Below are 55,772 nucleotides of genomic sequence, written 5' to 3'. Positions count from 1 at the left end.
CAAAGCCCTTACAACCGCCGTTATGTGAGCGGTTTTACCGGTTCGGCCGGTACGCTGATTATCACGAAAAAATCGGCCCGGCTGATTACAGATTTTCGTTATGTGGAGCAGGCTAACGATGAAGCCCTTGATTTCGACGTGATCGAACAGAAGGGGTCGGCATGGGATATGGTCGAAGAGATTGCCCAAAGCGAAGATGTGAGTTCCATTGGGTTTGAAAAGCAGCATGTAACCTATGCACAGTTTGAAGATATGAGAGAAAAATTGAGCGGCTCCCTTTCTCCAGTGTCGGGAATCGTGGAGAAGCTGCGGGCGTACAAATCTAAAGAAGAAGTGGAAAAGCTGCAGGAAGCAGTCAATATTGCTGAAGATGCGTTTGAACACATTAAATCGATCATTGCCCCGAACATGACCGAGCTTGATGTAAGCAACGAGCTGGAGTTTTATATGAGGAAAAACGGAGCAGCGGGATCATCATTTGATATTATCGTTGCTTCGGGATGGAGAGGCGCTCTTCCTCACGGTATCGCTTCCGATAAGGTGATAGAAGACGGAGAGCTGGTGACGCTTGATTTCGGGGCCTATGTGGACGGCTACTGCTCGGACATTACAAGAACCCTCGCTGTCGGTGAACCAAATGACGACCTGAAAAAGATATATCAAACCGTATATGAAGCCCAAATGAAAGCCGTGGAGCAGGTTGGCCCGGGAATGACCGGGAAAGAAGCAGATGCGATCGCTCGGGAGCACATCAATAAAGAAGGGTTCGGCGATCGCTTCGGCCACAGCCTCGGCCATGGTCTTGGCATGGAAGTGCATGAACAGCCCGGTGTTTCCCCGAAAAGCGATGTGCAGCTTGAGCCGGGTATGGTGATTACCATTGAACCGGGGATTTACGTTCCGGAGCTTGGCGGCGTCCGAATAGAAGACGACGTTCTTATTACCGAAACAGGGAGCCGAAAGCTCAGCTACTCAGCAAAAGAGCTGACGATTGTCGGCAATTAACCGGGAGTGCGTATAAAAAACCGGACAGCTGTGATATAGTAATAATCGATCAATTGAAGAGTGGAGGAACGTTTATGGTTTCAGTTAACGATTTTAAAACAGGACTCACCATTGAAACAGACGGCGATATCTGGACAGTTGTCGAATTCCAGCACGTAAAGCCTGGAAAAGGAGCAGCATTTGTCCGCTCTAAGCTTCGCAGTCTGCGTACGGGTAACATTCAGGAAAAAACTTTTCGCGCTGGGGAAAAAGTAAATAATGCGCATATCGAGCGCCGGAAAATGCAGTATTTGTATGCGAGCGGTGACGTGCATACATTTATGGACATGGAAACGTTTGATCAGATGGAGCTGACGAGCGATCAGCTGAAGTATGAATTAAACTTTCTGAAAGAAAACATGGAAGTATCCATCACGAGCTACGGTACAGAAACACTTGGCGTAGAGGTGCCTAACATGGTGGAGCTCGAAGTCAAAGAAACAGACCCGAGCATTAAAGGAAACACCCAGTCCGGAGGATCGAAGCCCGCAGTGGTGGAGACCGGCTATCGTCTGCAGGTTCCTATTTTCATTGAAGAAGGCGAGCGGATTGTCGTCGATACAAGGACCGGCGCATACTCCTCCCGTGCCTAAAAACAAACGGCCTGCCATTGGGGAGGCCGTTTTTTCTTGAACAATACACGCAGGCGGCTCCGGACCGATGAAATTGCAGAATCACCGTGATATAATGGAAGGGAATTTTGAGCGGTAATACGGAAAGAGAGGCTATTATATGGAATGGAATGATTTAACGGAAGGCGCAAAAGCGGTACTCGAACAGACCCGCAACATGAAAAGCGATCAAATACAGATCGTGGAATTTGAAATAGGGTTTGAGCACCAGTACGGAGAACCCGGCCATGAATATACGGTATCCATTCAGGAAGAGGATTACCAAAGCATTAAACAATTTGCTGAAGAAAACGAGTATGGGGAAAAGTATCATATGGCGCGGAACAAGGATATTGTTAAATTGATTCTGCTTGAAAAAGGAAAAATACCTGATAACCTTTCTGAATATCCCGTGTTCCGCCAGTATAAATATGAGTACGTACAAAAGCAGAAAGAAGCGGAAGAAAAAGAAAAAGCAGAAGCAGAGGCGGAGCAGGACGAATAAAATCATGCTGCATAGAAAGCGGGGAGCGCTGTGAGTGAATACACGCTGCTTACGATAGGTGAAGAAAAAGAAAGCCTGGGAAATATTGAAATCGCCCGGGACGTGATTGAAGTAGTGGCAAGCATTGCCGCGCTCGAAGTCGAAGGGGTATACGACCTGCAGGGCAGCATCGCAGATGACGTGGCAGAGCGTTTCGGCCGGAAATCATACGGCAAAGGCGTGAAGGTGGACCTGGCCGAAAGCGGCGCAGTGGTGACGATCAGCATGCTGATTCACTACGGAAGCTCTGTGCCCGTCACGGCTAAGCAGGTACAGGAAAACATTCAGCAGACCGTACGGGGGATGACAGATATTCACATCGATGCGGTGAACGTACACATTATCGGGCTGCAGTTCCCTGAAGAAGAGCAGCCGTTACAGGAACAGGAAAAATGACCAGGGAGGGCTGTCCCGCAACCGCTTTTCGGGGTAGCCGTCCTTCTTTCATTTACGAATACGGCTCCGGGTACATAGGAGAAAAGGAGAACACGAAATGAATCGACGTTTAGCCAGACTTCGGTCCGTGCAGGCACTGTACCAGATGGATATTACAGATGTTGATGCAGACCAGGCAATAAAAAATTCCATGCTCGAGGATGAAGAAGCAGATGAATTTCTGATTTCTGTGGTGCATGGCGTATGGGAACAACTTGTAGAGATTGATGAACGGCTCGTAGATCAGCTTGAACACTGGACGCTTGAACGGGTTGGGAACGTGGACCGGGCTATTTTGAGAGAATGCGTCTATGAGATGCTGTATGTGCCTGATGTTCCGCTGCACGTCAGCGTCAATGAAGCTATTGAACTTGCCAAAGCATTCGGTGGTGTAGAGGCAGGGAAATTTGTCAACGGTGTGTTGTCGAATATTTTAAGCGATTGTGAGCGTGAAGGGAGAGAGAGCGAATGAGTGCCCAACTGATCAGCGGCAAAGAAGTAGCAGCTTCTTTGCGTGAAGAAATCAAGCAGGAGATCGCCTCCTGGAAGAATGGAGAGCAAATACCGGGACTTGCCGTAGTTTTAGTAGGAGATAATCCGGCTTCAAGATCGTACGTCAAAGGAAAGCAGAAGGCGTCTAAAGAAGTCGGCATCCATTCAGAATTAAAAGAACTGCCGGAATCGGTTACTGAAGAAGAACTTCTGCAGATTGTAAAAGATTATAACGACAATGAAGATATTCACGGAATTCTGGTGCAGCTGCCGCTGCCGGATCACATTTCGGATAAAAAAGTAATTGAAACCATTTCACCGGTTAAAGATGTAGATGGGTTTCATCCCATTAATATCGGCCGGATGATGACTGGTCAGGAAGCGTTTCTCCCATGTACTCCGTACGGCATTATTAAAATGCTTGAATACGTCGGCGTTTCAATTGAAGGCAAACACGCCGTGATTCTCGGACGAAGCAACATTGTCGGTAAACCGATGGGGCAGCTGCTTTTGAATAAAAATGCTACTGTTACCCACTGCCACTCGCGCACGAAAGACCTGGAGTCCTACATGCAGTCGGCAGATATTTTGATCGCGGCTATTGGCCGGCAGGAATTCGTAAAAGGAAAAGATGTTAAGCCGGGAGCCGTTGTGATAGATGTCGGGATGAATCGCAAGGATGACGGCAAGCTGTGCGGAGATGTTGATTTTGAAGAAGTGAGCGAAAAAGCCTCGTACCTCACGCCGGTGCCGGGAGGCGTCGGTCCGATGACGATTACAATGCTCCTCTACAACACGCTGCAGTCCGCTAAACGCTTTCACCGGCAGGAGGCGTGACGTCATGCAGTCACCTGCAGATAAATGGCTCTCCGTTTCTCAGCTGACTGGGGCCATCAAGCGTTCTATCGAACAGAACCCGGGGCTGCAGAAAGTATGGCTCCGCGGAGAAATCTCGAACTTTAAAAAGCACAGCAGGGGCCATATGTATTTCACCCTGAAGGACGAGCAGGCGAGAATATCGGCAGTTATGTTTGCCGGGAAAAACAAAAACCTCTCTTTTATTCCGGAAAACGGCATGAAGGTGCTAGTAACAGGCAGCGTCTCTGTGTATGAGCCTTTCGGTCAGTACCAGATGTATGTGAACGCGATGGAGCCGGATGGTATCGGACAGCTGTACGTTCGCTTTGAACAGCTGAAAAAACAGCTGGAGGCAGAAGGGCTGTTTGCACTGGAACATAAGCGTGCCCTCCCACCCATCCCAAGACATATTATCGTAATCACGTCGCCGACCGGCGCAGCCATACGGGACATTGTATCCACCCTGAAGCGTCGTTTCCCCCCGGCGAAGATCACATTGTTCCCAGTGCTGGTGCAGGGGGAACAGGCCCCGGGATCGATTACCCGGGCTCTTGAGAGAGTCGAAAAAATGACCAGCGCAGATGTAGTCATCGTTGGACGCGGAGGCGGCTCTATCGAAGACTTGTGGGCGTTTAATGAAGAAATGGTCGCACGGGCGATCCGAAACGTAAGCGTGCCGGTTATTTCTGCTGTAGGACACGAAACGGATGTTACGATTGCCGACTTTACTGCGGATGTGCGGGCAGCGACGCCGACAGCGGCTGCCGAGATAGCTGTTCCGATGATCAGCGAACTCGAAGAAAAAGTCCGGCAGATCCAGAACCGCCTGCACCGGCAGATGAATTATAAAATACAGGAGCAGCGCACACGGCTTGCCAAGCTCCGTCGTTCGTATGCATTTAAATACCCGGCCCGGCTGTTTGAGCAAAAAGAACAGGATCTTGACCGGATGATGGAACGGCTCGAAAAGCAGGCGCTGCAGACAGTGAAAACAAGCAGGCAGAAGCTTGAAGAAACAGAAAAGCGGCTTATGCGCCAGCACCCTGAGCGCTTAATCGAACTTGAACGCGAAAGGATGTACGAGAAGCGGGCCCGGCTGCAAAAAGCGATGAACCAGCAGGTGGAGCGGAAAAAAGCCACTTTTGCAAAATCGCTGCAGGCACTTGAACTGCTGAACCCGCTGGCTATTTTGCAGCGCGGGTACAATGTTGCCTACGATGAAAATGATAAGGTGCTGTCTTCGATTGCCCAGGCAGACGAAGGCAGCAGCCTGCGAATGTATATGACGGATGGGTATCTGCAATGTGAAGTTAAAGAAAAAGGGGAAGACGGCTTTGAGGCGCTTTCCCGTCCGGAAAAGGAGCGGTAATCTTGGCAGAACAGGAACAATCATTTGAACAGGCGATGGAAAAGCTCGAGCAGATCGTAGAACGGCTTGAGGAAGGTGAAGTGCCTTTAGAAAAAGCGATCACGATGTACCAGGAGGGGATGACGCTTTCCAACAAGTGCCACGAAAAGCTGCAGAAGGTTGAAAAACAGATGGACGAAATTGTGGATGAGAACGGAGAGGTAACGCCGCTTGAAAACGAGGAACCGGGCGAATGAGTGGGGACCTCCAACATTTCTTTGATACATACCGGCCGTCTGTCGACCGAGCTCTGACTGAACGGGTACGTGCATTAAAAACGCCGGAAACGCTGAAAGAAGCGATGATGTATTCTCTCGAAGCAGGAGGGAAACGTGTGCGGCCCCTGCTTTCACTGGCTGTGCTTCAATGCTACCGCCCAGTGGAAGAAGAGGATCTTCCGGCCGCGTCTGCCGTAGAGCTGATCCATACGTATTCGCTCGTCCATGATGATCTGCCGTCGATGGACGATGATGACTGGCGCCGGGGACAGCCGACGAATCATAAAAAATTCGGGGAAGCCGCTGCCATCTTAGCCGGAGATGCCCTGCAGACAACAGCATTCTCCTGGATTGTGGAAGCGGACCGGCCGGCTTCTGCCGATGCCAGGCTGCAGCTGGTACAGGAGCTGGCGGAGGCTTCCGGAAGCGAAGGCATGGTCGGCGGTCAGATGGCCGACCTCGAAGGGGAGAAGCAGTCCCTTACCCTTGAGGAGCTCGAATACATTCATCATCACAAAACGGGCGATCTGCTGACCTATGCCGCGGTCTCCGGATCGTTAATAGCAGAAGCTGCCGACGAAGATGTGGAAAACTGGCGTGCGTTTGGCCGGGAACTAGGTCTCGTTTTTCAAATCAAGGATGACATTCTGGATGTGGAAGGATCTCTCGAGGAAATGGGAAAGTCCTCCGGAAGCGATGAAACGAAAGAAAAAAGCACGTATCCAAAACTGCTGACGCTTGAAGGGGCAAAAGAGAAACTTGCCCATCACATTGAACAGGCAGAAAAGGTGCTTGGACGCATGACGGTAGATACGTCTCTTTTAACAGCGTTTCTCCAATATATTGGGCAGCGCAACCACTAAAACAGAACGAATTAGTTTTCAGGACAGACAAACCATGCTAAAATAATTTTGAAAAGTTGAATGGTGCAGTATCCTAGTCGGTTCTCCATTTTCGAAGGCGGGCCTAAAAATCCGCTGAAGGGCACATCGATGAAGTTCCTGGCGTCGGCTTGCGGCGCCCAGCCCTGGGTCGGTGCTGGGAGTTAAGGCGTAAGGGCGATCCACAATGGCATGTGGGCGCGAACCCTTTCGCCGTGGAGGCTGCGGTAATGCATCCGGGTCATCCTGGAAGACGGATACCGTCCCGGACGCATGCCGCGGTAAGACCTGTTGCAAAGGCCAAGGGAAGGCCTTTCAACAGCGTAGCCTGCCTTGAGTGGAACAGTGGGGAGGTTGTTCAATTGGTATCATACCGGTCGGCCAACTGGTATGGGACCCAACAACTGAAACTTGTTCTGCAAAAGAGGATAAGAAAGTGGCACGGAACTGCCGGGGAAAACTCCTAGGCTGTTTGACGCACGTCCGGAGTGGATTGCAGTGTGGTCTGAGTGGTAATTCAGTCGAACTGCCGGTGACGGCGTTCACCAGGCATTAAAGGGAAACCACCGATTCGGCGACGAATTGGCTGCCTGGTGGGAAATCCTACTGGACCTAAGCCACAAGGTTTACGCTCCGGGCGACCATTCAACTTTATACATAAGTAGTTGAAGAAGCGCTGGGAGGCGCTTTTTTCTTTTACGTGAGTATCTGGCGGTAAAGAAAGGAAAAAGCTTGAATATATGTTATTCAGGGTATAAACAATCAGGCCAAGGCATAAAATGATATTAAAAGAACGAGATGTACGTTATGATAAAAACAAAGAATTTGGTGATAAGTGAACATGAATAGTTTATGGAAAAAATCGCTCCGGTGGAGTACGTTAATTGGGTTTGTCACCCTGATTCTTGCAGCAATCTTCTCAGTAGTCTCGACAGCAGTGCTTTCAGGAGTTGGCTGGGCGATTGGCATGGTAGTCGTGCTGATCATCGTATTTACCGGTGTCATCTTTGACGTGATCGGCGTAGCTGCCACAGCGGCAAAGCCACGGCCGTTCAATGCAATGGCCGCTAAAAAAGTTCCCGGGGCTTCCCACAGTGTATTTATTCAGCGGAACGCCGACAGAGTCGCAAACTTCTGTGCCGACGTGATTGGCGATATCAGCGGAGTTGTAAGTGGGACGGCCAGTTCGGCAGTTGTCGTGCAGCTGGGTATGACCATTGGCACAAATAACAGCTCCAACGGCCAGCTGATTCTGAGCACTATATTTACAGCGGTCGTGGCAGCGCTCACAGTCAGCGGGAAAGCACTTGGAAAAACACTTGCAATTACGTATGCGAACAATATTGTTTTTCAGGTAGGAAGAATCTTGTATTTCATTGAAAATAAGTTAAAGATTAAGCTGATTCCAAAGAAAAGAAGATGGAAATCATCGACAGAAAAACATAGCAGGTAGGGGGATTTAAATGAACCTGGAAACTATCCAAGACCCTGGATTCATGAAGCAGTACAACGATAAAGAACTAAAGGCACTGGGTGAAGATATACGGGCTTTCCTGATTGAAAAATTATCCGTTACCGGCGGCCATCTCGGTCCCAATCTCGGAGTAGTGGAATTAACGCTCACCCTGCATCAGCTGTACAATACGCCAAAAGACAAACTCATCTGGGACGTTGGGCACCAGTCCTACGTGCACAAAATCTTAACCGGGCGGGCGGATCGCTTTGACTCGCTGCGCCAGTACCAGGGGCTTTGCGGTTTTCCTAAACGCTCAGAAAGTGAACATGATGTGTGGGAGACCGGCCACAGCTCGACGTCGCTGTCTGCGGCAGAAGGAATGGCGCTTGCGAATCAGTTGAAGGGCGAAGATGCCAAAGTAGCAGCTATCATCGGTGACGGAGCCCTTACCGGCGGCATGGCCCTCGAAGCACTTAATCATATCGGTCATGAACAGACGGACGTTACTATTATTCTGAACGACAATGAGATGTCGATTTCTCCGAATGTAGGGGCACTTCACAGCATGCTCGGCCGCATTCGCACAGCCGGTACTTACCGCAGAACGAAAGAAGACGTCGACCATATGCTGCGCAGAATTCCTGCGTTCGGGTCGAAGCTTGCTTCCTATGCCGACCGGATGAAAGACAGCATGAAGCAGATGGTTCTGTCCGGCATGTTTTTTGAAGAGCTTGGTTTTACGTATCTCGGTCCGGTGGATGGCCATGATCTCGATGACCTGCACGCCAATATTAAATATGCCAGAGATACTAACGGACCGGTGATTGTGCACGTACTGTCCAAAAAAGGCAAAGGCTACACACCGGCGGAAAATGATGCCAAAGGGACCTGGCACGGACTTGGGCCATATAAGATTGAATCCGGTGAAGTGATCAAAAAGCCGGCAGCCGCACCCGCCTACAGCGCCGTATTCAGCAACACCCTGCAAAAAATAGCGGAAATGGATCCGCGTCTTGTTGCCGTGACCGCTGCTATGTCCGGAGGTACAAAGCTCGACACGTTCGCGGATAAATTCCCGGATCGCATGTTTGACGTAGGTATCGCTGAACAGCATGCCACGACGATGTCAGGTGCGCTTGCCACGCAGGGAATGAAGCCGGTATTCGGGGTGTACTCCACGTTTTTGCAGCGGGGCTACGACCAGCTTGTGCATGACGTCTGCCGCCAGAATCTGAATGTGCTCTTTGGGATCGACCGTGCAGGCCTGGTCGGCGCTGACGGTGAAACGCACCAGGGCGTGTTTGATATTGCTTACCTGCGGCACCTTCCGAACATGAAAATTCTGATGCCAAAGGATGAAAATGAACTGCAGCACATGCTGTATTCGGCTTTTCATAATGACGACGGTCCGACAGCCGTGCGCTATCCACGCGGTAACGGGCTCGGAGTGGAAATGGACGAAGAGTTTCAAATGATTCCATATGGCAAATGGGAAATCGTCCGTGAAGGCACGGACTGTACGATCCTCTCGTTTGGAACAATGCTTCCAATCGTAGAGGAGGCAGCTGCCGTATTAAGCGGACAGGGCACTAGTGTACGTATCGTTAATGCCCGTTCAGCCAAGCCGCTTGACGACGAAATGCTCGAAGAATTAGCTGAAGAAGGCAAACCGGTGCTGACAGTGGAAGAAGCAGCATTGAAGGGAAGCTTCGGAAGCGCAGTGCTTGAATATATGGCCGACCATGAGCATGACTCGCTTCCAATCCGCCGGATGGGCATTGCCGACTACTATGTAGAACATGGCAGTGTGCCGGAGCTTTATGAAGAATTGGGCCTCACTCCAGAGAAAGTAGCGGAAAAAGTGACGGCGATGACCAGTAAAGAAAGAACAAATGTCCGAGGATGAATAAAGAACGGATTGATACGCTGGTAGTGCAGAAGGGGCTGTTTGATTCCCGGGAAAAAGCCAAACGGGCAATTATGGCAGGCCTTGTACTGGCAGATGATGAAGTGGTGGACAAACCCGGTGCAAAAATCAGTGATGAGGCAGCTTTACGTCTGAAGGGGAAGCAGATGCCCTACGTCAGCCGGGGCGGATTAAAACTGGAAAAAGCCATTCAAACGTTTCAACTGGAGCTGCAGGATGCCGTGGTACTCGATGTCGGGGCTTCCACCGGGGGATTCACTGATTGTGCGCTGCAAAACGGCGCTTCTATAGTGTATGCTTTGGATGTCGGCTACAATCAGCTCGCCTGGAAGCTGCGCCAGGCCCCCCGGGTAGAGGTAATGGAAAGAGTGAATTTCAGGTACCTCGATAAAAGTCAGCTGACCCGGGGGCTGCCCGGGCTGTTGATCGCTGACGTATCCTTTATTTCTCTGGAAAAGCTTTTCCCTGTGATGCCGCAGGTGCTGGCCCCAGGCGCCGGCTTTTGTGTGCTGATCAAGCCGCAGTTTGAAGCGGGACGGGAGAAGGTTGGCAGAAAAGGAATCGTCAGGGACCCATCGGTGCACAGGGAAGTACTTATAAAAACAATCCAGGCAGCCGAAAGCTTCGGTTTAGTGCCGGAAGCACTCGATTTTTCGCCGATTACCGGGGGTGATGGCAATATTGAATACCTGCTGTATGGTAAGGTATTAAGCGATAAGCCGTCTCATCTTGGTGAAGAGCGAATAGAAGCTGTAGTCCAGGAAGCGCACGATTCATTCAAGAAAAAACTGGAACCTTCGTAAACGCCGATCCCCGTCGGCGTTTTTTATTTTGACTATTATTTTGAAGGAATTTCTAAATCATGGCATGCTATTTACTCATAAACTTGTATAATTATAATGAAATAGTTATGATGAAAGTAGTTTTGCACAGGAGGTTTCGGGATGAATAAGGGACAGAGGCACATAAAAATCAGGGAATTAATTTCAAATACAGATATAGAAACGCAGGATGATTTAGTAGCGAGACTCCGGGGAGACGGATACAACGTAACCCAGGCGACAGTGTCGCGGGATATTAAAGAGCTTCACCTTGTAAAGGTGCCGATGATTGATGGCAGATACAAGTACAGCCTGCCTGCCGATCAGCGCTTCAATCCCATGCAGAAATTAAAACGGGCACTCGTGGACAGCTTTGTCGGCATTGATCATTCGGAGAATTTAATTGTTATGAAAACACTGCCGGGCAACGCCAATGCTGTAGGTGCCCTTATTGATAATCTGGACTGGGAAAATATCATGGGAACCATTTGCGGTGATGACACAATTCTCATTATCTGTAAGCAGAAGGAACATTCGCCGGAGATTGTAAACCGATTTTTAGAAATGCTTTAACGCTAATTGGAAATGGGGTACAGAAATGCTTGAAGAAATTTCCATCAAGAATTTTGCCATTATCGAGGAGTTAACCGTTTCATTTGAAAATGGATTAACAGTATTAAGCGGTGAAACGGGTGCCGGGAAATCCATCATTATTGATGCGATCGGCCTGCTTATCGGTGGAAGGGGATCGGCTGAATATGTACGCCACGGAGAGAAACGGGCGGAAATGGAAGGACTGTTCCGCCTGGAGGATAACCATCCCGCAGTTGAAAAATTAGAAGCCGCCGGCATTGATATTGAAGACGATATGGTCGTTCTGCGCCGGGATATCACGCATCAGGGCAAGAGCATCTGCCGGATCAATGGCAAGTTGGTGACGCTTGCTGTATTGAGGGAAACCGGTCACAGTCTCGTAGATATTCACGGCCAGCATGAACACCAGGACCTGATGCATGCTGAGCGTCATCAGCAGATGCTTGACCGGTTTGGGAAAACAGAGCTTGAAGAAGCTCTCGAAGATTATCAAAAGCGCTACTACCGTTTTGGACAGCTTCAGTCAAAATTAAAGCAGCTGAAGGAAAGCGATCAGGAAACGGCAAACCGGCTGGATTTTATTCAATATCAGCTTCAGGAAATTGAAGCCGCGGGTCTGCAGCCGGGAGAAGACGAAGATCTGGAAAAGGAACGTCACATTCTGGCCAACAGCGAAAAGCTGTTCGAGGCAATCCGAGGGGCCTATGACCATCTGTACGGCGAAGGGAAGGCCCTGGACTGGGCAGGTATGGCAGTATCGAACGTGGAAGAAGCCACAGAAATCGATACAGATCTCAGAGAGCTTTCCGAATCAATCAGCTCGGCTTATTACATGATGGAAGAGGCAACGTTTACGCTCCGGGATAAAGCTGATTCTATGGCGTTTGATCCTGAGAGATTAAACGAAGTGGAGAACCGGCTCGATGAGTTGAATAAGCTGAAAAGAAAATACGGAGATTCCGTTGAAGAAATTTTAGTGTATGCCTCCAAAATCGAAGAGGAAATCGATTCACTCGCCAATAAAGAAGAGCGAATCGCCGAATATGAGCAGGCGCTTTCCCAGGCAGCAGAAGAGCTGATTGCCGAAGCGAAAACATTAACCGATCTTCGCCGCCAGGCCGGGCATTCGCTTGCCGGCAGTGTGCAGCGGGAGCTTCAGGCGCTGTACATGGAGAAGGCTACAATGGAAGTGCAGATCTCACCTCTCAGCCGGGGGAAAACCTATCAGACACCTGAAGGGGAAACGTGGGTATTTAATGAAAAGGGAGCGGACAAGATTGAGTTCCTTATTTCAGCCAACGCCGGTGAGCCGTTAAAGCCGCTCGCAAAAGTAGCTTCCGGCGGGGAAATTTCCAGGATCATGCTGGCATTGAAAACGATCCTTTCCGGCTTCCAGCACGTTACTTCCCTGATTTTTGATGAGGTTGATACGGGCGTAAGCGGCCGGGTCGCCCAGGCTATTGCGGAAAAAATCCACCTGGTCTCCAGAGGTTCCCAGGTGCTTTGCATCACCCATCTGCCGCAGGTTGCTGCGATGGCAGACAGTCATTTGTATATTCAAAAAGAAGAAAAAGAGGAAAGAGTCCAAACGATCGTCACCCCGTTAACGGCAGATTATAAGATCGATGAAATCGCCCGGATGATTTCGGGAGTAGAAGTGACGGCCCTGACAAGAGAAAATGCGACTGAACTGTTAGAAATGGCCGAGAAAGCCAAAAGTAATGTGTAGCCCCAATAGAATATGTCCACCTGAAAAAGACAACTGCCGAAGTTGTCTTTTTCTATGCGACACGCTATGGTAAAATAATGTCGAGAGGGAAATGGAGCGTGGCAAAGCCTGCGGCAAAAGGAGAGGGAAGAAATGATAAGGGTCGTGGTGGCCGACGATAACAAAGAACTTGTCGAAGTATTAATTGAACATATAGAAGAACAGGAAGACATGAAAATAGCAGGCACGGCCCATAACGGGGAAGAGGCGCTCGAGGTGGTGGAACAGGAGCAGCCGGAAGTCTTACTCCTTGATATTATTATGCCGCACCGGGACGGGCTTTCTGTATTAACGGCATTGAAAAATAAACATAATGTTAACACGAAAGTTATTATGTTAACTGCATTCGGCCAGGAGGATGTAACAAAAAAAGCGGTGGAGCTCGGGGCTGCCTATTACGTTTTAAAGCCCTTTGATATGGAGGCGCTGATGGCAAATATCCGGGATGTGCACAGAGAAAGCCTGAATTCCCAGGTGCTGACTGAAGAGATGCCGGAAAAAGCTGTTGGCCGTCAATCGCTGGAAGAGCGTATTAAAGACATTATTCAATATGTCGGCATTCCTTCACATATTAAAGGCTATGTATATATGCAGGAAGCAGTGAAGCTCGTGGTGGAGGATATGCAGATGATTAACGCAGTCACCAAGCAGCTGTATCCTGAAATTGCCCGGAAATTTCAGACGACGCCAAGCCGTGTCGAACGGGCGTTAAGGCATGCTATTGTTGTAGCATGGGACCGCGGCCATACGCAGGCGATTTCCGATCTGTTCGGCTGGAGCCAGGACGGGACTTTACCCTATAAGCCTTCAAACAGTGAATTTATCGCGATAGTAGCCGATCGGCTGCGCACAGAGCAGATATAAATATGAATTTACACAAAAAGGAGAACGAAAAATGGAATTGTTTGAACGTATGGAGCTGCACGATTATGAGCAGGTAGTGGTCTGCCAGGACCGGAACTCAGGGCTAAAAGCAATTATTGCCATACATGATACGACACTCGGCCCGGCTTTGGGGGGCACAAGAATGTGGACGTACGAGAACGAAGAAGCAGCGTTTGAGGATGTGCTTCGCCTCGCCAAGGGGATGACATACAAAAATGCAGCAGCCGGCCTGAATCTCGGTGGAGGAAAAGCTGTGATTATAGGAGATGCGCGTACAGATAAGAATGAAGAAATGTTTCGTGCTTTCGGTCGTTACATTGAGGGCCTTGCTGGACGCTACATTACGGCAGAGGATGTTGGCACGACAGAAAATGACATGGATATTATCCACGAAGAAACGAACTTTGTGACCGGTATTTCGCTGTCAGCTGCTTCCGGATCGAGCGGGAATCCTTCACCTGTCACCGCCCGGGGCGTGTATCAGGGCATGAAAGCAGCGGCAAAGGAAGCCTTTGGTACCGATGACCTTGCCGGCAGAACGATTGCGGTCCAGGGCGTGGGGCACGTATCGTTTGAAATGTGCAGATTTCTTCATGAAGAAGGAGCCTCATTAATTGTAACGGATATTCGGGAAGCTTCAGTGGAGCGTGCCGTTCACGCCTACGGAGCAGAAACGGTGGCGCCGGAAGAAATTTATGATGTGCCTTGCGATATTTTCAGCCCGTGTGCACTTGGAGGCGGGTTGAATGTCCATACCATTCCCCGTCTGCAGGCAAAAGTCATAGCGGGAGCAGCGAATAATCAGCTGCAGACAGAAGAAGACGGCATCCGTTTAGAGGAGCGGGGCATCGTCTATGCACCGGATTACATTATCAATGCAGGCGGCGTGATCAACATCGCTGATGAACTCTACGGGTACGACCGCGAGCGGGCCCTGAAGAAAGTCGACGGTATTTACGATAATATTGTCCGTGTATTTGAAATTGCGAGACGTGACGGAATCCCATCGTTCCAGGCCGCAAACCGGCTGGCCGAAGAGCGCATTGAATCCATCAAGCGTTCAAGGAAACAGTTTCTGCCCCACTCACGGCATATTTTAACGAACCGGTAAAAAGCAGCCTGAGCGCTGCTTTTTTATTTAGGCACCGGATTCTGTTTTACGGCGGATCGAAGGGATGTGCTATAATAATCTCCAAATGTCAAAACTTCTCTTCATCAGATCTATTTTCGTGCTATGATGAAACGGAAAAATCCATTAAAATAAAGTAGAGATAAATGAATAAAATCCCGGGTGAAGGCCCGCAGGAGGAATTTTTATGGCTAAAGAATATGACCTGGTCATATTAGGAGCTGGTACCGGCGGATATGTGGCCGCTGTGCATGCAGCAAAAAGAGGATTATCGACGGCGGTGGTAGAAGCTCGTGACATCGGAGGCACCTGTCTGCACCGTGGATGTATTCCAAGCAAATCGTATTTAAAAAGCGCAGAAGTATACAAAATGGTGCAGGAAAGTCTGGCCTACGGCGTAGAAGCAGACAATGTGAGCCTGCAGTTCGGAAAGGTTCGCGAAAAAAAGAATCAGACGGTACAACAATTACATAAAGGGGTCCAGCATCTGCTGGCAAGGCACCAGGTGGATGTATATTACGGACACGGGCGCATCCTCGGGGCTTCCATTTTTTCTCCTACGGCAAGCACTATTTCAGTGGAAACAGAAACCGAAGGAGAAAATATTATGCTGCAGCCCAAACAGATTATGCTCGCCACCGGCTCCCGCCCGGCGACTGTTCCAGGGCTCGATATTGACGGTGAATATATTGTCTCTTCCGAAGAGCTGCTTGAAGCAGAAAAACTGCCTTCGTCGATCGTTATTGTCGGAGGAGGAGTGATCGGAGTGGAATGGGCTTCAATGCTTCAGGATTTCGGTGTGGAGGTCCAGATGGTGGAGCTCGGCGACCGCGTGCTTCCGATGATGGACCACGCCGTTTCGAAAGAGGCGGAAAAACGCCTGAAACGAAAAGGCGTCCGCATTTATACAAATACACAGCTTGACCCTTCTTCACTTACGAAAAACGGGGAAATAGCGGTCCATACAACGTCCGGAGAGGCACTGGCAGCTGAGAAAATGCTCGTCGCTGTAGGAAGAACCGGCAATACAGGGGATTTGGGGCTCCACAACACAGAAGTTGAAGTCCAGAACAGCTTCATCCAGACGTCCGGCATGTACCAAACGAAGGAATCGCATATGTACGCTATCGGCGACGTCATCGGCGGCATGCAGCTTGCCCACGTGGCTTCACGTGAAGGCATCATCGCTGTAGAGCATATGCTTGGAAGTCACCCGGAGCCTCTTGACTATAAAGACGTTCCTTCGTGCGTCTACTCGGATCCGGAAATGGCTTCGGTAGGCTGGACAGAGCGTGAAGCCACAGACGCCGGCCTGGATATCAAAACAAGCACCGTTCCTTTTCAGGCGATAGGCAAGGCCCTGGTGGAAAACGATCCGGAAGGGTTTATGAAAATGATTGTGGATAAAAACACTGAAGACGTGCTCGGCGTTCACATTGTCGGAAAAAAAGCGACCGAATTGATTAACGAAGGAGCGCTTGCTGTGTATATGAATGCCTCACATCTTGAAATACAAGGGGCTGTGCATGCGCATCCAACATTGGCGGAAATTTATGCTGAAGGTGCCCTGGCTGTAGACGGAAAAGCTATTCACCACGGGTGAAATAACGAGGAGGAACGAATATGATTCAGGAATACAGTACTCACCGGGAAGTAGGTTTAAGCGACGAAGAAGCGCTCACAATGTATGAAATTATGCTGCAGGCGAGACGTCTTGATGAACGGATGTGGCTGCTGAACCGTGCCGGCAAAATTTCGTTTGTTGTCTCCTGCCAGGGTCAGGAAGCGGCGCAGGCAGCTGCAGCTATGGCGCTTGACCGCGATAAGGACTACCTGCTGCCGTATTACCGGGATTTTGGTCTCGTAATGGCATTCGGGATGACAGCGAAGGATTTAATGCTTGCGGCTTTTGCCAAGCAGGGGGACCCAAACTCTGAATCCAGGCAGATGCCGGGCCATTTCGGCCAGCGGAAAAACCGTATTGTGACCCAGTCCTCTCCGGTAACCACCCAGATTCCCCATGCTGCCGGTTTTGGACTTGCAGCTAAAATGAAGAACAAGGATTTCGTTACGATGGTCACGTTTGGCGAGGGCTCCTCCAATCAGGGAGACTTTCATGAAGGCATGAACTTTGCCGGTGTTCATGATCTTCCAGTCGTTTTTTTCTGTGAAAACAACAAATACGCCATTAGCGTGCCTCTCAGCAAACAGCTCGCCTGCGAGCACGTTGCTGACCGTGCACAGGGTTACGGCATGCCGGGAGTAACTGTGGAGGGTACGCGGCCGTTTGAAGTGTATCAGGCCATGAAAGAAGCGGTGGACCGGGCAAGGGAGGGTAAAGGCCCCAGCCTTGTTGAAGCGCTGGTGGCCAGACTTACACCTCATTCAAGCGATGATAACGATAAACTGTACCGGAGCGTCGAAGAAATGGATGAAGAAAAGCAGACCGACGCGGTTGTAGCTTTTGCAGATTACCTGCGGACCGAAGGGATACTTACCGAGGAAAAAGAGCAGGCGATGGAGCAGCGTATCCGTGAAGAAGTGGATACCGCCACGGATGCTGCAGAAGCCGCGGAATACCCGGCTGTAGAAACGCTTGGGCAGTATGTTTACGAGGAAGAAGGGAACTAATATGGCAGTCATGTCTTATATTCAGGCAATCAATACAGCGATGAAGGAAGAAATGGCGCGGGATGAGAACGTGTTCGTTTTGGGCGAGGATGTTGGCTTAAAAGGCGGGGTGTTCCGTGCCACCGAAGAACTGCACAGCACGTACGGCGACGAGCGCGTCATCGACACTCCGCTCTCCGAATCAGCGATCGCAGGGGTGGGCATAGGAGCTGCAATGTATGGCCTCCGCCCGGTAGCAGAAATGCAGTTTGCGGACTTTATTATGCCGGCAGTCAACCAGATTGTGTCTGAAGCAGCGAAAATCCGATACCGCTCCAACAACGACTGGTACTGCCCGATTACGATCCGTGCGCCGTTTGGCGGCGGGGTACACGGTGCCCTGTATCATTCGCAGTCAGTGGAGGCGCTGTTTGCAAATACGCCGGGCCTGAAAGTAGTAATTCCGTCCACGCCACATGACGCGAAAGGACTGCTGAAGGCGTCGATCCGGGACAACGATCCGGTGTTATTTTTTGAGCATAAGCGTGCGTACCGGATGCTCAAGGACGAAGTACCGGAAGAGGATTACACTGTCCCGATCGGGAAAGCGGCAGTCAAACGGGAAGGTACGGATGTTACCGTGATTACATACGGACTGTGTGTACATCTGGCCAATCAGGCCGCCGACACACTAGCTGCAGAAGGCATTGATGTGCATCTGGTGGATCTGAGAACCGTCTATCCAGTCGACCGGGAAGCGGTCAAAGAGGCAGCAGCGAAAACAGGAAAGGTGCTGCTTGTCACTGAGGATAACCTTGAAGGAAGCATCATGAGTGAAGTGTCGGCCATCATTTCCGAGCACAATTTGTTTGACCTTGATGCTCCGGTCCGGAGACTGGCAGCTCCCGATGTGCCGGCCATGCCTTACGCTCCGACACTTGAAAAGGAATTTTTAATGAATACAGATAAAATCACGAAAGCGATACGAGATTTGGCGGAATTTTAGGAGGGTATCAAGGATGCGCAAAGAAGTAACAATGCCGCAGCTCGGGGAAAGTGTCACTGAAGGAACGCTATCCCAGTGGCTTGTAAAACCGGGCGATAAAGTAAAAAAATACGACCCCATCGCAGAAGTGCTGTCGGATAAAGTGAGTGCAGAAATCCCCAGCTCTTATACAGGCGAAATCAGCGAGCTTGTCGCTGAAGAAAATGAGACAGTGGCTGTGGGCACGCTGATATGCTATGTGGAGACAGAAGAAGCGCAGCCAGCCATGGCAGAAGAAGCTGCGGAGCCTTCTGTAAAAACGGAACAAACGGTCCCGGCGCAAACAGACGGAGAAGACGAGAAATCGATGAAAAAAAGGTATTCGCCGGTGGTATGGCGGCTCGCCCAGGAAAACGGACTGAACCTTGATGATATCGAGGGCTCCGGCAGACAGGGGCGCATTACGAAAAAAGATGTTGAAAAAGCGATCCGGGAAGGCGCAGAAAAAACCAAACAGGAGGAAGCTGCCCCTTCGCCGTTTCCAATCTATTCAACAAAGCCTTCTGAAAATCAGGAGGAGCGTGAAGGCGACACGATCATTCCGGTAACTGGAGCAAGAAAAGCAATTGCAGACAACATGGTGAAAAGCAAGCAGGAAATCCCCCACGCCTGGACAATGATTGAAGTGGACGTGACGGATTTGGTGGCCTACCGGAACAGTGTGAAGGATGAGTTTAAACAAAAAGAAGGCTTTTCGCTTACGTACCTGCCATTTTTCATGAAAGCTGTTTCCGAATCCCTGCAGCTGTTTCCGAGTCTTAATTCCACCTGGGACGGCGACCGGATTATTCAGCGCAAGGAAGTGAACCTGTCGATGGCTGTAGCCAGCGAGGAAGCTCTGTATGTTCCAGTCATTAAGCGGGCAGACGAAAAAAACATCCGCGGTCTCGCCCGGGATATGCAGTCTCTTGCCACCAAAGTTCGTCAGGGCACCATTAAGGCAGAAGAAATGAGAAGCGGGACGTTCACGGTAAACAACACCGGTTCATTCGGCTCTGTGCAGTCCATGCCGATTATTAATCATCCGCAGGCAGCCATTCTTTCTGTGGAATCGATCGTAAAACGACCGGTAGTTATGCAGGGTGATATGATAGCAATACGCTATATGGTTAACCTGTGTCTTTCCCTGGATCACCGGATTTTAGACGGTCTGCTGTGCGGACGGTTTTTAGCTGATCTAAAGCAGCGGCTTGAAAATTATAAAGGTACGGAAAACATCTAAAAGAGGCTTCCCTGGGAAGTTCTCTTTTTTAACTTATAAAAAAGAATCATTCTTATTTACAAATGGGTTGCCTTGCGCTAAAATCAATGTACATACAAAACGTAATCATTACGATAAAAGAGGTGCAATGATGAAAAAACTATATATTTTAGGGGCGGCTGGGGCGGCCTTTGTTTCTTTAAGCGCTTGCGGTTCGGAGGAGACTCAGGAAGAACAGGGAACCGAAAGTGGGGAAAAGCTTGAAGTGTATACCACACTTTTTGCCTGGGAAGACTTCACAAAACAGATTGGCGGCGAACATGTGAATGTAGAAAACGTCGTCCCGGCAGGGTCGGATGCGCATACATACGACCCAACTCCGCAGACACTTACAAACATTGCGGAGGGCGATGTGTTTGTGATGACCGGAAATGGAATGGAAGGGTTTGCCGATGAAGTGGAAAGCACTATTGGCAACCAGGACGTGCAAATAGCCAAGGTGGCAGAAGCTTCCAGCGGAGGAGAAGCCAATGAGCATGAAGAAGGAGAGTCTGAAGAAGCCCACGATCATGAGGAGGGTGAATCTGAAGAAGAACACGCTGAGCATGCTGAAGAAAGCCAAAGCGGGGAAGAGCACGACCATAGCGGCACAGATCCTCACGTATGGATTGACCCAGTCCAGGCGAAAGAAGCAGCCGGCGAGATAAAAGACCAGCTGGTTGAGGCGGACCCGGATAACGAGCAGACCTATGAAAATAATTATGAAGAACTGGCGGCGGAACTCGATGAATTGGATGAGCGGTTCGAGACCCTTGTGGATGAAAGCAGTAAAAATCAATTTATTGTTTCCCATGCAGCATACGGATATTGGGAAGAACGATACGGGCTGGAAGAAATCGCTGTTAACGGCGTAAACGCCCAGAATGAACCTTCCACGCAGGAAATCAATGATATTATCGATACAGCAGAACAAAATGACCTGAACGCCATTATGGTGGAAGAAAACATCCCGTCTGATACGACAGACGTTCTCCAGGAAGAAATCGGAGCAGAGGTTTATACGCTAAATAACCTCGAATCAGCCAGCGAAGAAGAAATTGCTGATGGCGCGAGCTATGTATCATTGATGAATCAGAATATCGATAACCTTGAAAAAGCACTAAACGAATAACTTTTCAAGCTTCTCACTTGTGATTCCCTGTTCTTATCCGCTACAATATAGGTATTCGGTGAAGGAAAGGAAGGATTTTAATGAATTTTGATTTTTACGTCAATGATATAGTACAAGCTTCCCGAGATGAAATCGAAGAAGCGGGCTACCAGTCTCTTCGTACCCCGGAAGAAGTCGATGAAGTATTGAACAAGGAAGGTACAACACTCGTTATGGTAAACTCTGTATGTGGCTGTGCCGGAGGCATTGCCCGTCCGGCGGCAGCTTACATGACGAATTATGATACGAAGCCGGACCGGCTTGTGACCGTATTCGCAGGCCAGGATAAAGAAGCGACCGAGCAGGCCCGTTCTTACTTCACAGGGTTTCCACCGTCGTCTCCATCGTTTGGTCTTTTAAAAGACGGAGAACTGGTACGCATGGTTGAACGTCATGAAATTGAAGGCCATGAGCCGATTCAGGTTGTTCAAAAACTCGAAGAAGCTTTCGATCAATACTGCACAAAATAAAAAGTGCCCTCCGGGGCGCTTTTTATTTTAAAAAAAGAGCTCCTCCGTGAAGGAGGAACCCAATGGATTTATTTTTCCAAATGATAGATGTTGCCGTCCTGCTCTACAGTGGTATCAACATCCGGAAATACAATTTCGCTCGTTTTCGGCTCAAATTCCTGGGAAGTTTCAAACCCAACCCGAAAGTCATTACTTTTTGTTGAAGGGCCCTCTTCCTTTGTTACACTGTACCATAGTGTTTTTCCGTTAGAAGCTATCGTCGTCTGCGGCTCTCCTACATTAGCTTTAAATGTTACTTCTGCCATATGCTATCCCTCTTTCTTCGTTTAAGATCTATTAAGGGTTCTTCCCTCCATAGCTTTTGATTTAAACGTCAATTGCAAAAATAAGAAAAGACAGGGAAGTGCCTTGACGCTCAGCTTTATATTCATGGTATACTATTTCGGAATACATAAATGAAAAGGGCGGAGACAAATGATTCAGACGCATTATGAAAAAATTCAGGAATACTTAAACATGAACGAAGAGATTTCGTACGACGAGTTCCGGGACTACTACCAAAACGTCATCGACGAACTTGATGCAAACGCATCCGGCTATGAAGAAGAGCAGGTGTGGAAAGCCTTGTTTATTACCGAAAGCATCATGTCCAACGCGGAAGACCGCCAGAAGCGGACGAAAAAGAAGCAGGAGTCCAAGAAGTTCGGAAAGATGCAGGAACGCTCCAGAGTATATTCCCAGCATTTTACTAAAAGGCTTCAGGAAGCAGGCTACAGTGAAGAAGATATCAACGAACAGTTTGAAAAAATGCTCGAAGGGTCTTCCGGGGAAGCGTAATTAAAAAATGGGTTGACTTTCATATTCGTTCATTGGTATAGTATTCATTGTCTTGTTAAAACATATGACAAAAGCGCCTATGGTGAAAGGGATATCACTCGAGATTCCGGTTCTCGCATTCCAGGTTCGAGTCCTGGTAGGCGCACCAATGAATAAATGTGTAAGCAAAGGAGCTGCTCCTTTGCTTTTTTATTTGTTTTTTTGGCAGATACAGACGCATCAGAGGGCACTGCCGGGATGAAAAGCGCCAGTCAGTTTCCCTCTGCCGGTGTTTACGATATAATATAAGTACGAATGAACAAACAGAGAGGTTTTTTAGATGGGGAGATTCCGAATTGGATATCGGACGCTGAAAACAGCAGTAGGCACAGCTATATCCGTATACATTGCCCAGCTGTTGCAGCTGGATTACTACATATCAGCTGGCGTTATTACCATTCTTTGCATTACCACGACCAAAAGGGGCTCCCTGACTGTCAGCATTGAACGACTCGTTTCCTGTGTGATTGGGCTCGGGGTAGCGAGTGTATTCTTTGAACTGATAGGCTATAATCCGGTGGCCATCGCTGCACTCTTTCTGATCAGCATTCCACTGAGCGTAGCAGCGAACGCTGCCCGGGGCATCGTCACAAGCAGCGTTATCGTCCTGCACCTTTATACAGAAGAACAGGTGAGTGTAGGCATCTGGATGAACGAGCTCGCGATTATTTTCGTCGGCATTGGGGTAGCTTTAATTATGAACCTTTACATGCCGAGCAGTGAAAAAAGCCTGGCCCAGGACCAGTTAAGCCTTGAAGACGCTTTTCGCAAAATCTGGGAGGAATACGCAAATTACCTTCGTTTTGGAGATAACATCTGGGACGGGTCAGAATTTTCGGATGCAGCGAAGATCATTGATGAAGCTAAAGGAAAAGCCCTGAGGGATATAGATAACCATTTTCTCCGGGATGATGACTACTTTTACCACTATTTCCGTATGAGAGAAAAACAATTTTCGGTACTCGAAAGTATCCTCCCGTTTATTTCTTCGATTGATCAGTCAGTTCCCCAGGGCCATAAAATGGCTGATTATATGGATGAACTAAGCGACGCTGTCTCTCCGGGCAATACCGCCGGCTATTTTCTGTACCGCCTTGACGAAATGAAGCATGAAATTCAGCAGATGGAGCTGCCAAAAACAAGGCATGAATTCGAAATACGTTCATCCCTGTTTTATATTTTGTATGAAATTGAAGAATACCTGCTTATTAAAAAAATGTTTAAGCCTGACCCGAAGCGTACCCATACAATATCGGGCAAACGATTAAACAGGCAGATGGCACGCAGAAATAAATAAAAAGCAGAACAAGCGGGCATGAAAACCCGCAAGTTCTGCTTTATCCGGTACATACAAGGATTGGCGTTTATTTAAAACATCACCGCTCCGCCCATTAACAGGCTGCTGCCGACAAGCGCAAAGATCATAATGTAAATAATGACTTTCTGCATTCTAACCCCCGCTTTCAATAGAAACTAATGCTCAAATTATAACACAGCAGGCGAAAAAATATATAATAAACCTAAGCAACCCGCAAAGGAGTTATAATAGTGATGGCAAATCAGGAACGTTTAATACAGGAATTTATCGAACTGGTGCAGATAGACTCGGAAACGAAGCATGAAGCCAAAATCGCGGATGTCATCAAACGGAAATTCCAGGAGCTCGGCCTCGAAACAAAAGAAGACAATGCTAAGGCTCTGACCGGCCACGGAGCAGGGAACCTGATCTGCACGCTGAAAGGAACAGACGGCACAAAGCCGGTAATTTATTTCACTTCCCATATGGACACCGTCGAACCGGGAAAAGGCATTGAACCCGAGGTGCAGGATGAATATATCGTTTCGGGCGGGGAAACGATTCTCGGAGCTGATGACAAAGCAGGGATTGCGGCGATGCTTGAAATGGTAAAAGTGCTTCAGGAAGAAGACGAGCCTTACGGAGATATTCAGTTTATTATTACGGTTGGGGAAGAGTCAGGCCTTGTGGGCGCAAAGAACCTTGATACCGGGCTTGTGCATGCCGATATGGGCTATGCGCTTGATAGTGACGGACCGGTAGGCACGCTCGTCACTTCGGCACCATATCAAACGAAAATGCATGCGACTATTTACGGAAAGAAAGCGCACGCAGGGGTGGAACCGGAAAAAGGCATTTCAGCCATCAGCGTTGCTTCTAAAGCAGTGACCAAGATGCCGCTTGGACGAATCGATGAAGAAACAACAGCCAATATCGGAAGCTTTGCCGGAGGCACCCAGACAAATGTCGTATGTGATGAAGTCGTGATTTCTGCTGAGGCACGCTCCTTTAAACCGGATAAGCTGAGCAGACAGGTAGCTGCGATGCGTGAGGCATTCGAAGAAGCAGCCGGGGAAATGGGAGCCGAGGCATCTATAGATATACAGCCAATGTATGAAGGATATGTGCTGGCCGAATCAGATGATGTGGTACAGCGTGCGGTCCAGGCCGCCAAACGGATTGACGTGGAGCCGAGAACTGTACAGAGTGGAGGCGGCAGCGATGCCAACGTGATTTCCGGCTACGGCATTCCGACCATCAATCTGGGCGTCGGATATGAGAATATCCACACTACGGAAGAACGGCTGCTCATTAAAGAATTTGTGAAAGTACCGGCGTTTATGGCGGCCATTGTAACCGGGCCGGCAGAAGACGCGTAAAGGAGGAAAATATACGCGTGGATATTCAGCGCCTTCAGGGGAATATTAAATCACCGCTCCCTAACGTAAAGGATAGAAAAGCCGAAAAGAATCCATTTTCGGAAATGATGCAGACCGAACAGGCCAAAACGTTCAACCGGCAGATGGGTATCATGCTCGAACAGCTTGATCAGCAGGGCCGGCGTTTGATGGAGCATCAGACTATTCCGGAACTAAAAGAGTATAAACGCCTTGTAAGAGAAATTATTACAGAGCTGAAGGACCACGGGTTGAATCTGCATGAAGAAAGGTCGTTTGGCAGTGACGGGCGGCTCAAAACCCATCAGCTGGTTGAAAAAATTGATAAAAAACTAGTGGAAATGACAGACCAGATGCTGCAGCAGGAGCAGGAGCCCCTATCCCTTCTCGATATGACCGGGGAAATAAAAGGCATGATTATACATCTCTACGGGTAAAGGAGGGAATCTATGAGTATAAAAATTTTATTCATCTGTTTAGGGAACATCTGCCGTTCGCCAATGGCAGAAGCGCTTTTTCAGAAGCATCTGCAGGAAGCGGGAGTGGAAAATAAAATCAGCGTGGATTCAGCCGGCCTCGGTGATTGGCATGCAGGCTCCCCTCCGCACGAAGGAACGATTGATGTACTCGAACAGCATGGTATTGCTGCCGGTACGGGAACCGCCCGGGTGGTGGAGGCCGGAGAAGAAGCCGATTATATTGTGGCTATGGATGACCAGAACCTGGAGATGCTTCAGGACTTTCACGTTTCCACTAAAGACGGCAGGATATGGAAACTGCTGGACTTTCACCCTGACCGCCGGAAGGAAGACGTGCCTGACCCTTATTTCGATAATAATTTCGGTCACGTGTTTGAATTGATTAATACGAGTACCTTTCATTTACTACAATGGATTAGAGAGCAGGAGAATGTATAATGGAGCATATTCAAAAAGCGATACGATACGTGGATCCGCAGGCAGCAGTAACCAATATAGCGAGCCTCTCCGGAGGAAGCATCAGCTCTGCCTACCGGGTGGATACAAACCAGCGCTCCTATTTCCTGAAATGGAATGAAGAGGCACCGTATGATTTTTTCCGCCAGGAAAAGCGCGGGCTTGAATTCCTGCGTGAATCGGAAGCGGTGCATGTGCCTGACGTGCTGCACTGGTCAAAGAAGTTTATCATTATGGATATTATTCAGGGAAGCGGGGACAGCCGGACCGATGAGTGGCTGGGAATCGACTTGGCCAATCTCCATCAATCCTCCGGGGATTATTTCGGCCTTGAGGAAGATAATTTCATCGGGGAGCTGCCGCAGGAGAATTCCTGGGAAACGAGCTGGGTGCGTTTTGTAAGGGATCACCGCCTGCGGCCGCAGTTGGAAATCGCCAGGTCTCTCGGTAAACTGACTGACGAACGGTCCCGCCGCCTGCGCTATATTCTGGACCATCTCGGAGAGTGGATACCCGACGACCGGCAGCCGGTCAAGCTGCACGGAGATCTTTGGGCCGGTAATTGGCTCACCGGAGAAGAAGGGCGTCCGTATTTGATCGACCCTGCCTGTTGGTACGGAGACTACGAATTTGATCTTGCCTTTACCCGGTTGTTTGGAGGTTTTTCGGAACGGACATATGAAGCGTATGAAACCATCCAGCCGGTGGAAGCTGAATTTGAAGAACGAATGCCTCTGTATCAGTTATACTATTTGCTCGTCCATTTAAATGTGTTCGGGGAAATGTACGGGGAGCAGGTAGACCGGGTGCTTGCATTATACAGCAGAAGCAGCTGAACGGGGGGCCTTTCTTTCTGAAAGGTCTTTTTTATGCTTTTACAATGTCTATTTTCCCGGGCTTTTGGTCAGGTTGAAAATACAAAAAAACGGGAATAAAACTTTGGACATGAACATAACGTTTTGACAGAGAGGGGCTTTTTGGATTGAGAGAGACACGAATTGCGGTTATTGGGGCGGGCCCCGGAGGACTTACCGCTGCCATGCTGCTGCAAAGTCAGGGTTTTCAGGTAAGTGTGTTCGAAAAGGATGATAAGCCAGGCGGGCGCACGTCCCACGTGGACGTTGACGGATACCGCTTTGATAAAGGCCCGACATTTCTAAGCATGCCTCATATTGTTGAGGAAATTTTTTCAGCCACCGGAAGGGACCTTGCCCACTATATTTCGTGGAATTATCTGGATCCGATGTATGAATTATTTTTCGAAGATTCAAGCTTTCGGCCGACTTCCGATAAAAAGGAAATGAAACGAAGGATCGCTGCTTCCTTTCCAGGTGATGAAAAGGGGTATGACCGTTTCATGCATGATCTGGGTAAGCGGTGGGATGCGCTTCTGCCGGTACTTGAGCATGAGCACGGCTCGCTCTTGGACTATATGAAGCCCCGGACGCTTAAAGCCCTTCCACACCTGGCGCTCGGAAAGTCTGTGTACGACGTGCTGAGTCAGTATTTTTCCGATGAGCGGTTGAAGCTTTCTTTTACCTTTCAGTCTAAATATTTAGGAATGTCACCGTGGGACTGCCCGGGGGCTTTCAGCATTCTTTCCTACATGGAGCATGAGTACGGGATTGTGCACCCTACCGGGGGATTGAACCAAATACCAAAAGCAATGGCTAAAGCATTTGAAGAAGACGGGGGCCATCTTTACCTGAACACGCCGGTTAAAAAAATCCGTACGAAAAAACAGCAGGCTGTGGGGGTGGAGCTTGAAAACGGGGAAGTGTTTGGAGCAGATGAAGTAGTAGTGAATGCAGATTTCGCCTACGCAGCTACCGAATTGTTCGATGAACCGTTGAAGAAGTGGAAAAAAGAAAAAGTGGCTAAAAAAGACTATTCCTGCTCGGCGTTTATGCTTTATGCCGGCGTTGACGCTGCCTACCCGGAAGCAGCCCACCATTCTATCGTTTTTTCCAATGATTATAAAAAAAATGTGGAAGAAATGATCCATGAAAAGATTGTTTCAGACGACCCGTCGATCTATATTCATAATCCGGCTGTTACCGACGACACACTGGCTCCTGCCGGAAAATCGCCAATTTATATGCTTGCCCCGGTGCCGAATAACCAGAGCGGCATTGACTGGGAGAACAACAAGGACAGCTTTCGGGACCTGGTGCTTGATCAGGTGGAAAGCCGGTCGCCGTTTAAAGGCCTCCGGGATCATATTGAAGTGGAAAAAATTTATACGCCCACAGACTGGCAGCTCGACAGTAACGTATACGAAGGGGCTGTATTCAATTTGTCCCACCGCTTAAATCAAATGATGTATTTCCGTCCGCATAACAAGTTCGAAGATGTCGGGAGCTGCTGGCTGGTGGGCGGAGGCACGCATCCCGGAAGCGGCCTGCCGACGATTATTGTATCCGGCAGGATTACTGCTCAGGCACTGACGGCTAAATATTCCAGGGAGCGGGCGCAATGAAAAATATTATCGTGGGAAGCGGCATCGGCGGACTTGTGACAGCTCTCTACAGGACACAGGCGGGCGAAGAAGTAACAATAGTGGAAAAAGATAAAGAAGCAGGCGGAAGAATCAAATGGGTGAAGCAGGACGGATTTAAAGTCGATGAGGGACCGACGATCGTTCTGCTGCCTGAAACAATTAAAGCGATACTTGCTGAAGCGGGGATGGACCCGGAAGTGCTTGAGATGGAGCGGATTGATCCTTTGTACCGGATGGTTTTCGCCGACGGAACGGAATTTTACAAATGGAGTGATCCTGAAAAACAGAAAGAAGAAATGGCACAGGCTTTTCCGGGAGAAGAAGAGAATTTCGAAAGATTTATGCGCGATATGAAGAGGAATTTCCTTCAGGGGGAAAAGGATTTTTTATCCCGCTCGTTTATGAGCAAACGGGAGTTTTTCACTGCGGCTAATATTCGTTCCCTATGGCAGATGAAAGCTTACCAGTCGGTCAGAGCCCAGGTGGCCGATTACTTTACAGACCCCCGGCTCCGGGACGCGTATTCACTGCAGACGCTCTACATTGGCGGCAATCCTGCCACTACTCCCGGTATTTACTCCCTGGTCTCCTTCAGTGAGCAGTATCACGGCATTTGGTATATCCACGGAGGCTATGCGATGCTGATCGAAAAAATTAAAGAAGAGCTGGATCGTCGCGGAGTCATCTTTCGGTTTGAAGAAACAGCATTAAGCATACAGTCGAAGGGAAAGACTTTTACTGCCCTGAAAACGGATAAGCGGGTAGAGCCGGCAGAACGGCTGATCTGCAACTGCGAGCTGCCGGCAGCAGAGCAGCTGGTGGAAAATAAATCACAAAAAAAATACACTTCTTCATCAGGATGCTTGCTAATTTACTTGGGATTAGACAAAATATATACAAAGGCATCTATACACCAGTTTTTTATGGGCAGCAATTTTGACCATCAAATGAAGCAGGTTTTTGACACTAAGGAGTTACCGGAAGAGCCGAGTATTTATGCATTCCACCCGTCTTTAATAGACTCTGCCCTCGCCCCGGAAGGTAAGAGTGTACTGTATCTGCTCGTTCCCGTACCGTCAGGAGATAACGTCGACTGGGAGGTGCAGGAAGAGTTTATTCAGTCTATTTTAGAGACGGTTGAGAAAAAAGGATTCCCGCACCTACGTTCTTCGATTCAGTGGATGCAGATCCGGACGCCTCAGGACGCCGGCAGATACGGGCTTTATGAAGGAGGCAGCTTTGGCATAGCTCCGAGCTTTGCCCAATCAGGTGCATTCCGGCCGCAGCTTAAGCCGTTTTCCTACAGCAACGTATACGCAGTGGGTGCTTCTACGCACCCCGGTGGCGGTGTCCCAATTGTCATGCAGGGAGCAAAACTGTTAGCAGAGCATCTCGGGACAGGGAGAAAGCAGGATATGTTCTGATATACGCCCGGCAGGGAACCAGCCATTGCTTGGCTTCTGAAACGCGGGAGAGGGGATGAGAAATATGAAATCAACGTTAGAAGAAGCATACGAAGAATGTCATCGTATTATTACAATGCACAGCAAAACTTTTTCGAAGGCATTTGATATTCTGCCGTTTGAAAAAAGGCGGGGCGTCTGGGCCGTCTATGCTTTCTGCCGGACGGTCGATGATATTGTGGATGAAGGAGAAAATCCGGAGCAGGAATTAAAAGAATTTGAAACCATGTTTCATCAGTTTCTCCGCGATCCATTTTATCAGCCGTCCCTGCAATGGATTGCATTGAGGGATACTTTCGAACGATTCGATATGGAAGTACAGCCCTTTATAGATATGATTCAGGGGCAGTATATGGATTTGGAAAAAATTTTTTATTACACACTGGAAGAAGTTGAAGGGTATTCCTATTATGTAGCAGGGACTGTAGGGCTGATGCTTCTGCCTATCCTTTCCCCGGAGCGTTTTGAACACCTGAAGCCGGGCGCAATCGCCCTCGGAAAGGCGATGCAGCTGACAAATATTCTTCGGGATGTAGGTGAAGATCTGGAACGGGGGCGTATTTATTTTCCAGTTGAAATACTTGAAAAGCACGGCTATACCACCAGGAATCTTTACCAGCACCGCCTTGACCCGTCATTTGTCCGGGCGTGGGAAGAGGCTGCTGCGCGGGCGGAAGAGCTGTATACAGAGGCACTTGAATCTATTGAACAATATCCGAAGGATGCAAGGTATCCCGTCAAAGGCGCTGCTTATATGTATCAGGCAATTTTGGAATCGGTACGGAAAAACGATTATCAGGTGTTTAAGGAGCGGGCCTACGTGTCCAAACGGGACAAATGGAGTATTTTAAAAAGGCTCTCCTCCTAAAGGATGTTAAAGCAGGGCCGGCAGAGTGCCGAATCAGGCAGAAGCTCTGCCTGTTTTTTCTTGTTTGGAAAATGGAGTATTAAAATGGTATTTTATGTATGATGAAATAGACATGAATACATAAGACTAGAACCGCGGGATGTTATTATATCCGGCGGTTTTAGTCTGCTTATATACAGAGGCAGCAGGGGGGAAATTCATGAAGAAAGGTGTCACGGTTCTGGCAGCCGGGATCATCATTTTCATCACCGTGCTCAGCATTTATGTAGTTTATCCATGGCTTGAAGAAATGGAAAATCAGACAGCGGGAGCAGAGCAGGAAAATGAAAACGACTCGGAGGAAGAGGCAGACCAGGAGCATCAGCTGACAAAAACAGAAAAGAAAGTGCAGCGGGAAGGGGAAATGAAAAATTACATTGCCGCCCGGCATGACCGCTGGAATGAACTGACGGGCTACGGGGGTGAAAAAATGGTGGAGGCTGAAAACATTCAGGAGCCTGAAGAAAAAATTGAAAAACTGAAGTCACTGGCTGCGCAGACGGACAACCCGGATTTAGCCAGGGATCTTCGTAATGCTGCCGGGTGGAATGAACGCTTTCAGCAGAAAGAGCAGTCTGATACAGAAGAAGAACAAACGGCAGAAACGATTCACCGTATATTTCATGATCTGGATGTATACTATAACGGCCACGGGCAAGAGCCGTTTGGCGTTACGCACGTGGACGACGGACAGTATGCGGAAAAGACTGATATATGAGCGGGACATAAAGTAAACCACCGGGGACGGCCCCGGTGGTTTAACTCGTTTTAGGAAATCTCTTTTTTTCCGTGGAGAAAAGCTTAGTTATTGCCTTTGCTGTTTGGGTCCCGATGATTTTTTCCTTCTTCCTGAGGCTCAATATCAGCCTGGTTGTCTTTTCGTTTAGTTTCTTCTTCCGGAGACTCCTGGATATTTTGGTTGGCACTGGTTTCAGAAGAAGAGGCGCTGGAATTGTCAGAGGAAGAATCAGAAGAAGAAACCTGCTCGGCGCCCTGTTTTGCCTGCTCCTTGACTCCTTCTAGCTCCTGCTCAGCTTCTTTGGCTGTGTCAGCGACATCCTTCAACTCATCACCGGCTTCTTTAGCTGTGGATACTACACCTTCAGAGTCTTTTTTCACCTGCTGAATCTGCTGAATGATGTCTTTGCCGTAATCATTGTAAATCTCCTGCAGCTGGGCCGTTGCCTGCTTGGTAAGCTCTACTGTACGCTGGAAGCGGTTTTTCAGTTCATCCTTGTCGATTTCCTGATTCGCCTGATTTACTTTATCCCTCATGCCTTCGCTGCTTTCACTCTCACTGTTGCTGGTGCTTCCGGAGCTTTTCGTATACCAGTATACGCCTCCTCCGATTGCAGCGGCTGAAAGTGCAATAATTGGCAGTGTCTTTCTGGTTGATGTGTTACTCATTATATCTACTCCTTTTTGTTTAAAATATGGAAGCGGTGGTTCGGAAAATTAAAAAAAGAGTCAGCAAAGAAAAAGCTTTCTTTTGCTGGCTCATGGGTTAGTTTATTATCCAACCATTACCGCCACGTCTATAACTTGAAAATGAAGAGCGAACTATAAACATATATCCTTTATGCTTCTTCAGTAAACATTCTGCGAAATGTCTGCATAAACGTCGTTGTTAACAAAATTTCTGATGATAGCGTTCACTTCACCGGCGGCTCTGGTGGGAAGCTGATGTACTTTACCCTGAATATGAACATTGCGCATGTTGGGAAGCCGGGATTGAAAATCATGCTGATGTTTTTTTACAAACACATCGTTGCTGCCAAATATCGTAAGCGCGGGACAGGTAATATGGGGGAGAAGGCCGGTGCTGTCGTAATGCAAGCCGTTCAAATACATCTGCTCCATAACGCCTGGGTCGCTGTTTTCAATATTTTTTTCGATGCGCTCCTGCTGGTCCTGCTTTTTGGTATGAGAAAAGGCGAGGCCCTTGCCAAGCGTTCCGAGCAGGTTTTCATACGTGCTCCAAATGCCAAGACGGAATTTTCCGGCCAGCATAAACGTCCTTACTTTTGGAAAGCTGCTGATTAATACGAGTGCTTTTGTCTTTTCGGGATATCTGTAAGCAAATTCCTGGGCGGGAAGCCCGCCAAAAGAATAGCCGCAAAGAATGACCTGGTCAGCCCCGAGATGAGATACGAGGGCGTAAATATCCTCCGTCCATTGTTTGATGGTGCCGTCGGCAGCTTCACCGCATTCGCTTCTGCCGTTCCCCCGGGGATCGAAGCTAACAACCTGAAACTGGTCTTCCAGCGGGTGCTGCTGCTCAAAGGCCGTACAGCCGAGTCCGGGAGGGGAAATAAATACAAGCACAGGCCCCTGGCCCCGCTGTTCATAATAGAGTGATGTGTTTTTTGAAGTGAAATATGGCATAAACAGGCTCCTTTGGCTTTCGTCAGCCGTGAAATTAAAAAATCCATTCTTTTTATCTTGTTACCTTCAATCTATATAACTAAACTCCAGAACTGGAAAGAGTGTCTATGATATAAAAAAAGCACCTTTAAGCTTCATCTGCTTAAGGGTACCTCGCTTTATATGCAAAAATGCATTTGTATCAATAATTAATGTTCTTTCGCTGTTTCATCTACTGATTTCGGGCTGGATAAAAACCAGCCGCTGACCGCAATCATTACGAGGACAATATAGAAGGAAGCCTTCCACAGCGGCGAATGGGAAAATGCTTCCGGAATGATGTGCAGTGAAGGGTGACTCAAAGCATAAACTGCGAGTTTTACACCGACCCAGCCAACGATAACGAAGGCAGTTATTTCAAGGCCTGGACGTTTTTCCAGCAGGGTAACAAATTTACCGGCAGCAAAACGCATAATGACTACCCCAATTAATCCGCCAAATAAAATCACTGCGAAGATCCCGCCATCAAGGCCGCCGATGGCAGGGAGCCCGGAGGCCGGAAGCGTAATAGCAAGAGCGACACCTGCAAGAATCGAATCGACGGCAAACGCAATATCTGCAAGCTCTACTTTAAAAACAGTTTTCCAGAAGCCGGGCGATTTAGTTTCCGGTGCAGCAGCAATCACGTTTTGCTGCTGGTGGTGGCGGACCATATGCCTGATAATATGATTAATGGCGATATAAAGAAGGTAGGCCGCGCCAATAGCCTGAACCTGCCACACACCTGCCAGAAAACTGATGATAAACAGTGATCCAAAGCGGAAAAGAAAAGCGCCAAATAATCCGTAAAAAAGAGCCTTTTTCCGCTGTTTTTCGGGCAGATCCTTAACCATTACCGCCAAAACCATCGCGTTATCAGCTGCTAACACACCCTCAAGCAGGACCAGAATAACCAGAACCCAGCTGTATTCCATCAATAAACCTACATCCATTTCGTTTCTCCCCTTATGAGAAAAGACACGAAAAGAGCCTTTTCCCTGAATGATTCGAAGGAAAAGGCATCAAAAAAACCTTTTCCTCTCCGAAATTGCTGCGGAGAAGAAAAGGTCTCGCTTATAGTATGGTAACTACCATCAGCACCGGGGCGTCAAAGCCCGTCATGACGATGCAGATGCAGGAAAGCTACTCCCCTTTTATTCTATACTAAGCATATTCCGGGGCGCAGATAAAGTCAATCTTTATTTGAAAGGAAAGGCAAAGCTAAAAGGGCGGTGGACGACCCGTCATACTGCCGCGAGAACGTTTTTGAAATCGAGCGGTGGAGCCTATATACTATGGATAAAGCACATATTTCACGCGAAGATAAAGGAGAAGAGTATGCCCGATTCAAGAAAAAACCTACGCTACTATTTCGAACATCAACCACTACACGGGACCTTTTTCATTTACCGGATGGACGATACTATCGTGAACAGCGCAGCAGGTGATATGACTATCCATGACCTTTCCGGTGGGGGCATGCGGTTCTTTTCCCGTTTGAATCTGCCGGTCACAGACCGGGTACTTTTGACTTTTTCCTTTCGTTCGCTCTATAAAAACTTTATCCTTCACTGACATATAAAGCGAAAAGAAAAACAAAGCGGCGGCTGCATTTACGGCGTCTTTTTCCCGGACGAAGTCAACGATCAAAAAAATGACCTGGTGCGCACGGTCCATCAATTGAACATTGAACAAAAAGAGCGTCAGAGTTAAGACAACGGCACTGAGAATTTCTGTTCATCCAATATGTAGATACAAGAGGAGGGTTTGTATGGATAACGATTTACTGAAAGAACTGCTGCTGATTGCCCGTATTGCCACTAAAGAAGAAGGAACGATTACCCCGGATGATTCCAATGAAGAAGCGCATTTTGATTATTTGATCAAAGAAGCGATGCTCGAAGCAGAAAAAGTAACAGACGAGGAAGAAAAAGTCGAATATGTGGACCCGGTGGTGACAGAAAAGGGCAGCCGCTTTATTGATGTATAATTCAAGCCGCCTCGTGACAGCTGAAAATTATCTACATGGCAGTAATACAAAATGGCCCCCGGCACTGAAGCCGGAGGGCCATTTGTACAGGAGAATCATTTTTACTGCGCTGCCATACCGCCGTCAATACGATACTCGGAACCACTGATAAAGCTTGATTCGTTAGCAGTAAGGAATAAAGCAAGGTTTGCAATATCTTCAGACTCCCCGTAGCGGTTCATTGGGATAGCCTGCTTCTGCTCGGTACTAGCGGATTCGGCATCATCCAGATTAAACCCTTTTATAGAAAAAAGCATGTGCCTGCCACATGCTTTTTAAGATCAATGGTTCGTATTAACAGTGTGGGGAAGAGAATCCAGAGGCTGCTCCTGCGGTTTGGCGAAATAATATCCCTGAAACAGCTCGTATCCCATGTCGGCTAAGTAATCGGCATCTTCTTTATGTTCAACTCCTTCAGCAAGCGGCTGAGAGCCGGTATGAGCAGCGACCTGCAGCAGCGACGCCGCGACTTTTCTTTTTTTGGGATCCCGGCTTACGCCGTCGGAATATTCTCTGGCCAGTTTAACAATATCCGGTTCAAGGTAAGATAGTTTTTTGAGGTCATTGGCCCCGGTGCCTACGTCGTCTAAAGCATATTTAAAACCGTTCTTCCGGTAATAATTGAGTATACGTTTCAGATGATCAACATCCTGTACTTCATCGCTTTCTACAACTTCGAAAACTACGTTTCCCGGCGAAATGCCCATTTCATTGATCAGGCGGATAGTGGTCGATAAACAGTGTTCAGGCACATAAATAGCAGTCGGAATAAAATTGATAAAAATGAGCTTGTCTTTAATAAGGGCTGCATTTTTGACAGAAACGATCCGGCAGGCGCGGTCAAGCGCAAACAGCCGGTGGCGGGTACGCGCTGCCTCGAGCAGGAAAAATGGGGCAATCGTACTTCCATCTGCTGCTTTTCCGCGGGAAAGCATCTCGTGCCCAATAATAGCATAGCTTCCGTTTTCTGGCCGTACGATAGGCTGGTAATGCGACTGTATCTGTTCCTGATCGATAATGTTATCAATCCAGCCTGCTTCTTTATAAGCGTTGAGGGAGCGGAGCGGCTGTCTGTTGGCTTCGTTTTCCAAAGGATTACTCTTTTTTGCAGGAAAAATAAAAATTTCTTCAGGATTATAATGAACTTCCAGGTAATCCAGTAAAGCAAAAGCAATGGTTTCATCCATCCATACCATATGGTTGTTTACTTCCTGCCATTGGTTTTCGCCGTATTCACTAAAATAAGGATGGAGCAGGGCAGGAGACTGGTCGTTTTCAAAGATGAAAGTATAGCCCTGGTGTCCGGGCATGCAAACGTCGCAACCGTTCTTCATAGATGACCTCCAAATGATGTCGTTTTAATAATAATATCGGCTGGAGAACGATGTATTCAAGTGTTAAATGAGAAATTTTTCCTTAAAGAGCGAAAGTGGATGGCAGATAACATCAATTTAAACATTGATGTTTAAATCTTACTGTGAAAGGTAACTAAAATAAAGTGCTCATTGGTAAGAACCTGGATTGTTACAGGTGAGATGCGTCAGACCATCCACTTAAATGTAAAAAATGGATTCACTTATATAGAGGAGGAAGAAAATTATGATTAATTTGAAGCAGGAAGGAAAGCTTGGCTTCGGCACCGCTCCGCTTGGGAATATGTACCGCGATATCCCAGAGGATGAAGCTTTAAAAACAATTGAAGCAGCGTGGGAACACGGCATCCGTTACTTTGACACCGCACCTTTTTACGGAGCGGGGCTTGCGGAGCTGCGTACAGGAAAAGCTCTGGCGAAGCATAATCGCGACGATTTTGTCTTAAGTACAAAAGTTGGCCGTTACATTTCCGAAGAAACGGAGGAAAAAGAAGGATTGTTTGCTCACGGCCGTAAAAATAAAGTAATTGATGATTATACTGCAGAAGGCACACGCCGGTCGATTGAGCAGAGTCTGGAGCGTCTGCAGATGGACCGGATCGACTTTGTGTATGTGCATGACATTTCTCCGGATTTTCAAGGAGACGAATGGCTCGCCAAATTTGAAGAGGCAAGAACAGGTGCATTCCGTGAACTTACCAAACTCCGGGAAGAGGGTGTCATTCAATCCTGGGGCATTGGAGTAAACCGGACGGAGCCGATAGAGCTGGCGCTCGACCTTGAAGACTCCAATCCGGATATCAGTCTCCAGGCGACCCGTTACACGCTGCTAAATCATGAACGTGCCCTTCAACGCTTAATGCCGGCAGCGGAGGCTCAGGATGTAAGCATTATTGTCGGAGCTCCTTACGGATCAGGGGTGCTCGCCGGCGGCTCCACATACGAATACTCGGATATTCCGCCGGAAATTGCTTCCCGTGTCGAGCGGATGAAATCCATCGCAGAACGTCACGGTGTGAGCCTGATTGCAGCCTCCCTGCAGTTTTCAGCCGCTCATCCGGCAGTGGCAGCTGTTATACCGGGAGCGAGTCGTCCGCAGCGTATTCAGGACAATCTTGAAGCATTAAACGCAGACATTCCAGCTGCTTTCTGGCAGGAGCTTCGTAAAGAAAAACTGGTTTCACCCGAAGCGCCGCTTCCAATTAAAGAATAAATACGGTTAAAATATTAGCCGCCGCGCCTAAATACAGGCACGGCGGCTTTTTTATCCGCAGGAAAAATAAAAATAGAAACGGAAACTCCGGCCTTATTGAACAATTAGGGTAGCGGTCATGTCTGCATGTCCTTCACCGCATGGAACGCTGCAGTAGATGTTGTACTCCCCAGGTTCTTCCGGGGTGAACGTTGCTTCTCCTTCCCCCTGAATGTCTACATCAAAGTTGTCAATAGCAAGACCGTGTCCGCCTTCCTGGCTCGTTAAGCTGACGTTGACAGGTTCCCCGGCGTTAACTGTGTATTCTTCCTGATCGAATTCAAAGTCAGTAGCGGTAACATCCATTGCTTGAGCCTCGGCGTTTTCACTGGTGCTTTCGGATTCATTGCCTCCATCACTGCCGCCGCACCCGGAAAGAAAAACAAATAGGGCAAGGAAAAGTGCTGATGCTGAGAATTTCATAGTAAACTCTCCTCTCGATATTAGTATACGATGTTTCATGCTAATACAGCTTGCGAAGTGCCACGACAGCTGGGACGAAATATACGACTGCCTTCACAGTTATTGTAAAACATAATCATAATAAAAAACAAAAATAGCGTTAATAAATAAAGAGAAATTATTTGGAAATGACGGAATATTTGTTATTTTCAAGGCGGAAGAGTAGATTTAAAGACTTGATACCTTTATACTAGTTGTAGTTTCATTGATGGAATTGAACGAATTTTTAGGAGGAGTTACTTATGGCAAAAACAGCCTGGTCCGTTGACCCTGTGCACAGTGAAATTGGATTTTCGGTAAAGCACATGATGATCTCAAGAGCAAAAGGCACGTTTGACAAATTTGACGCCACGTTAAAGGTGGACGTGGAAGACTTAACAGATGCAGAAATTGAAGTGGTGATTGATGTAGCGAGTATTAATACCGGTGACGAAAACCGTGACGGTCATTTACGGTCTGCAGACTTTTTTGATGCTGAAAACTATCCTAACATGACATTCGTAGGCAAGGAGATTAAGAAAACAGGAGAAAGTGAATATGACGTGACCGGAGATCTTACGATTAAAGGCACAACCAAAGAAGTTACTGTAGATGTTACATTTGAGGGACAAAGCAAAGATCCGATGAGCGGAAATATGGTAGCCGGCTTTAGTGGCCAGACAACCATCAACCGGAAAGAATTCGGTTTAACATGGAATGCCACACTGGAAACAGGCGGGGTACTGGTTGGCGAAGATGTGAAAATAAATATTGAGATGGAACTGCATAAGCAGGATTAAAGCTAAAGCGAAAATTCATAAGAAAAAAGCCTTTTAGAGCTCCACAGGAGACATCGAAAAGGCTTTTTTAACTAACCTGGGGCAGGAAAATCTTAAAAGGAGAACTTATCCGTAGGCACCGGCAGCTAACAGCACAAGAGCAAAAAAGACTGCGAGCCCGACTGCGAGTCCTAAATACAATTTGATAAAATGCCACATAGCTTTGATCGCTCCTTTCGAAGGGAAAGGTGAATATTACTGCTGTAAAAGGGTTTTAATAGAAAATCAACTGTGAAAGACAGTATGCACACAGGCAGCGCATATAAAAATAATAATACCAAAAAGAGCAGGTTCTGCCCAGAAAAGCAGACCTGCTCTTTTTAATGAAAAGCTGTTAATTCAAAAGCTGTATCAATTAAATGCTTCTATATTTTAAGACGCTGAATTCACAGTGGTATATAAAATTCAGTTCAACCTTTTTTGTTTTGAAGAGGTTTGTTTAAATCGTCAAGATCTTTCACATCTTTATTGTTGCCTTCCCGTATTTCTTTCCGATACTTATCGAGACGCGCTTGTTTTTCATCCAGCTCGGCCAACACTTTTGGACAGTCTGTACTATTTTTCTTTTTCATTTCAAGCCCCTCTTTCTGAAAGTTATCACTAATCCCAGTATGTTGGATTTTTACAGCTTTTACAATAGGTATTTAGATGATAAATGGTTTATATGTTTAAAAATGGTAAATAAGCACGAGAGTATAGGCTTTATCATTTATGAAAAGTAAAGACAGGTTACTGTAGAGGTTAGTTATTTGGATAAAAAAAGCAGCACCCAAACTGTAAGGGCGCTGCCTGTTTTATCAATTGCTTTGTTTCAATTTGTGATCGTCATCAAGAACGGTTTCTGCAATATTTACCGCATGATCACCGATCCGTTCGAGGTTGCTTAGGAAGTCTACAAATACAATGCCGGCGGAACCGGAGCACTGGCCTTCATTAAGCCGCAGAATGTGCTTTTTGCGCAGCTTCCGTTCCAGCCGGTCAATCTCTTCTTCCTGCTTCAGCACCTGACTGGCAATTTCATGATTATCCTGCTCGAGCGCTTCAATTGATTGAGAAAATGTACTCATCGTTAATTCGTACATCTGGTTTAAATCCTTGTAAGCTTCCGGAGAAAGAGTCACTTTGTTGGACACCTGGTAATCAACAAGCTCCATCAGGTTTTCCACGTGGTCGCTCACACGTTCGATATCTCTTGTGGTATCCATCAGAACCGAATGCTGGCGTGAGCTTTCGGAAGAAAGAGACCTTGAAGAAATACCAGTTAAATAATTGGTAATATTTTTGTCCAGGTTATTCACGGCTTCTTCGTAGCGGACAATGTTTTCCGCATTTTTTTTGTTCTTGGTTTCTAAATACGTTTCGCTCTGTTTCAGTCCTTTTTCAGCGTAAGCTGCCATCCGCAAAGTTTCCAGTTTTGCCTGATCGAGTGCGATAGAAGGAGACTGCTGTATAAACAATGGATCGAGGTGCTTTGTCTGGTAGTCAATTTCCTCTTCGCGGCTCGGAATCAGCCTGGTTACGATATAGGCAAGCACACCGACAAACGGCAGCTGAATCAGCATGTTGGTAACGTTGAAAATTCCGTGCGCGAACGCAATCGTCATTGGCGGATTAAGCTGCAAGGCGTCCTGCAGATAACTGATAAATGCAGTGTAAGGAACAAGCAGTATCAACACAATTACCGCACCCAGGACGTTGAAAATCACGTGAATCATCGCTGCCCGTTTGGCTGCGACAGAGGCACCGATGGCAGCAATCACGGCCGTAATTGTCGTGCCGATATTGTCGCCAAATAGAATTGGCAGCGCGGCATCAAGTGGAATGGTTCCCTGGCTGAACAATTCCTGAAGCAGCCCGATGGTCGCCGACGAGCTCTGCAGGCCAACGGTGAATAACACGCCGACCAGTACGCCAAGAAGTGGATTAGTACTCATACTGATAGTTAAATCGTTAAAGGCCGGAAGGTTTTCTAAAGGTGCGACGCCTTCGCCCATCAATGTTAAACCGTAAAATAAGGCACCAAAGCCGAAAAATGTCTGACCGATATTGTTGGTTTTTTTGTTTTTAAAGAAAAAGATCAGTACTGTTCCAATAAATAAAATTGGCAGTGCGTAAGCTTCCAGGTCGATACCGATAATAAAAGCCGTAACAGTGGTACCGATATTTGCGCCCATGATAACTCCGATGGCCTGCCGAAGGGTCATAAACCCTGCACTGACCAGCCCCACGGTTAAGACAGTAGTACTCGAGCTCGACTGAATGAGAATCGTGACAACCATCCCGGTAAGGACGCCCAGAAACGGATTACTCGTAAATTTGTCTAAAAGGTTGCGGAGACCGTCACCAGCAATCTTCTGAAGCCCGTCTCCCATGAATTTAATACCGAATAAAAAGATGCCCAAACCACCGAAAAACGTAAACAAAAGCGATTGAATATCCAAAACAATGATTCCTCCCCTTGATGTCTAACTAAAACAGGTTACTGCAATACCCTCTACAGTTTTAAAGCATGAGAACCCGTAGTGTAAATAAAGGAATTGTTAAGATTTTGTAAAGGCAGGTAGGAGGAGAGGGGAGCGGGGGAAAAAGACTTCCTTTCATATCTATATAATTAGTAAAGCAGACTCCGGCATAATGGAGTCTGCTTTACTTTACGTTCAACTGAAAAAACATTTAATGATAAGGTGACCGGTAAGAAGAACCACTGATATCATAAATCTCCCAGGCAGTTTTTAATGATTGAACATCAGGGAGAAAACGAATGGTCACTCCTTTGACAGCAAATGGATGCAAAGTACGGAACAACACTTCGATATCCTCATGAACCGCCACGCAGGGTTCGTCTGCAAACGACGCTAAACTTTCAGGAGTGCCTACAATAATTTCCGTCCCCTGGATGGTGTAGCCGATAATCAGCGGAGTCATAGAATAATCCCTCCTTGGGAACCCCAGGCCGTTTCTCAATTTGAGTTGGGAATGGTTTGAAAACAGCTGTTTTTCGGTTTTCCCGGCCAACTGTATTTGCTGTTATCTCGGAGTAGTCTTTGGAATCCAACGGGACGTCTGGCTATCTAAAACTTCTACACGATTCCCGAAAAACGAGGTTTTCTGATAAAGCTGCCAGTATTTCCGGAATAAATGCATTGTCCATTCCTCCAGTGAAAGCATCGTCCGGTCGTCGGGGGGTGAGGAAGTAATACAGTAGGTGCCATAAAAGAATCGCTTAAGTTTTGGGTCTACATTAAGTGCAGGAGCATCAAGTGCAATATAGGCGGCATAGTTCAGCGTCTTTGGTAAAGGATCGTCAGCAAACAGGGAGTAATTCTGCCATTCGTGAGGGTGGTAATAGTACATATAAAAAGGAAGCAGCAGAGTCATCTCAAAATCCTCTGCTGCCTGCTGGACAAAATCTTCCACGCTTGAAGGTTCTTTATGGTCAAGGTGCTCTATCATTTCTTCATACACAGCATGTTTCATTTCGTATTTCATAAATGCTGCTCCTTTCTCCGGGCCTGCAGCATTTCAATAATAGATAAGCTTTTATTTCAAATATAAACAACTCGGGCTGAATAGCGGAAAGGATGAAATGCCAAACCCGCTTTATAACAAAATTTTGAAAACTATAAAAATCTTTATTTATTAAATTATTTTCCCGCTTAATGAGATTTTACTCATATCTAAGGTCTTAATTTCACTTGTGTAAAAACACGCATAATATATACATGATTTAGGAGCAGGCCAATTATGTATATAAATAAAAAACCTTGGGGGAGTAAGCGTTCATGTAAAAACAAATCAATTTTATGTAAAAACTTATACTTTTATTTCAGTACATAAATACATACCGAGAAAATCACAGTTCTATATAATAAATAGTACGATTCATCAGTGCAAGTAAAAGTATACAAACTCACAAAAATGGAAGAAAAACATTTGAAAGAGTCTGTGTTATGAAAAACAGTCAAACAGAACGATTATCCTGACTCCGGAACTAAAAGTACGGCAAACTACAGCCGAAAACAAATTGAGCCTGCAGGAGCCAGCGCAATGAGACGTCAAAAACTGTATCCAATAAAAAGCAATGCCGCTCCGTTAAAAGGAAAGGCATTGCTTTTTTGTGGCTAATGGCTTTTTCTGATCTCAGCCTGCTGTATTTCGGATTTCGTTAGTTCGATCAATTTGTCACTCATATTAGCCATGGCCTGGGTATGCGGGTTATAACTGAAAAAAATAGCCGGGAGAGGAAAGGAGGCTTCTTTTGTTTCAGCCCAAACCTCTCCAATTTCTACCGGCAGTTCATAAAATCCCACAGCCCATACATCTGGGAGCACATGATAGTGGCTGTCCCGAAGGTTTACGTTTTGTCCCAGGCCGAACAACTGTCCCCGGGTGTAGTGCCGTTCCACTAACGTGCCGTCTTCCTGAAGCATCACTGTCCGGTATTTTGTTTCTTCCATAGCAGTCGCCCTTCTTTCTGTACAACGGTTAAATTATTGGATGAAATCTAAGCCTCATATTCCCGGCGAAAAGCAAAAATAAAAGTATTAACAGAGAGGAGAGCTTTGATTTTGCGACAGGACTGTTTTGAAGAAAGACGAAGGCTTTAAATTTCTTCCAAATCAAGCATTAATATTTTTAGAGTGGTAAGGACAGCTTTGAACGTGGTCATCCACCATACCAATGGCCTGCATAAATGAATACACCGTTACTGGCCCGACAAATTTAAATTGCCGTTTTTTCAATTCCTTGCTTATTTGGGCGGACAGCTCTGTAGAAGAAGGAACCTCTGTTTCTTCTTTGCGCTCATGGATAATCGGGGTGAAATTAACATACCGCCAAAAAAAGGAAGACAGGCTTCCGTATTCATCCTGAATTGTCAGGGCTTTTGCAGCGTTGTTCCGCACAGAGGCTAATTTGGCAGAATGTTTAATCACGCCGTAATGATGCCGGATATGCTCCAGGTCTTCGTCTGTCATGGAGGCGCACTCCTGAATGTCAAATTGCCGGAAAGCTTCCTGGTAATGGTTCCGTTTAGCGAGCACCGTGTTCCAGGACAGCCCGGACTGAGCGCCTTCCAGCGTGAGCAGCTCAAATAAATAACTGTCATCTGTATTCGGACGTCCCCATTCATTATCATGATACTCTTGCATACGTTCATTTTTTTGGGACCACGAACATCTTTCCAAATGACATCCCTCCTTTTGATCACTGTACTGATTGGAATAAAATAACTATATCATAAGGCAGGACGTGCTGAAGCATCGGGCTTTGTCTGGTTTAAAAAGTTACAATCAAAGGCTGCAATCAACTTCAAACAAAAGCAGATTTCTTGTTACATTTTTGTAATGTAATGGTTTTCAAAAGCTTTTTTATGCGCTAGGATGGGGAAAAGAATCGGTGGAGAGAGAATATAATCATTGGAATTAATCTGGAAAAACCGAAAGCAGCAGTCGCGCCAAACAATCTGGAAATAATGGAGGGATGGCTTTTGCTGGAAAATAGAGAATATCAACAATCACTAAATGAAGATGTCAATCCAGCAATTGTAAGAGAGGTTGGATACGGGGAAGCGGTAATATACAGTGCGCTCGTAAACGAATTTAAAGATCAAACTGCTTATTTTGGATTTTTGGAAGATGGATGGTTTCATTGCCAGGAGACTGAACTTGCAGCTCAAACAGAAATGACAGAGCGTTATTTGCGTAAAAAAGTTAGAAAATTACAACGATTAGGGTTCATAGAGAAACGGAAGCTGTATGGCGAGAATCTTAATTACTATCGTTTGGCTGTATAATGAAAAAAAGAGGAAGGTTTTGCTCGATTACAGGTCCTTTTATGAGTGCTGTACTTAAAACCATAAATATATCTAATAAGCCCTTTGAGTTTTCTTGAAACTTGAAGGGCTGTTTTGTATGTCTGCTTGATCATTATGTTAACTATTTTATGAAATAGTTTGATGGAGTTCTTTAGACCTAAGCTTATAAACAAGTGAAAACCGTTTTTAATGACAGCTGTCTTATTCTCTTCGAGAGAAAGGCGGCTGTTTTATTTAAGGCGGCTGTTTTATTTAGTGTAGGCTTTTGAACAATGTACGTGAAATAAAATTTTGTACTCACTAAGTTTGATTAATGGGTATATAAGGTAAAGTAGCTTAAATGTGAAGAAATTTATGAAAAATCTCCGGAAACGGGCGGGAAATGAGGGATAACCGATGGCTGTACGAGAATCAACTTCCGATGAAAATCAACAATCGGCAGTAGTCATCGTCGATAATGGAGGAGTGGAAGAAAGGGTAAATCTTCGCGTTTTGAGTAATAAAGCTATTAAAGCATTGGCAAAAGACAGCGGCTTAAAAGTTAAATCAACCAGAAAACAGGATATGATTGATGAAATTATAGATCAGGCCCCCGGTGCTAAGCTGACGATTCAACAAGAGGAAACAGAAAATGCAGAAGACGCGTCTGCGAGTCAAAAAAATGAAGAAAACTATGCCGGAGTCATTATTACGAATAAAGATGGAAATGAAGAAGAGATTAACCTGTATTCGATAGACAAGCAGGCTGTAAAAAAACTGGCGGTAGACAGTGGATTGCAAATAACGAAAGAAGATAAAGACGGTATGATTCAGGAGATTATGGAGCAGGTTAACGAAGCGTATCAAGAGACAAAAGAAGCTCCGGCTGAGAATAATAACGAAAACGAGTCTGGAAATGAAATGAATAACAGCAGCGAAGAAAGCTCAGCTCCAACGTCCACCTCTTTCCTATCGAAAGCTGCACATGAAAGTCTCGTCCGTAGTATTACACGTACCCTGGCTGCAGAATGGAAGGACGACATGCATACAAAGCTCAGAGAAGAGCTCAAGCAGCAGGTGAAAAACGACTTTATGGAGAACTCGTGGGACGATTTAATGAAAGAAATTAAAGCAGATGCCGCGAAAAACAGCAGAAACGGAAAAAAAGCTTCGTCTATCAAAGCCCGTGCCGACAAATAAAGGTTCGGCAGGGTTATTCAGATTCGGGCAGTAAAGAAAGGGGAAAACATAATGACTAATAAAAAAGATAAAGTTACCTACGGGCTGATGGCAGCCGGAAGTTTGATCGGAGGAGCTATTCCGATGATCACAAAGGGAATGAAAAAGAACGACGGCGAAGACGAATCTTCTGAAGATTCGAAGGAAGATACCAATGCTTCGGAGGAAGAAAATGAAAGCGGGGCAGCAGCTTCCTTCTTGAAGAAGCCTTTAAAAAAAGCTGGGGAAGCCAAAGACAGCGTAAAGCAGACCGCAGAAAAATCGAAAGTGAAAATTCCCGGCATGTCAGGATCATCCTCAGAGAATAAAGATGAAGAACAGACACCTAAAAAAGCAAGAATGGTTTCTAAAAATGAAGGCAGGCCGCAATTGAAAAATGCAGGGAGCACGCAGAACTCCCCCGCGAAAGGAAAACCGGCGCTTTCTAAAAAGAAAAAATCCAAACAGAATGGACCGCGGCTTACCGAAGTAATGGACAGCGTCAATGCATTTTTCGAAAACTATGTAGCTGAACCAAAGCGTATTACTTCTACGGAAGAAAAAGACGGCATATGGCACATAAAGATTGATGTGCTGAACAACGATGGCAGAAAAACGAAAGTAGAAACGTACGAAGCCACCGTAGACGAAGACCTGGAGATTACTTCATACAAGCAGGTGAAATAAATCTTGCTATAGAGATTCAAAGGTACACGGCCCCATGCAGTCTTCTCAAAAAGAAGAGCTGCATGGGGTTTTTTAGCTATTGAAATGCTGTTGCAATGCGTAAAATCAATAAATTTACCCCCTGCAAGCAAAAATTAAAAGTATTTTCTTTGTTTGTTTCTAATAATGTTACGTAAAAACGGGCTTATTGTAACAATCGCGTAATATTTTAAATGTATTCTCTTTAGTAATGAGTAAAAATACGGAAGTTTTTCGTGAAATATGTGCAGTAAGGCCCGTCAATTTTACATAATATGAAAAACTATTAAGGTTAGATTACAACTAAATTAATGTTATTGCCATTTGTGCTTTTTCAAGGCATAATCGGTAGCGTTGTGTTTGAGAGACAGCACAAAAAAACATCAGCAGTAAAACAACACGATAATCAATGCAGTAACGACGTAAAGGCAAGTAAACATATAGGTACACTTTTCAATGGATTTCGTCATTAGGACGAATAAACAAATTAATTATATTTTATGGGGGACGATTCACATGATGAAAAAAACATTATTCGGTACAGCAATTACAGCAGGCGTAGTATTCGGAGCACCACAGGCAGCGGACGCATCCATCAGCGACCACGGTCAAATGGACAGAGGCGACGTTAACTCTTCTGTTGCGGAGCTTCAGGATACGCTGAAGGAAAAAGGTTATTTCCACGGAAACACCGGCTCCACTTTCGGACCTAGAACAGAAAGTGCTGTCAAAGACTTTCAGGCAGATAACGGCATTTCTTCTTCAGCCGGCAACTACTTCGGCGTAGCAGGACCGGAAACACAGGCAGCTCTCGGTGGATCTTCTGATTCTTCCAGTGAAGAAGTAGCAGGCGCTTCAACTTCTGAGTCTTCCGACAGCACCAGCGGCGGCGAAACCATGACAGTGGAAGCTACAGCATACACGGCTGAATGTGTAGGCTGCAGCGGCATCACTGCGACAGGCGTTAACCTGAACAACGACCGTGACGCCAACGTTATCGCTGTTGATCCGGACGTAATCCCACTCGGCTCCACAGTAGAAGTGGAAGGCATGGGCACGTATAAAGCAGAAGACACAGGCGGCGCAATTAACGGCAACCGCATCGACGTTCACGTACCAACCAACTCCGAAGCACTTTCCTTCGGCCGTCAGGACGTTGAAGTAACAGTAGTCGACTAATCATTATAATAAACGAACCGAAACTGGGGATTAGTTCCCGGTTTCGGTTTTTTTAGGCTCGAAAAAGGTTATAGCGGTTATTGTATTGTATTAATTGTTTTTCTTGAGTCATAAACGGTTATTATATTAGCAATAATGATTTTAATCTGTGTCTAATAATGATAATCTATATTTGGTGTAAAATTATTGGAAAAGATGCCTCCCTGACGTGAACAAAATATGGCTGGAAGATTTCCGCCAAAAGGAGACGTCTTTTTCTATTATGTAGGGAGTAGGAAAGAAATGAATAAACAACAGGGTGAAAAAGATATCATTTTAATCGGGGCCGGTATCATGAGTGCAACATTAGGTGCACTGCTGAAAGAGCTGTCCCCGAACTGGAATATCAAAGTGTTTGAAAAGCTGGAAAAGCCGGGAGAAGAAAGCTCGAATGAATGGAACAATGCGGGAACCGGCCATGCGGCTCTATGTGAATTAAATTATACGAATGAGCAGCCGGACGGCTCCGTTGATATCAGTAAGGCTATCAGCATCAATGAAAAATTCCAGGTATCCAAACAGTTTTGGTCCTATCTGGTGAAAAGCGACTTGATCCATAATCCACGCGGCTTCATTATGCCTCTGCCGCATATCAGCTATGTGCGCGGCGATCATAACGTCTCATTTTTACGGACGCGTTACGAAAAAATGTCTGCGCATCCATTATTTTCAGGAATGGAATTTTCGGAGGATCCGGAAGTGCTTGAAAAGTGGATGCCGTTAATGATGAAGGACCGTCAGATTGAAGAACCGATAGCTGCTTCTAAAATTGCAGACGGCACCGATGTGAATTTTGGCTCGTTAACGAGTCAGCTGTTTAGTCATCTGGAAAAGAACAATGTAGAAATGAAATACAACCATGACGTGGATGATATTACGCGTAACGAAGAGGGCACCTGGGAAGTGAAGGTGCGCAATCATCAAAAAGAAACGCTTGAACTGCACGAGGCCGATTTTGTGTTTATTGGCGGAGGCGGGGGAAGCCTGCATCTGCTGCAAAAATCCGGTATTCCAGAAGGGAAGGGTATCGGTGGTTTTCCAGTAAGCGGCCAGTTTATGGTCTGTCAGAATCCGGAGGTCGTAAACGGGCATTTCGGTAAAGTATACGGCAAAGCGCCCGTGGGAGCACCGCCAATGTCTGTGCCGCATCTGGATACGAGGTACATTAATAATCAGGAGACGCTTTTGTTCGGCCCGTTTGCCGGCTTCTCTCCAAAGTTTTTGAAAACTGGTTCACTGATGGATTTATTGAACTCCGTCAAGCCGGATAACCTGATTACAATGATGGCGGCGGGAGCCAAAAATATTCCATTAACGAAATACCTGATCTCGCAGGTAATGCAGTCAAAGGAACAGCGGATGGAAGAGCTTAGAGAATTTGTTCCAAGCGCCAAAACTGAAGATTGGGAGCCGCTTGTAGCGGGCCAGCGGGTCCAGGTTATTAAGGATACCGAGGAAGGAAAAGGCATTCTGCAGTTTGGCACAGAAGTGATCAGCGCGGAAGATGGCTCTATAGCTGCGCTTCTTGGAGCATCTCCGGGCGCATCGACTGCAGTCTCTGTGATGCTCGAAATCATCGAGAAATGCTTCCCACAGCATCTCGGTGAATGGGAGCCAAAACTAAAAGAAATGATCCCTTCATACGGCATTAACCTGTCAGAAAATCCAGAGATGATTGAGGAAATTCACAAGTCTACCGAGCAGGTGCTTGGATTGAAAAATCAAAAACAGCCGCAAATGACGTAATTACGATGTTAATTATTTTAAATCCTCTTTTCAGTTTAAACAGCTGAAAAGAGGATTTTTTTGATGGGAGCTGAAAGTAATCAGTGACATGCGAAAGATTCCCATAAATTTAGAAAAAGTAACCCCGGTAATAGTGGATCGTTATTATTAAAGCAACAACAGTATACACAATCGCTGCGAAGAAGGGCATCGAGGGCCGGAGCCCGCTGCGTGCTTCTGTTTCCATTCGTTTTGAATTTGTAAATATTATAAGAAGCATTTATAGGAATTTAAGCACCGGGAAAAAGTAACTGAAAATAGGAAATTATATACCGGAATTTTAAACGCTGGTTTGATAAGATTCTTTATATCAAAACAAAAAGAGATGATAATAAAGGATGGAGAGAAGAAAGGATGAATAAATCAACAGCATTTTTACTGATAATTTCTATTATCGCGATTTCTTTTGCGGCGATATTTGTAAAATGGTCCGAAGCACCGGCCACAATTCTCAGCATGTACCGCATGTATATTGCCAGTTTGTTTTTGCTCCCGTTTGTCTGGTTAAAAAGGCATGATTTCAAAAACATCAAAAAACAGGAGTGGGTGCTTTTTGTCTTTTCAGGCGTTTTCCTTGGTATGCATTTTGCGCTCTGGTTTGGCTCATTAAAGCTGACCACGGTGGCAAGCTCCACCATTATTCTGGCCCTGCAGCCGGTAGTAGCCCTGGCCGGCGGCTTTTTGATTTATAAAGAACGAATCAGTGTGCCGCAGCTGATCACGATCAGCCTCTCGATTGTTGGGGTAGTGATTATTGGACTGGGAGACCTTGGACGCAGCAGCAGCTCTGCATTACTCGGCAACCTGCTTTCCTTTTTGAGCGTGATAGCGGTGGTCGTCTATTTATTGATCGGCCAGCGCGTCGTGAAGCGGGTATCGCACTGGCTGTACAGCTTTATTGTGTTTTTTGTGGCAGGGATATCGCTGCATGTTTTTAATGCAGTCTCCGGTATTCCAGTAAGGGGATACGGGGCTGAAGAGTGGCAGATATTTATGCTGCTTGCGATTCTTCCGACGATCGCCCACGTCATTTACAATCATCTGTTGAACTTTATTAACACGTCCACCATTTCCATGACGATTTTAGGAGAACCGGTTGGAGCTACCATTCTGGCGTTTTTCATTCTGGGAGAAGAAGTGGTCGCCCTGCAGATTATCGGTGGGATTATCGTGCTGCTCGGTGTTGGATTATTTTTAATTCAGCAGCAGAAAGCATATCAGCTGTAGAAATGATGAGGAAAATTTAACGAACGGAGGAATAGAAAATAGTATAATCGAAGTGAAAGACTCTATATTTTAATAACAGTCATCTCTGAACCATAAGTACATGGAAAAAAGAGGAGGGCTGAAAATGAACAATGAAGAATTGGTGCAGAAATTCAACAAACAGGCTCATAAGCACGAAAAGCATAGAAGAGATGAAGCAGATAATAAATGGAGAAGAAAGATATGCGGGTCGGTAAAAGGAAAAACACTGGAAATTGCGGTTGGGGCAGGGATGAATTATGCTTTTCTGCCTTACGACTCTGATTATACCGGGGTTGACTTCAGTCCGGATATGCTCGAAGTGGCAGCGGCTGGGGCAAAAGAATATAAAATAGATGCTGATTTTATTTTATCTGAAATAGAGCATTTATCATTTCCGGAAAATACGTTTGATACGATTCTTTCCACAGGAACAATTTGCTGCTACAAAGATCCAGTTCGGGTATTGAATCTTTTAAACACATGGTGCAGGCATGAAGGCCAGATTCTGTTGCTTGAGCATGGATTAATGGACAATAAAGGTTTGCGGTGGCTGCAGCATTACCTGAATCCTTTACTTTTAAAATTATACGGCTGTCATCACGACCGGGATATTTTAGAAATAGTCGAGGCTTCGGAGCTGCAAATTGTAAAGCATGAACGGGCCCAGTTGGGAAATCTTTATCTGCTTTGGACAAGGCCGGCCGGATAATATAAGAAAGCAGTACTGATTTATTTAAACCAGCGTTTTTAAAGTGCGAACTTTCACATTCAATGATTAATGAAGAACCTAAACGGAAATAAACGAAGAGAAGCAGTTAAGTTTCTGCTGCTTCAAATTTTTGTACACGCAAGTGTTTAAACAGGAGGAGTATTTTAATGGCTAACCAGCCGAAAAGTTTAGAAGAGCAGTTTGACGGGACAGCCGAAGCGGAATTAATGCCAATCGCAAAGTATTATTTTGAATTGAAGCGTCAGGATAAAAGTGTTCACTGGGAGATTTCCATTGTGGACAAGGACGATGAAGAAGATCTCTTTATTGGTTGGGCCGAAGAGTTGACCAACCGGAGCAATTACATTGAAGTAGATCCCATCCGGGCAGAGGACGGGGAAGATGCTACCAACCAGGTTATTCAAAAAATCAAAGAGCATATTTAATAGAGAATTAAGAAGAAATAAATAATTGAAATAATCAGGGAAGGCTGGAGTTGATCCAGCCTTCCCTGGTTTTAAATTAAATGCTAATTCTCCAATTCTATAAATTAAGTCACCCAGAATTAACTTTCAAAGCTTTAGAAATGAGTAAATAATTTACGTTGGCGATTAGCGTTCTGTATGTAGCAGTACTGGATGAGGAATTTTACAGGATGTTAGCAAAAAAGGGACAGGTATGTAAATGGGTTATTTTTCAGAGTACTGCAGAACATAGAGAACGCGGAGCATCGGGATCGGCTAAAGAAGTTCTGGATTGGGTGCGCAGGAATATCGGCAGTTGGAGCTAAAAATTGCATAGAATCAGCTGATATTTACTGGTCACAGCGCTTTTATCATTACCTTAAGCACAGCCAAACGCCATTTGGAAGTAATTTTTACACTATATTACTTTATAATTTGATTTAAATACTAACATATAAATCATCGCTGACATTAGAAAGCGCAGCAGTCAGATTCTCTGGCGGCAGTCTCAACGTCTGCTTTAGTATAGAAGAATTCCCATTCGTTGCCGTCGGGGTCGGTAACCCAGAACTTATCCTGAAGAGCGTAGCAGCATGTCGTATCTGCTTCTTCACGGGCGAGAAATCCTTCCTGCTGCAGGCGCTGTTTATGGTAGGCGAGGGTGTCGGCGTCCGGGAGCTGCAGGCCAAAGTGCTCCACCTGGTTGCCGGTCACATCGGGATGAACATTTAAGGTGAAATTCACAGGCACGCCGGCTGGAAGAAATTTGGCGTAATCCTCCTTATGCTTGACCGGGGGTTCGTTAAACAGATGGGTATAAAACGCTACGGCTTTGGAAAGGCTGCTGGTGTTTAATCCGATATGAATTTTCATGATTCAACCTCCTGGTTTTCAAGTGGAATTTTTTATTTTCCGCGGAAGAGGCAGCACAATTCTTCAGACAACAGGTGATTTAGGGCCTGGTCGTTCAGCATATAGTAATTCCAGGTGCCGTGTTTTTCGCGATCGATGAGTGAAGCATCGAGCAGAATTTTTAAATGATACGAAAGCTTGGACTGCGGAAGATTCATACGTTCAGTCAAATCACAGACACACACGCTGCCTGCTGCTGTAATATGATGCAAAATCTCTAGCCGTTGGGAGTCGGCCAGGGCTTTGAACTGCTGTTCATAGACAGTGAATGGAAAAGCTGCGTCAGATTTGGAAGGAGACGGTAGTGAGTTCATAAAAGGGCTCCTTTATTATATCAATTTATTTTGATGTAATAAAAGTATAGGCTGGAGCGATATGAAAAAACAATAAATAAATCAAAAAAAATTGATATACAGTTTCTCCATTATTGAAATTTTTCAGTGACGGGGAGCGATTTTCATCTGAACGAAGGCCACACCGCTATTTTTTCAGGCGATGTGGCAGATGATATTGCGGTGTAAACATAAAGTACATACTTCAGGAAAAGGTTTGAAAATTAAGATAATTAATAGCATTGTCTATTTGTTAATAAATTTTCCTGAAGATAAAGATAAGCACGGAGTGAAGAATCATAATCCCGGTAATCAAATACCACATGGCGTCCCGCCACGCATCTCCGTCCAGTGGAACGATGAAGTCCTCGATCAATCTGACTACAACCCAGCCGACGAGAAACATAGGGAAAATAATCGAATACGAGCGGTTAATAATTTCACGGCCGCGTTCATCCTTGCCTTCTTCACCGTGTTGAAAACGAAGCCATACGATGATAGAGAATATGACAACGACTAAATACGGGTAGAAAAACCATTCCATGCTAATCCTCTCCTTTCAGATTGTATTGAAAAATATCTTCAATGCCCGTATCAAACAGGTATGCCAGTTCAAATGCCAATTTGAGGGAAGGGCTGTATTTGTTTTTTTCTAAGGAAATAATAGTCTGGCGGCTCACACCAATTCTCTTTGCAACCTCTGCCTGGGAATAGCCTTCTTTGGCCCGGAATACCGACAGTTGATTAGTTAATTCACCGAGTTCATTCATTCATCTATGACCTCCTTAGGTTTATGGTAATATATTTTTAACATTATGTCAAAAATATATTACATATTAATCTTATATTTATGACTATTTGTGAGAAGAGAAGGGGCGCACATTTGGAAGGGTTTTTGATCAGACAAGCTGTATCAGGGTATGATTATAATGAAGGGAAGGGGGGATATATATGAGGATGTTTGATGCGCACTTCCACATTATTGATTTTGACTTTCCCGTTTCTGAAAATCAGGACTACACGCCCCCGGAGTACATTGCAAACGATTATCAGAAGGACACAGCTGAGTATAATGTCCGGGGCGGGGCAGTTGTATCGGGTTCGTTTCAGAGATTTGACCAGGGGTATTTAATAAAAGCCCTTCAACAACTGGGGCCGGCGTTTTGCGGAGTGACGCAGCTGCCGTTCAGTGTCAGTGATGAAGAAATTTTAAGGCTGCACGACCACGGTGTGAGAGCGCTGCGGTTTAATATCCGGCGGGGCGGATTCGAAGACATTTCCAGGCTCGATTACCTGGCCCGGAGAGTGTATGAGACAGCAGGGTGGCACAGCGAACTTTATATGGATGCCAAAGGGCTGCCGGAATTGGCCTCTATTATTGAAAATTTACCTGCTGTATCCATCGATCATTTGGGACTGTCAGAGGAAGGTCTTCCTCGTCTTTTGAAATTAGTGGATAAAGGCCTCAGGGTGAAAGCCACCGGCTTTGGGCGCGTGGAACTAAATGTCGCGAATGCTTTAACGTCTATTAATGACGCGAACCCAGAGGCTCTGATGTTTGGCACAGACCTGCCATCGACAAGAGCCCCCAGGCCTTTCAAGTATGAAGATATTGAACTGGTTCAAAATTTGTTTGATGCAAAAGCAGCCGATAAAATTTTGTATTCGAATGCGTTAAACTGGTATATGAAGTAAGTTAATTTATCACGTGAAAAATAATTATAAGGTAAGAGGTATGTAATCTCTTCAGATGTTTAAACAAAAAACGGGCAAGCCTGTTTAAATTATGGCTTGCCCGTTCAAAGTAGAAATTATTTATTTAGACTGCCCGTAATAAGCATTTTCTCCGTGCTTTCTTTCATAATGCTTTTGCAGCACATGGTTATCCAAGAGAAGCTCACCCGAAAGCTGGTAGGACAGAAAGGTCATTTTTGCGACCTTCTCAAGCACCACGGCATTATGAAGGGCATCTTCGGGAGAACCGCCCCAGGCAAATGGTGCATGCCCGTGAACAACGACTCCCGGGACTTCCGCAGGGCTTTTTCCCTGCATTGCTTCTATAATGACC

64 protein-coding genes and 1 tRNA gene (2 of these 65 cut by a window edge) are annotated in these 55,772 nt (G+C 46.4%); 46 read left to right on the top strand and 19 right to left on the bottom strand.

Annotated features, from left to right (window positions below; translation table 11 throughout):
• The 22 genes from BLV22_RS04300 to BLV22_RS04190 all read left to right on the top strand — a co-directional run.
• Positions 1-1,005, top strand: partial view of a M24 family metallopeptidase gene (locus tag BLV22_RS04300; protein WP_091611729.1) — the 3' portion only. The gene continues 66 nt to the left of window position 1, outside the view; the window shows 1,005 of its 1,071 coding nt (coding positions 67-1,071); its start codon lies beyond the left edge, outside the window; its stop codon occupies positions 1,003-1,005.
• A 74-nt stretch (positions 1,006-1,079) separates the two neighbouring features.
• Positions 1,080-1,637: an elongation factor P gene (gene efp / locus BLV22_RS04295; RefSeq protein ID WP_091611727.1), complete on the top strand. Its 558-nt coding sequence runs from the start codon at positions 1,080-1,082 to the stop codon at positions 1,635-1,637.
• 139 nt (positions 1,638-1,776) lie between these two features.
• Positions 1,777-2,160, top strand: a complete 384-nt coding sequence (locus BLV22_RS04290; protein ID WP_091611725.1) for a hypothetical protein — start codon at positions 1,777-1,779, stop codon at positions 2,158-2,160.
• Between the two features lie 30 nt (positions 2,161-2,190).
• Entirely contained in the window at positions 2,191-2,595 is a 405-nt protein-coding gene (locus tag BLV22_RS04285; RefSeq protein WP_091611722.1) for an Asp23/Gls24 family envelope stress response protein, read from the top strand.
• 97 nt (positions 2,596-2,692) lie between these two features.
• The gene (gene nusB / locus BLV22_RS04280) at positions 2,693-3,106 is read left to right on the top strand and encodes a transcription antitermination factor NusB (protein ID WP_091611719.1); all 414 of its coding nucleotides are present in this window, start codon (positions 2,693-2,695) and stop codon (positions 3,104-3,106) included.
• Positions 3,103-3,963: a bifunctional methylenetetrahydrofolate dehydrogenase/methenyltetrahydrofolate cyclohydrolase FolD gene (gene folD / locus BLV22_RS04275; protein WP_091611717.1), complete on the top strand. Its 861-nt coding sequence runs from the start codon at positions 3,103-3,105 to the stop codon at positions 3,961-3,963. The genes nusB and folD overlap by 4 nt, the downstream gene beginning before the upstream one ends.
• Before the next feature lie 4 nt (positions 3,964-3,967).
• Positions 3,968-5,353, top strand: coding sequence for an exodeoxyribonuclease VII large subunit (gene xseA / locus BLV22_RS04270; RefSeq protein WP_091611714.1), 1,386 nt, complete (start codon positions 3,968-3,970; stop codon positions 5,351-5,353).
• Positions 5,353-5,589, top strand: coding sequence for an exodeoxyribonuclease VII small subunit (gene xseB, locus BLV22_RS04265; RefSeq protein WP_281241097.1), 237 nt, complete (start codon positions 5,353-5,355; stop codon positions 5,587-5,589). The genes xseA and xseB overlap by 1 nt, the downstream gene beginning before the upstream one ends.
• Complete coding sequence (locus tag BLV22_RS04260; protein WP_091611710.1) at positions 5,586-6,473, top strand: polyprenyl synthetase family protein; 888 nt, start codon at positions 5,586-5,588, stop codon at positions 6,471-6,473. The genes xseB and BLV22_RS04260 overlap by 4 nt, the downstream gene beginning before the upstream one ends.
• Positions 6,474-7,332: 859 nt before the next feature.
• Positions 7,333-7,944 carry a hypothetical protein gene (locus tag BLV22_RS04250; RefSeq protein WP_091611705.1) on the top strand — a complete coding sequence of 204 codons (612 nt, stop codon included), beginning with the start codon at positions 7,333-7,335 and terminating at the stop codon, positions 7,942-7,944.
• Positions 7,945-7,954: 10 nt separating this feature from the next.
• Positions 7,955-9,853, top strand: a complete 1,899-nt coding sequence (gene dxs, locus BLV22_RS04245; protein WP_091611702.1) for a 1-deoxy-D-xylulose-5-phosphate synthase — start codon at positions 7,955-7,957, stop codon at positions 9,851-9,853.
• Complete coding sequence (locus tag BLV22_RS04240; protein ID WP_091611699.1) at positions 9,850-10,677, top strand: TlyA family RNA methyltransferase; 828 nt, start codon at positions 9,850-9,852, stop codon at positions 10,675-10,677. Before dxs ends, BLV22_RS04240 begins: the two co-directional genes overlap by 4 nt.
• 141 nt (positions 10,678-10,818) lie before the next feature.
• Positions 10,819-11,268: a transcriptional regulator AhrC/ArgR gene (ahrC, locus tag BLV22_RS04235; protein WP_091611696.1), complete on the top strand. Its 450-nt coding sequence runs from the start codon at positions 10,819-10,821 to the stop codon at positions 11,266-11,268.
• A gap of 25 nt (positions 11,269-11,293) precedes the next feature.
• Positions 11,294-13,018, top strand: coding sequence for a DNA repair protein RecN (gene recN, locus BLV22_RS04230; protein ID WP_091611693.1), 1,725 nt, complete (start codon positions 11,294-11,296; stop codon positions 13,016-13,018).
• A gap of 132 nt (positions 13,019-13,150) precedes the next feature.
• Positions 13,151-13,921 (top strand): sporulation transcription factor Spo0A, encoded by a 771-nt coding sequence (gene spo0A / locus BLV22_RS04225; protein WP_091611691.1) that lies wholly within the window; start codon positions 13,151-13,153, stop codon positions 13,919-13,921.
• A gap of 31 nt (positions 13,922-13,952) precedes the next feature.
• On the top strand, positions 13,953-15,053 hold the full coding sequence (locus BLV22_RS04220) for a Leu/Phe/Val dehydrogenase (RefSeq protein ID WP_091611688.1): 1,101 nt from the start codon (positions 13,953-13,955) through the stop codon (positions 15,051-15,053).
• Positions 15,054-15,258: 205 nt separating this feature from the next.
• On the top strand, positions 15,259-16,674 hold the full coding sequence (gene lpdA, locus BLV22_RS04215; protein ID WP_091611686.1) for a dihydrolipoyl dehydrogenase: 1,416 nt from the start codon (positions 15,259-15,261) through the stop codon (positions 16,672-16,674).
• 20 nt (positions 16,675-16,694) lie between these two features.
• Complete coding sequence (locus BLV22_RS04210; protein WP_091611683.1) at positions 16,695-17,702, top strand: thiamine pyrophosphate-dependent dehydrogenase E1 component subunit alpha; 1,008 nt, start codon at positions 16,695-16,697, stop codon at positions 17,700-17,702.
• Between the two features lies 1 nt (position 17,703).
• On the top strand, positions 17,704-18,687 hold the full coding sequence (locus BLV22_RS04205; RefSeq protein WP_091611680.1) for an alpha-ketoacid dehydrogenase subunit beta: 984 nt from the start codon (positions 17,704-17,706) through the stop codon (positions 18,685-18,687).
• A gap of 13 nt (positions 18,688-18,700) precedes the next feature.
• Entirely contained in the window at positions 18,701-19,948 is a 1,248-nt protein-coding gene (locus tag BLV22_RS04200; RefSeq protein WP_091611678.1) for a dihydrolipoamide acetyltransferase family protein, read from the top strand.
• Positions 19,949-20,078: 130 nt separating this feature from the next.
• Positions 20,079-21,098, top strand: a complete 1,020-nt coding sequence (locus BLV22_RS04195) for a metal ABC transporter solute-binding protein, Zn/Mn family (protein WP_176967640.1) — start codon at positions 20,079-20,081, stop codon at positions 21,096-21,098.
• A gap of 80 nt (positions 21,099-21,178) precedes the next feature.
• Positions 21,179-21,607 carry a BrxA/BrxB family bacilliredoxin gene (locus BLV22_RS04190; RefSeq protein ID WP_022793566.1) on the top strand — a complete coding sequence of 143 codons (429 nt, stop codon included), beginning with the start codon at positions 21,179-21,181 and terminating at the stop codon, positions 21,605-21,607.
• Between the two features lie 68 nt (positions 21,608-21,675).
• Here BLV22_RS04190 and BLV22_RS04185 read toward each other — a convergent pair whose 3' ends face one another.
• Positions 21,676-21,912: a hypothetical protein gene (locus tag BLV22_RS04185; RefSeq protein ID WP_022793565.1), complete on the bottom strand. Its 237-nt coding sequence runs from the start codon at positions 21,910-21,912 to the stop codon at positions 21,676-21,678.
• 169 nt (positions 21,913-22,081) lie between these two features.
• Here BLV22_RS04185 and BLV22_RS04180 point away from each other — a divergent pair, with 169 nt between their 5' ends.
• The 3 genes from BLV22_RS04180 (at position 22,082) to BLV22_RS04170 (ending at position 23,780) form a co-directional block, all read left to right on the top strand.
• Positions 22,082-22,444: a hypothetical protein gene (locus tag BLV22_RS04180; protein ID WP_342706666.1), complete on the top strand. Its 363-nt coding sequence runs from the start codon at positions 22,082-22,084 to the stop codon at positions 22,442-22,444.
• Positions 22,445-22,517: 73 nt separating this feature from the next.
• Positions 22,518-22,592: transfer RNA gene (locus BLV22_RS04175), tRNA-Arg, on the top strand.
• 171 nt (positions 22,593-22,763) lie between these two features.
• Entirely contained in the window at positions 22,764-23,780 is a 1,017-nt protein-coding gene (locus tag BLV22_RS04170; RefSeq protein ID WP_091611673.1) for an aromatic acid exporter family protein, read from the top strand.
• Between the two features lie 71 nt (positions 23,781-23,851).
• Here the strand turns inward: BLV22_RS04170 and prli42 are convergent, their stop codons facing one another.
• On the bottom strand, positions 23,852-23,932 hold the full coding sequence (prli42, locus tag BLV22_RS14985) for a stressosome-associated protein Prli42 (RefSeq protein WP_156847924.1): 81 nt from the start codon (positions 23,930-23,932) through the stop codon (positions 23,852-23,854).
• A 102-nt stretch (positions 23,933-24,034) separates the two neighbouring features.
• Between prli42 and BLV22_RS04165 the strand changes: the two genes are divergently transcribed.
• The 8 genes from BLV22_RS04165 (at position 24,035) to BLV22_RS04130 (ending at position 31,700) form a co-directional block, all read left to right on the top strand.
• Positions 24,035-25,159, top strand: coding sequence for a M20/M25/M40 family metallo-hydrolase (locus BLV22_RS04165; protein WP_091611670.1), 1,125 nt, complete (start codon positions 24,035-24,037; stop codon positions 25,157-25,159).
• Between the two features lie 17 nt (positions 25,160-25,176).
• Positions 25,177-25,614, top strand: coding sequence for a YaaR family protein (locus BLV22_RS04160; protein ID WP_091611667.1), 438 nt, complete (start codon positions 25,177-25,179; stop codon positions 25,612-25,614).
• Positions 25,615-25,626: 12 nt separating this feature from the next.
• On the top strand, positions 25,627-26,094 hold the full coding sequence (locus BLV22_RS04155; RefSeq protein WP_091611665.1) for a low molecular weight protein-tyrosine-phosphatase: 468 nt from the start codon (positions 25,627-25,629) through the stop codon (positions 26,092-26,094).
• A complete protein-coding gene (locus BLV22_RS04150) occupies positions 26,094-26,948 on the top strand; it encodes a fructosamine kinase family protein (protein WP_091611662.1) in 855 nt (284 codons plus the stop codon). The genes BLV22_RS04155 and BLV22_RS04150 overlap by 1 nt, the downstream gene beginning before the upstream one ends.
• A 146-nt stretch (positions 26,949-27,094) precedes the next feature.
• Entirely contained in the window at positions 27,095-28,591 is a 1,497-nt protein-coding gene (locus tag BLV22_RS04145) for a phytoene desaturase family protein (RefSeq protein ID WP_091611659.1), read from the top strand.
• Positions 28,588-30,036 (top strand): phytoene desaturase family protein, encoded by a 1,449-nt coding sequence (locus BLV22_RS04140; RefSeq protein WP_091611657.1) that lies wholly within the window; start codon positions 28,588-28,590, stop codon positions 30,034-30,036. Before BLV22_RS04145 ends, BLV22_RS04140 begins: the two co-directional genes overlap by 4 nt.
• 64 nt (positions 30,037-30,100) lie before the next feature.
• Positions 30,101-30,943 carry a phytoene/squalene synthase family protein gene (locus BLV22_RS04135; RefSeq protein ID WP_091611655.1) on the top strand — a complete coding sequence of 281 codons (843 nt, stop codon included), beginning with the start codon at positions 30,101-30,103 and terminating at the stop codon, positions 30,941-30,943.
• Between the two features lie 199 nt (positions 30,944-31,142).
• Positions 31,143-31,700, top strand: a complete 558-nt coding sequence (locus BLV22_RS04130) for a hypothetical protein (RefSeq protein WP_091611651.1) — start codon at positions 31,143-31,145, stop codon at positions 31,698-31,700.
• 83 nt (positions 31,701-31,783) lie between these two features.
• Here BLV22_RS04130 and BLV22_RS04125 read toward each other — a convergent pair whose 3' ends face one another.
• The 3 genes from BLV22_RS04125 to BLV22_RS04115 all read right to left on the bottom strand — a co-directional run bounded on the left by BLV22_RS04125 (position 31,784) and on the right by BLV22_RS04115 (position 34,338).
• The gene (locus BLV22_RS04125) at positions 31,784-32,389 is read right to left on the bottom strand and encodes a hypothetical protein (protein ID WP_091611648.1); all 606 of its coding nucleotides are present in this window, start codon (positions 32,387-32,389) and stop codon (positions 31,784-31,786) included.
• A 180-nt stretch (positions 32,390-32,569) separates the two neighbouring features.
• The gene (locus BLV22_RS04120; protein ID WP_091611647.1) at positions 32,570-33,367 is read right to left on the bottom strand and encodes an alpha/beta fold hydrolase; all 798 of its coding nucleotides are present in this window, start codon (positions 33,365-33,367) and stop codon (positions 32,570-32,572) included.
• A gap of 188 nt (positions 33,368-33,555) precedes the next feature.
• The gene (locus BLV22_RS04115) at positions 33,556-34,338 is read right to left on the bottom strand and encodes a TerC family protein (RefSeq protein ID WP_091611644.1); all 783 of its coding nucleotides are present in this window, start codon (positions 34,336-34,338) and stop codon (positions 33,556-33,558) included.
• Positions 34,339-34,723: 385 nt separating this feature from the next.
• Here BLV22_RS04115 and BLV22_RS14785 point away from each other — a divergent pair, with 385 nt between their 5' ends.
• Both BLV22_RS14785 and BLV22_RS04105 read left to right on the top strand, forming a co-directional pair.
• Positions 34,724-34,960, top strand: coding sequence for a hypothetical protein (locus BLV22_RS14785; protein WP_143030952.1), 237 nt, complete (start codon positions 34,724-34,726; stop codon positions 34,958-34,960).
• Positions 34,961-35,156: 196 nt separating this feature from the next.
• Positions 35,157-35,375, top strand: a complete 219-nt coding sequence (locus tag BLV22_RS04105) for a hypothetical protein (RefSeq protein ID WP_091611639.1) — start codon at positions 35,157-35,159, stop codon at positions 35,373-35,375.
• Positions 35,376-35,476: 101 nt separating this feature from the next.
• Here BLV22_RS04105 and BLV22_RS04100 read toward each other — a convergent pair whose 3' ends face one another.
• Positions 35,477-35,671: an SDR family oxidoreductase gene (locus BLV22_RS04100; RefSeq protein WP_091611636.1), complete on the bottom strand. Its 195-nt coding sequence runs from the start codon at positions 35,669-35,671 to the stop codon at positions 35,477-35,479.
• A gap of 24 nt (positions 35,672-35,695) precedes the next feature.
• The gene (locus BLV22_RS04095; RefSeq protein ID WP_091611633.1) at positions 35,696-36,748 is read right to left on the bottom strand and encodes an EAL domain-containing protein; all 1,053 of its coding nucleotides are present in this window, start codon (positions 36,746-36,748) and stop codon (positions 35,696-35,698) included.
• Between the two features lie 265 nt (positions 36,749-37,013).
• On the opposite strand from BLV22_RS04095, the gene BLV22_RS04090 reads away from it, so the two are divergent.
• Positions 37,014-38,000, top strand: a complete 987-nt coding sequence (locus tag BLV22_RS04090) for an aldo/keto reductase (protein ID WP_091611630.1) — start codon at positions 37,014-37,016, stop codon at positions 37,998-38,000.
• A gap of 93 nt (positions 38,001-38,093) precedes the next feature.
• On the opposite strand, the gene BLV22_RS04085 is transcribed toward BLV22_RS04090, so the two are convergent.
• Positions 38,094-38,462 (bottom strand): cupredoxin domain-containing protein, encoded by a 369-nt coding sequence (locus BLV22_RS04085; RefSeq protein WP_091611628.1) that lies wholly within the window; start codon positions 38,460-38,462, stop codon positions 38,094-38,096.
• A 281-nt stretch (positions 38,463-38,743) separates the two neighbouring features.
• Between BLV22_RS04085 and BLV22_RS04080 the strand changes: the two genes are divergently transcribed.
• Positions 38,744-39,280, top strand: coding sequence for a YceI family protein (locus tag BLV22_RS04080; RefSeq protein WP_091611625.1), 537 nt, complete (start codon positions 38,744-38,746; stop codon positions 39,278-39,280).
• Between the two features lie 449 nt (positions 39,281-39,729).
• Here the strand turns inward: BLV22_RS04080 and BLV22_RS14980 are convergent, their stop codons facing one another.
• The 6 genes from BLV22_RS14980 to BLV22_RS04055 all read right to left on the bottom strand — a co-directional run bounded on the left by BLV22_RS14980 (position 39,730) and on the right by BLV22_RS04055 (position 44,505).
• On the bottom strand, positions 39,730-39,891 hold the full coding sequence (locus BLV22_RS14980) for a hypothetical protein (protein WP_176967639.1): 162 nt from the start codon (positions 39,889-39,891) through the stop codon (positions 39,730-39,732).
• Between the two features lie 225 nt (positions 39,892-40,116).
• Entirely contained in the window at positions 40,117-41,760 is a 1,644-nt protein-coding gene (locus tag BLV22_RS04075; RefSeq protein ID WP_425433781.1) for a Na/Pi cotransporter family protein, read from the bottom strand.
• Positions 41,761-41,992: 232 nt separating this feature from the next.
• Complete coding sequence (locus BLV22_RS04070) at positions 41,993-42,244, bottom strand: hypothetical protein (RefSeq protein ID WP_091611620.1); 252 nt, start codon at positions 42,242-42,244, stop codon at positions 41,993-41,995.
• 102 nt (positions 42,245-42,346) lie between these two features.
• Positions 42,347-42,808, bottom strand: a complete 462-nt coding sequence (locus BLV22_RS04065; protein WP_091611617.1) for a hypothetical protein — start codon at positions 42,806-42,808, stop codon at positions 42,347-42,349.
• A gap of 632 nt (positions 42,809-43,440) precedes the next feature.
• Entirely contained in the window at positions 43,441-43,776 is a 336-nt protein-coding gene (locus BLV22_RS04060; RefSeq protein WP_091611614.1) for a hypothetical protein, read from the bottom strand.
• 162 nt (positions 43,777-43,938) lie between these two features.
• Complete coding sequence (locus BLV22_RS04055) at positions 43,939-44,505, bottom strand: DNA-3-methyladenine glycosylase I (protein WP_091611612.1); 567 nt, start codon at positions 44,503-44,505, stop codon at positions 43,939-43,941.
• A 302-nt stretch (positions 44,506-44,807) separates the two neighbouring features.
• Between BLV22_RS04055 and BLV22_RS04050 the strand changes: the two genes are divergently transcribed.
• The 8 genes from BLV22_RS04050 to BLV22_RS04015 all read left to right on the top strand — a co-directional run bounded on the left by BLV22_RS04050 (position 44,808) and on the right by BLV22_RS04015 (position 52,442).
• On the top strand, positions 44,808-45,113 hold the full coding sequence (locus BLV22_RS04050) for a hypothetical protein (protein ID WP_091611610.1): 306 nt from the start codon (positions 44,808-44,810) through the stop codon (positions 45,111-45,113).
• A 417-nt stretch (positions 45,114-45,530) separates the two neighbouring features.
• On the top strand, positions 45,531-46,313 hold the full coding sequence (locus tag BLV22_RS04045; RefSeq protein WP_091611607.1) for a hypothetical protein: 783 nt from the start codon (positions 45,531-45,533) through the stop codon (positions 46,311-46,313).
• A 51-nt stretch (positions 46,314-46,364) separates the two neighbouring features.
• Entirely contained in the window at positions 46,365-47,018 is a 654-nt protein-coding gene (locus tag BLV22_RS04040) for a hypothetical protein (protein ID WP_091611604.1), read from the top strand.
• Positions 47,019-47,552: 534 nt separating this feature from the next.
• Positions 47,553-48,215, top strand: coding sequence for a 3D domain-containing protein (locus BLV22_RS04035; RefSeq protein ID WP_176967638.1), 663 nt, complete (start codon positions 47,553-47,555; stop codon positions 48,213-48,215).
• 219 nt (positions 48,216-48,434) lie between these two features.
• The gene (locus BLV22_RS04030; protein WP_281241093.1) at positions 48,435-50,000 is read left to right on the top strand and encodes a malate:quinone oxidoreductase; all 1,566 of its coding nucleotides are present in this window, start codon (positions 48,435-48,437) and stop codon (positions 49,998-50,000) included.
• 393 nt (positions 50,001-50,393) lie between these two features.
• Complete coding sequence (locus BLV22_RS04025) at positions 50,394-51,266, top strand: DMT family transporter (protein WP_091611596.1); 873 nt, start codon at positions 50,394-50,396, stop codon at positions 51,264-51,266.
• Between the two features lie 124 nt (positions 51,267-51,390).
• Positions 51,391-51,996 carry a class I SAM-dependent methyltransferase gene (locus BLV22_RS04020; protein WP_091611593.1) on the top strand — a complete coding sequence of 202 codons (606 nt, stop codon included), beginning with the start codon at positions 51,391-51,393 and terminating at the stop codon, positions 51,994-51,996.
• A 167-nt stretch (positions 51,997-52,163) separates the two neighbouring features.
• Positions 52,164-52,442, top strand: coding sequence for a hypothetical protein (locus BLV22_RS04015; RefSeq protein ID WP_091611591.1), 279 nt, complete (start codon positions 52,164-52,166; stop codon positions 52,440-52,442).
• 489 nt (positions 52,443-52,931) lie between these two features.
• On the opposite strand, the gene BLV22_RS04010 is transcribed toward BLV22_RS04015, so the two are convergent.
• The 4 genes from BLV22_RS04010 to BLV22_RS03995 form a co-directional block, all read right to left on the bottom strand.
• Entirely contained in the window at positions 52,932-53,336 is a 405-nt protein-coding gene (locus BLV22_RS04010) for an ArsI/CadI family heavy metal resistance metalloenzyme (RefSeq protein WP_143030951.1), read from the bottom strand.
• A gap of 29 nt (positions 53,337-53,365) precedes the next feature.
• A complete protein-coding gene (locus BLV22_RS04005; RefSeq protein ID WP_091611585.1) occupies positions 53,366-53,686 on the bottom strand; it encodes an ArsR/SmtB family transcription factor in 321 nt (106 codons plus the stop codon).
• A gap of 271 nt (positions 53,687-53,957) precedes the next feature.
• Positions 53,958-54,248, bottom strand: coding sequence for a hypothetical protein (locus BLV22_RS04000; protein ID WP_091611581.1), 291 nt, complete (start codon positions 54,246-54,248; stop codon positions 53,958-53,960).
• 1 nt (position 54,249) lies between these two features.
• The gene (locus BLV22_RS03995) at positions 54,250-54,474 is read right to left on the bottom strand and encodes a helix-turn-helix transcriptional regulator (protein ID WP_091611579.1); all 225 of its coding nucleotides are present in this window, start codon (positions 54,472-54,474) and stop codon (positions 54,250-54,252) included.
• Between the two features lie 181 nt (positions 54,475-54,655).
• Here BLV22_RS03995 and BLV22_RS03990 point away from each other — a divergent pair, with 181 nt between their 5' ends.
• Positions 54,656-55,399, top strand: coding sequence for an amidohydrolase family protein (locus BLV22_RS03990; protein WP_091611576.1), 744 nt, complete (start codon positions 54,656-54,658; stop codon positions 55,397-55,399).
• A 120-nt stretch (positions 55,400-55,519) separates the two neighbouring features.
• Here the strand turns inward: BLV22_RS03990 and araD are convergent, their stop codons facing one another.
• Positions 55,520-55,772, bottom strand: partial view of an L-ribulose-5-phosphate 4-epimerase AraD gene (gene araD / locus BLV22_RS03985; protein WP_091611573.1) — the 3' end only. Its footprint extends 437 nt past the window's final position; 253 of the gene's 690 nt are visible here — the last part of the coding sequence; the start codon falls outside the window, past its right edge — the gene reads right to left on this strand; its stop codon occupies positions 55,520-55,522.

The sequence above is a fragment of the Marinococcus luteus genome (genome assembly GCF_900106595.1).
Lineage (GTDB): Bacteria > Bacillota > Bacilli > Bacillales > Marinococcaceae > Marinococcus > Marinococcus luteus.
Note: the sequence above shows the minus strand (reverse complement) of the source record. Positions and strands in the feature narration are given on the sequence as shown.

Coding starts and splice junctions, on each gene's coding strand:
- BLV22_RS04185 (WP_022793565.1), bottom strand. CDS start 21,912: ATGGCAGAAGTAACATTTAAAGCTAATGTAGGAGAGCCGCAGACGACG.
- BLV22_RS04155 (WP_091611665.1), top strand. CDS start 25,627: ATGAGTATAAAAATTTTATTCATCTGTTTAGGGAACATCTGCCGTTCG.
- BLV22_RS04060 (WP_091611614.1), bottom strand. CDS start 43,776: ATGGAAGAAACAAAATACCGGACAGTGATGCTTCAGGAAGACGGCACG.
- BLV22_RS04065 (WP_091611617.1), bottom strand. CDS start 42,808: ATGAAATACGAAATGAAACATGCTGTGTATGAAGAAATGATAGAGCAC.
- BLV22_RS04095 (WP_091611633.1), bottom strand. CDS start 36,748: ATGAAGAACGGTTGCGACGTTTGCATGCCCGGACACCAGGGCTATACT.
- BLV22_RS04125 (WP_091611648.1), bottom strand. CDS start 32,389: ATGAGTAACACATCAACCAGAAAGACACTGCCAATTATTGCACTTTCA.
- BLV22_RS04045 (WP_091611607.1), top strand. CDS start 45,531: ATGGCTGTACGAGAATCAACTTCCGATGAAAATCAACAATCGGCAGTA.
- BLV22_RS04220 (WP_091611688.1), top strand. CDS start 13,953: ATGGAATTGTTTGAACGTATGGAGCTGCACGATTATGAGCAGGTAGTG.
- BLV22_RS04115 (WP_091611644.1), bottom strand. CDS start 34,338: ATGGATGTAGGTTTATTGATGGAATACAGCTGGGTTCTGGTTATTCTG.
- BLV22_RS04085 (WP_091611628.1), bottom strand. CDS start 38,462: ATGAAATTCTCAGCATCAGCACTTTTCCTTGCCCTATTTGTTTTTCTT.
- recN (WP_091611693.1), top strand. CDS start 11,294: ATGCTTGAAGAAATTTCCATCAAGAATTTTGCCATTATCGAGGAGTTA.
- BLV22_RS04000 (WP_091611581.1), bottom strand. CDS start 54,248: ATGGAATGGTTTTTCTACCCGTATTTAGTCGTTGTCATATTCTCTATC.
- BLV22_RS04040 (WP_091611604.1), top strand. CDS start 46,365: ATGACTAATAAAAAAGATAAAGTTACCTACGGGCTGATGGCAGCCGGA.
- lpdA (WP_091611686.1), top strand. CDS start 15,259: ATGGCTAAAGAATATGACCTGGTCATATTAGGAGCTGGTACCGGCGGA.
- BLV22_RS14980 (WP_176967639.1), bottom strand. CDS start 39,891: ATGAAAAAGAAAAATAGTACAGACTGTCCAAAAGTGTTGGCCGAGCTG.
- BLV22_RS04240 (WP_091611699.1), top strand. CDS start 9,850: ATGAATAAAGAACGGATTGATACGCTGGTAGTGCAGAAGGGGCTGTTT.
- folD (WP_091611717.1), top strand. CDS start 3,103: ATGAGTGCCCAACTGATCAGCGGCAAAGAAGTAGCAGCTTCTTTGCGT.
- BLV22_RS04035 (WP_176967638.1), top strand. CDS start 47,553: ATGATGAAAAAAACATTATTCGGTACAGCAATTACAGCAGGCGTAGTA.
- BLV22_RS03995 (WP_091611579.1), bottom strand. CDS start 54,474: ATGAATGAACTCGGTGAATTAACTAATCAACTGTCGGTATTCCGGGCC.
- BLV22_RS04135 (WP_091611655.1), top strand. CDS start 30,101: ATGAAATCAACGTTAGAAGAAGCATACGAAGAATGTCATCGTATTATT.
- BLV22_RS04290 (WP_091611725.1), top strand. CDS start 1,777: ATGGAATGGAATGATTTAACGGAAGGCGCAAAAGCGGTACTCGAACAG.
- prli42 (WP_156847924.1), bottom strand. CDS start 23,932: ATGCAGAAAGTCATTATTTACATTATGATCTTTGCGCTTGTCGGCAGC.
- BLV22_RS04205 (WP_091611680.1), top strand. CDS start 17,704: ATGGCAGTCATGTCTTATATTCAGGCAATCAATACAGCGATGAAGGAA.
- BLV22_RS04195 (WP_176967640.1), top strand. CDS start 20,079: ATGAAAAAACTATATATTTTAGGGGCGGCTGGGGCGGCCTTTGTTTCT.
- dxs (WP_091611702.1), top strand. CDS start 7,955: ATGAACCTGGAAACTATCCAAGACCCTGGATTCATGAAGCAGTACAAC.
- BLV22_RS14785 (WP_143030952.1), top strand. CDS start 34,724: ATGCCCGATTCAAGAAAAAACCTACGCTACTATTTCGAACATCAACCA.
- BLV22_RS04020 (WP_091611593.1), top strand. CDS start 51,391: ATGAACAATGAAGAATTGGTGCAGAAATTCAACAAACAGGCTCATAAG.
- BLV22_RS04100 (WP_091611636.1), bottom strand. CDS start 35,671: ATGCTTTTTTCTATAAAAGGGTTTAATCTGGATGATGCCGAATCCGCT.
- BLV22_RS04005 (WP_091611585.1), bottom strand. CDS start 53,686: ATGAACTCACTACCGTCTCCTTCCAAATCTGACGCAGCTTTTCCATTC.
- BLV22_RS04250 (WP_091611705.1), top strand. CDS start 7,333: ATGAATAGTTTATGGAAAAAATCGCTCCGGTGGAGTACGTTAATTGGG.
- BLV22_RS04140 (WP_091611657.1), top strand. CDS start 28,588: ATGAAAAATATTATCGTGGGAAGCGGCATCGGCGGACTTGTGACAGCT.
- BLV22_RS04120 (WP_091611647.1), bottom strand. CDS start 33,367: ATGCCATATTTCACTTCAAAAAACACATCACTCTATTATGAACAGCGG.
- BLV22_RS04190 (WP_022793566.1), top strand. CDS start 21,179: ATGAATTTTGATTTTTACGTCAATGATATAGTACAAGCTTCCCGAGAT.
- BLV22_RS04200 (WP_091611678.1), top strand. CDS start 18,701: ATGCGCAAAGAAGTAACAATGCCGCAGCTCGGGGAAAGTGTCACTGAA.
- BLV22_RS04080 (WP_091611625.1), top strand. CDS start 38,744: ATGGCAAAAACAGCCTGGTCCGTTGACCCTGTGCACAGTGAAATTGGA.
- BLV22_RS04210 (WP_091611683.1), top strand. CDS start 16,695: ATGATTCAGGAATACAGTACTCACCGGGAAGTAGGTTTAAGCGACGAA.
- BLV22_RS04105 (WP_091611639.1), top strand. CDS start 35,157: ATGGATAACGATTTACTGAAAGAACTGCTGCTGATTGCCCGTATTGCC.
- BLV22_RS04025 (WP_091611596.1), top strand. CDS start 50,394: ATGAATAAATCAACAGCATTTTTACTGATAATTTCTATTATCGCGATT.
- xseA (WP_091611714.1), top strand. CDS start 3,968: ATGCAGTCACCTGCAGATAAATGGCTCTCCGTTTCTCAGCTGACTGGG.
- BLV22_RS04165 (WP_091611670.1), top strand. CDS start 24,035: ATGGCAAATCAGGAACGTTTAATACAGGAATTTATCGAACTGGTGCAG.
- BLV22_RS04015 (WP_091611591.1), top strand. CDS start 52,164: ATGGCTAACCAGCCGAAAAGTTTAGAAGAGCAGTTTGACGGGACAGCC.
- BLV22_RS04090 (WP_091611630.1), top strand. CDS start 37,014: ATGATTAATTTGAAGCAGGAAGGAAAGCTTGGCTTCGGCACCGCTCCG.
- BLV22_RS04180 (WP_342706666.1), top strand. CDS start 22,082: ATGATTCAGACGCATTATGAAAAAATTCAGGAATACTTAAACATGAAC.
- BLV22_RS04150 (WP_091611662.1), top strand. CDS start 26,094: ATGGAGCATATTCAAAAAGCGATACGATACGTGGATCCGCAGGCAGCA.
- BLV22_RS04130 (WP_091611651.1), top strand. CDS start 31,143: ATGAAGAAAGGTGTCACGGTTCTGGCAGCCGGGATCATCATTTTCATC.
- BLV22_RS03990 (WP_091611576.1), top strand. CDS start 54,656: ATGAGGATGTTTGATGCGCACTTCCACATTATTGATTTTGACTTTCCC.
- BLV22_RS04260 (WP_091611710.1), top strand. CDS start 5,586: ATGAGTGGGGACCTCCAACATTTCTTTGATACATACCGGCCGTCTGTC.
- nusB (WP_091611719.1), top strand. CDS start 2,693: ATGAATCGACGTTTAGCCAGACTTCGGTCCGTGCAGGCACTGTACCAG.
- BLV22_RS04070 (WP_091611620.1), bottom strand. CDS start 42,244: ATGACTCCGCTGATTATCGGCTACACCATCCAGGGGACGGAAATTATT.
- BLV22_RS04170 (WP_091611673.1), top strand. CDS start 22,764: ATGGGGAGATTCCGAATTGGATATCGGACGCTGAAAACAGCAGTAGGC.
- BLV22_RS04030 (WP_281241093.1), top strand. CDS start 48,435: ATGGCTGGAAGATTTCCGCCAAAAGGAGACGTCTTTTTCTATTATGTA.
- ahrC (WP_091611696.1), top strand. CDS start 10,819: ATGAATAAGGGACAGAGGCACATAAAAATCAGGGAATTAATTTCAAAT.
- efp (WP_091611727.1), top strand. CDS start 1,080: ATGGTTTCAGTTAACGATTTTAAAACAGGACTCACCATTGAAACAGAC.
- spo0A (WP_091611691.1), top strand. CDS start 13,151: ATGATAAGGGTCGTGGTGGCCGACGATAACAAAGAACTTGTCGAAGTA.